58 protein-coding genes, 1 tRNA gene, 1 pseudogene and 2 riboswitches (2 of these 62 cut by a window edge) are annotated in these 56,859 nt (G+C 47.9%); of the genes and pseudogenes, 48 read left to right on the top strand and 12 right to left on the bottom strand.

The features are described from left to right. From ACQCVH_RS10445 to ACQCVH_RS10435, 3 genes are all read left to right on the top strand, one after another. Window positions 1-439, top strand: partial view of a GNAT family N-acetyltransferase gene (locus ACQCVH_RS10445; protein WP_426835611.1) — the 3' portion only. The gene continues 23 nt to the left of window position 1, outside the view; the window shows 439 of its 462 coding nt (coding positions 24-462); its start codon lies beyond the left edge, outside the window; its stop codon occupies window positions 437-439. An 86-nt stretch (window positions 440-525) separates the two neighbouring features. Beyond that, a complete protein-coding gene (locus ACQCVH_RS10440) occupies window positions 526-1,299 on the top strand; it encodes a class I SAM-dependent methyltransferase (RefSeq protein ID WP_426835610.1) in 774 nt (257 codons plus the stop codon). A gap of 55 nt (window positions 1,300-1,354) precedes the next feature. After that, the gene (locus ACQCVH_RS10435; protein ID WP_257992396.1) at window positions 1,355-1,495 is read left to right on the top strand and encodes a hypothetical protein; all 141 of its coding nucleotides are present in this window, start codon (window positions 1,355-1,357) and stop codon (window positions 1,493-1,495) included. A 59-nt stretch (window positions 1,496-1,554) separates the two neighbouring features. Here ACQCVH_RS10435 and ACQCVH_RS10430 read toward each other — a convergent pair whose 3' ends face one another. The 3 genes and pseudogenes from ACQCVH_RS10430 to ACQCVH_RS10420 all read right to left on the bottom strand — a co-directional run bounded on the left by ACQCVH_RS10430 (window position 1,555) and on the right by ACQCVH_RS10420 (window position 4,471). Next, window positions 1,555-2,073 (bottom strand): methyl-accepting chemotaxis protein, encoded by a 519-nt coding sequence (locus tag ACQCVH_RS10430; RefSeq protein WP_426835826.1) that lies wholly within the window; start codon window positions 2,071-2,073, stop codon window positions 1,555-1,557. A gap of 243 nt (window positions 2,074-2,316) precedes the next feature. Next, window positions 2,317-2,778 (bottom strand): annotated as a pseudogene (locus ACQCVH_RS10425) (protoglobin family protein); the annotation flags it as partial. Window positions 2,779-3,043: 265 nt separating this feature from the next. After that, complete coding sequence (locus ACQCVH_RS10420; protein WP_426835609.1) at window positions 3,044-4,471, bottom strand: PAS domain S-box protein; 1,428 nt, start codon at window positions 4,469-4,471, stop codon at window positions 3,044-3,046. Window positions 4,472-4,795: 324 nt separating this feature from the next. Continuing rightward, window positions 4,796-4,895, top strand: a riboswitch (SAM riboswitch). Window positions 4,896-5,022: 127 nt separating this feature from the next. Continuing rightward, a riboswitch (SAM riboswitch) is annotated at window positions 5,023-5,125 on the top strand. Between the two features lie 294 nt (window positions 5,126-5,419). Between ACQCVH_RS10420 and ACQCVH_RS10415 the strand changes: the two genes are divergently transcribed. Genes ACQCVH_RS10415 through ACQCVH_RS10400 form a run of 4 tightly spaced genes read left to right on the top strand, consistent with a single transcriptional unit; the run spans window position 5,420 to window position 9,186 of the window. Beyond that, window positions 5,420-6,451, top strand: coding sequence for a methionine ABC transporter ATP-binding protein (locus ACQCVH_RS10415; protein ID WP_426835608.1), 1,032 nt, complete (start codon window positions 5,420-5,422; stop codon window positions 6,449-6,451). Beyond that, window positions 6,441-7,091 carry a methionine ABC transporter permease gene (locus tag ACQCVH_RS10410; RefSeq protein ID WP_426835607.1) on the top strand — a complete coding sequence of 217 codons (651 nt, stop codon included), beginning with the start codon at window positions 6,441-6,443 and terminating at the stop codon, window positions 7,089-7,091. The genes ACQCVH_RS10415 and ACQCVH_RS10410 overlap by 11 nt, the downstream gene beginning before the upstream one ends. A 14-nt stretch (window positions 7,092-7,105) precedes the next feature. Next, window positions 7,106-7,936: a MetQ/NlpA family ABC transporter substrate-binding protein gene (locus ACQCVH_RS10405; protein ID WP_426835606.1), complete on the top strand. Its 831-nt coding sequence runs from the start codon at window positions 7,106-7,108 to the stop codon at window positions 7,934-7,936. Window positions 7,937-7,974: 38 nt separating this feature from the next. Continuing rightward, window positions 7,975-9,186, top strand: a complete 1,212-nt coding sequence (locus ACQCVH_RS10400) for a M20 family metallopeptidase (protein ID WP_426835605.1) — start codon at window positions 7,975-7,977, stop codon at window positions 9,184-9,186. A gap of 42 nt (window positions 9,187-9,228) precedes the next feature. Here ACQCVH_RS10400 and ACQCVH_RS10395 read toward each other — a convergent pair whose 3' ends face one another. After that, window positions 9,229-9,507: an alpha/beta-type small acid-soluble spore protein gene (locus ACQCVH_RS10395; RefSeq protein WP_426835604.1), complete on the bottom strand. Its 279-nt coding sequence runs from the start codon at window positions 9,505-9,507 to the stop codon at window positions 9,229-9,231. A gap of 243 nt (window positions 9,508-9,750) precedes the next feature. Between ACQCVH_RS10395 and ACQCVH_RS10390 the strand changes: the two genes are divergently transcribed. From ACQCVH_RS10390 to ACQCVH_RS10355, 8 genes are all read left to right on the top strand, one after another. Further along, complete coding sequence (locus ACQCVH_RS10390) at window positions 9,751-9,984, top strand: CsbA family protein (protein WP_009793031.1); 234 nt, start codon at window positions 9,751-9,753, stop codon at window positions 9,982-9,984. 501 nt (window positions 9,985-10,485) lie between these two features. Continuing rightward, entirely contained in the window at window positions 10,486-12,465 is a 1,980-nt protein-coding gene (uvrB, locus tag ACQCVH_RS10385; protein WP_426835603.1) for an excinuclease ABC subunit UvrB, read from the top strand. A 7-nt stretch (window positions 12,466-12,472) separates the two neighbouring features. Continuing rightward, window positions 12,473-15,352 carry an excinuclease ABC subunit UvrA gene (gene uvrA / locus ACQCVH_RS10380; protein ID WP_426835602.1) on the top strand — a complete coding sequence of 960 codons (2,880 nt, stop codon included), beginning with the start codon at window positions 12,473-12,475 and terminating at the stop codon, window positions 15,350-15,352. Between the two features lie 129 nt (window positions 15,353-15,481). Further along, window positions 15,482-16,198 carry an SGNH/GDSL hydrolase family protein gene (locus tag ACQCVH_RS10375; RefSeq protein ID WP_426835601.1) on the top strand — a complete coding sequence of 239 codons (717 nt, stop codon included), beginning with the start codon at window positions 15,482-15,484 and terminating at the stop codon, window positions 16,196-16,198. Window positions 16,199-16,280: 82 nt separating this feature from the next. Then, entirely contained in the window at window positions 16,281-16,607 is a 327-nt protein-coding gene (locus tag ACQCVH_RS10370) for a hypothetical protein (protein WP_426835600.1), read from the top strand. A gap of 336 nt (window positions 16,608-16,943) precedes the next feature. Next, a complete protein-coding gene (locus ACQCVH_RS10365; protein WP_426835825.1) occupies window positions 16,944-17,261 on the top strand; it encodes a magnetosome magnetite crystal formation protein family in 318 nt (105 codons plus the stop codon). 28 nt (window positions 17,262-17,289) lie between these two features. Next, complete coding sequence (locus tag ACQCVH_RS10360; RefSeq protein WP_426835599.1) at window positions 17,290-18,408, top strand: DUF4097 family beta strand repeat-containing protein; 1,119 nt, start codon at window positions 17,290-17,292, stop codon at window positions 18,406-18,408. 65 nt (window positions 18,409-18,473) lie between these two features. Then, window positions 18,474-18,830: a phage holin family protein gene (locus ACQCVH_RS10355; protein ID WP_426835598.1), complete on the top strand. Its 357-nt coding sequence runs from the start codon at window positions 18,474-18,476 to the stop codon at window positions 18,828-18,830. Between the two features lie 577 nt (window positions 18,831-19,407). Here ACQCVH_RS10355 and ACQCVH_RS10350 read toward each other — a convergent pair. The 4 genes from ACQCVH_RS10350 to nagA all read right to left on the bottom strand — a co-directional run bounded on the left by ACQCVH_RS10350 (window position 19,408) and on the right by nagA (window position 23,056). Next, complete coding sequence (locus ACQCVH_RS10350) at window positions 19,408-20,061, bottom strand: N-acetylmuramoyl-L-alanine amidase (protein WP_426835597.1); 654 nt, start codon at window positions 20,059-20,061, stop codon at window positions 19,408-19,410. A gap of 356 nt (window positions 20,062-20,417) precedes the next feature. Next, a complete protein-coding gene (locus ACQCVH_RS10345) occupies window positions 20,418-21,143 on the bottom strand; it encodes a GntR family transcriptional regulator (RefSeq protein ID WP_426835596.1) in 726 nt (241 codons plus the stop codon). Window positions 21,144-21,155: 12 nt separating this feature from the next. After that, on the bottom strand, window positions 21,156-21,881 hold the full coding sequence (nagB, locus tag ACQCVH_RS10340) for a glucosamine-6-phosphate deaminase (RefSeq protein WP_426835824.1): 726 nt from the start codon (window positions 21,879-21,881) through the stop codon (window positions 21,156-21,158). Further along, window positions 21,881-23,056: an N-acetylglucosamine-6-phosphate deacetylase gene (gene nagA / locus ACQCVH_RS10335; RefSeq protein ID WP_426835595.1), complete on the bottom strand. Its 1,176-nt coding sequence runs from the start codon at window positions 23,054-23,056 to the stop codon at window positions 21,881-21,883. Before nagA ends, nagB begins: the two co-directional genes overlap by 1 nt. A gap of 247 nt (window positions 23,057-23,303) precedes the next feature. On the opposite strand from nagA, the gene hprK reads away from it, so the two are divergent. From hprK to ACQCVH_RS10310, 5 genes are read left to right on the top strand one after another with little or no spacing between them, the layout of a single operon-like run. Next, window positions 23,304-24,233 (top strand): HPr(Ser) kinase/phosphatase, encoded by a 930-nt coding sequence (hprK, locus tag ACQCVH_RS10330; protein WP_426835594.1) that lies wholly within the window; start codon window positions 23,304-23,306, stop codon window positions 24,231-24,233. 60 nt (window positions 24,234-24,293) lie between these two features. Continuing rightward, window positions 24,294-25,121 (top strand): prolipoprotein diacylglyceryl transferase, encoded by an 828-nt coding sequence (gene lgt, locus ACQCVH_RS10325; protein ID WP_426835593.1) that lies wholly within the window; start codon window positions 24,294-24,296, stop codon window positions 25,119-25,121. Between the two features lie 26 nt (window positions 25,122-25,147). Next, window positions 25,148-26,095, top strand: coding sequence for a nucleoside recognition domain-containing protein (locus ACQCVH_RS10320; protein WP_426835592.1), 948 nt, complete (start codon window positions 25,148-25,150; stop codon window positions 26,093-26,095). Continuing rightward, on the top strand, window positions 26,092-26,745 hold the full coding sequence (gene ppaX, locus ACQCVH_RS10315; RefSeq protein ID WP_426835591.1) for a pyrophosphatase PpaX: 654 nt from the start codon (window positions 26,092-26,094) through the stop codon (window positions 26,743-26,745). The genes ACQCVH_RS10320 and ppaX overlap by 4 nt, the downstream gene beginning before the upstream one ends. Continuing rightward, a complete protein-coding gene (locus tag ACQCVH_RS10310; RefSeq protein ID WP_426835590.1) occupies window positions 26,742-27,275 on the top strand; it encodes an acyltransferase in 534 nt (177 codons plus the stop codon). The genes ppaX and ACQCVH_RS10310 overlap by 4 nt, the downstream gene beginning before the upstream one ends. 39 nt (window positions 27,276-27,314) lie before the next feature. On the opposite strand, the gene ACQCVH_RS10305 is transcribed toward ACQCVH_RS10310, so the two are convergent. Next, window positions 27,315-27,506, bottom strand: coding sequence for a hypothetical protein (locus ACQCVH_RS10305; RefSeq protein WP_426835589.1), 192 nt, complete (start codon window positions 27,504-27,506; stop codon window positions 27,315-27,317). A gap of 143 nt (window positions 27,507-27,649) precedes the next feature. Between ACQCVH_RS10305 and ACQCVH_RS10300 the strand changes: the two genes are divergently transcribed. The 8 genes from ACQCVH_RS10300 to hisIE are packed head-to-tail and all read left to right on the top strand — an operon-like array spanning window position 27,650 to window position 34,125. Continuing rightward, window positions 27,650-28,834: an ATP phosphoribosyltransferase regulatory subunit gene (locus ACQCVH_RS10300; RefSeq protein ID WP_426835588.1), complete on the top strand. Its 1,185-nt coding sequence runs from the start codon at window positions 27,650-27,652 to the stop codon at window positions 28,832-28,834. Further along, window positions 28,831-29,472 (top strand): ATP phosphoribosyltransferase, encoded by a 642-nt coding sequence (gene hisG, locus ACQCVH_RS10295; RefSeq protein ID WP_426835587.1) that lies wholly within the window; start codon window positions 28,831-28,833, stop codon window positions 29,470-29,472. Before ACQCVH_RS10300 ends, hisG begins: the two co-directional genes overlap by 4 nt. A gap of 26 nt (window positions 29,473-29,498) precedes the next feature. Continuing rightward, entirely contained in the window at window positions 29,499-30,779 is a 1,281-nt protein-coding gene (gene hisD / locus ACQCVH_RS10290) for a histidinol dehydrogenase (RefSeq protein WP_426835586.1), read from the top strand. Continuing rightward, the gene (gene hisB / locus ACQCVH_RS10285) at window positions 30,780-31,367 is read left to right on the top strand and encodes an imidazoleglycerol-phosphate dehydratase HisB (protein ID WP_426835585.1); all 588 of its coding nucleotides are present in this window, start codon (window positions 30,780-30,782) and stop codon (window positions 31,365-31,367) included. It abuts the gene before it with no gap. A 1-nt stretch (window position 31,368) separates the two neighbouring features. After that, window positions 31,369-32,007, top strand: a complete 639-nt coding sequence (gene hisH / locus ACQCVH_RS10280; protein WP_426835584.1) for an imidazole glycerol phosphate synthase subunit HisH — start codon at window positions 31,369-31,371, stop codon at window positions 32,005-32,007. Further along, on the top strand, window positions 32,004-32,735 hold the full coding sequence (gene hisA, locus ACQCVH_RS10275; protein ID WP_426835583.1) for a 1-(5-phosphoribosyl)-5-[(5-phosphoribosylamino)methylideneamino]imidazole-4-carboxamide isomerase: 732 nt from the start codon (window positions 32,004-32,006) through the stop codon (window positions 32,733-32,735). The genes hisH and hisA overlap by 4 nt, the downstream gene beginning before the upstream one ends. Continuing rightward, window positions 32,735-33,493 (top strand): imidazole glycerol phosphate synthase subunit HisF, encoded by a 759-nt coding sequence (gene hisF / locus ACQCVH_RS10270; RefSeq protein ID WP_426835582.1) that lies wholly within the window; start codon window positions 32,735-32,737, stop codon window positions 33,491-33,493. Before hisA ends, hisF begins: the two co-directional genes overlap by 1 nt. Beyond that, entirely contained in the window at window positions 33,490-34,125 is a 636-nt protein-coding gene (gene hisIE, locus ACQCVH_RS10265) for a bifunctional phosphoribosyl-AMP cyclohydrolase/phosphoribosyl-ATP diphosphatase HisIE (RefSeq protein WP_426835581.1), read from the top strand. Before hisF ends, hisIE begins: the two co-directional genes overlap by 4 nt. 244 nt (window positions 34,126-34,369) lie before the next feature. Here hisIE and ACQCVH_RS10260 read toward each other — a convergent pair whose 3' ends face one another. After that, a complete protein-coding gene (locus ACQCVH_RS10260; protein WP_426835580.1) occupies window positions 34,370-34,513 on the bottom strand; it encodes a hypothetical protein in 144 nt (47 codons plus the stop codon). A 101-nt stretch (window positions 34,514-34,614) separates the two neighbouring features. Between ACQCVH_RS10260 and ACQCVH_RS10255 the strand changes: the two genes are divergently transcribed. The 7 genes from ACQCVH_RS10255 to ACQCVH_RS10225 all read left to right on the top strand — a co-directional run bounded on the left by ACQCVH_RS10255 (window position 34,615) and on the right by ACQCVH_RS10225 (window position 41,385). Further along, entirely contained in the window at window positions 34,615-36,114 is a 1,500-nt protein-coding gene (locus ACQCVH_RS10255) for a tetratricopeptide repeat protein (protein WP_426835579.1), read from the top strand. Between the two features lie 216 nt (window positions 36,115-36,330). Next, complete coding sequence (trxB, locus tag ACQCVH_RS10250) at window positions 36,331-37,281, top strand: thioredoxin-disulfide reductase (RefSeq protein WP_426835578.1); 951 nt, start codon at window positions 36,331-36,333, stop codon at window positions 37,279-37,281. 462 nt (window positions 37,282-37,743) lie between these two features. Then, the gene (locus tag ACQCVH_RS10245) at window positions 37,744-38,202 is read left to right on the top strand and encodes an 8-oxo-dGTP diphosphatase (protein ID WP_094768572.1); all 459 of its coding nucleotides are present in this window, start codon (window positions 37,744-37,746) and stop codon (window positions 38,200-38,202) included. A 29-nt stretch (window positions 38,203-38,231) separates the two neighbouring features. Then, the gene (gene rapZ / locus ACQCVH_RS10240) at window positions 38,232-39,125 is read left to right on the top strand and encodes an RNase adapter RapZ (protein WP_426835577.1); all 894 of its coding nucleotides are present in this window, start codon (window positions 38,232-38,234) and stop codon (window positions 39,123-39,125) included. Then, on the top strand, window positions 39,122-40,105 hold the full coding sequence (locus ACQCVH_RS10235) for a gluconeogenesis factor YvcK family protein (RefSeq protein WP_426835576.1): 984 nt from the start codon (window positions 39,122-39,124) through the stop codon (window positions 40,103-40,105). The genes rapZ and ACQCVH_RS10235 overlap by 4 nt, the downstream gene beginning before the upstream one ends. 41 nt (window positions 40,106-40,146) lie before the next feature. Beyond that, on the top strand, window positions 40,147-41,097 hold the full coding sequence (whiA, locus tag ACQCVH_RS10230; protein ID WP_257992364.1) for a DNA-binding protein WhiA: 951 nt from the start codon (window positions 40,147-40,149) through the stop codon (window positions 41,095-41,097). Between the two features lie 30 nt (window positions 41,098-41,127). Continuing rightward, window positions 41,128-41,385, top strand: coding sequence for an HPr family phosphocarrier protein (locus ACQCVH_RS10225; protein WP_009793068.1), 258 nt, complete (start codon window positions 41,128-41,130; stop codon window positions 41,383-41,385). 113 nt (window positions 41,386-41,498) lie between these two features. Here the strand turns inward: ACQCVH_RS10225 and clpP are convergent, their stop codons facing one another. Beyond that, window positions 41,499-42,104 carry an ATP-dependent Clp endopeptidase proteolytic subunit ClpP gene (gene clpP, locus ACQCVH_RS10220; protein ID WP_101549461.1) on the bottom strand — a complete coding sequence of 202 codons (606 nt, stop codon included), beginning with the start codon at window positions 42,102-42,104 and terminating at the stop codon, window positions 41,499-41,501. Between the two features lie 336 nt (window positions 42,105-42,440). Here clpP and ACQCVH_RS10215 point away from each other — a divergent pair, with 336 nt between their 5' ends. The 10 genes from ACQCVH_RS10215 (at window position 42,441) to eno (ending at window position 52,165) form a co-directional block, all read left to right on the top strand. After that, window positions 42,441-42,947: a DUF6241 domain-containing protein gene (locus ACQCVH_RS10215; RefSeq protein WP_426835575.1), complete on the top strand. Its 507-nt coding sequence runs from the start codon at window positions 42,441-42,443 to the stop codon at window positions 42,945-42,947. A gap of 96 nt (window positions 42,948-43,043) precedes the next feature. Then, window positions 43,044-43,115, top strand: a tRNA-Arg gene (locus tag ACQCVH_RS10210). Window positions 43,116-43,303: 188 nt separating this feature from the next. After that, window positions 43,304-44,635: an RNA polymerase factor sigma-54 gene (gene rpoN, locus ACQCVH_RS10205; RefSeq protein WP_426835574.1), complete on the top strand. Its 1,332-nt coding sequence runs from the start codon at window positions 43,304-43,306 to the stop codon at window positions 44,633-44,635. Between the two features lie 17 nt (window positions 44,636-44,652). Further along, complete coding sequence (locus tag ACQCVH_RS10200) at window positions 44,653-44,907, top strand: glutaredoxin family protein (RefSeq protein WP_426835573.1); 255 nt, start codon at window positions 44,653-44,655, stop codon at window positions 44,905-44,907. A gap of 152 nt (window positions 44,908-45,059) precedes the next feature. Then, the gene (locus ACQCVH_RS10195; protein WP_426835572.1) at window positions 45,060-46,082 is read left to right on the top strand and encodes a sugar-binding transcriptional regulator; all 1,023 of its coding nucleotides are present in this window, start codon (window positions 45,060-45,062) and stop codon (window positions 46,080-46,082) included. Between the two features lie 57 nt (window positions 46,083-46,139). Next, window positions 46,140-47,147, top strand: coding sequence for a type I glyceraldehyde-3-phosphate dehydrogenase (gene gap, locus ACQCVH_RS10190; protein ID WP_094768528.1), 1,008 nt, complete (start codon window positions 46,140-46,142; stop codon window positions 47,145-47,147). A 195-nt stretch (window positions 47,148-47,342) separates the two neighbouring features. Continuing rightward, window positions 47,343-48,527 carry a phosphoglycerate kinase gene (locus ACQCVH_RS10185; protein ID WP_257992358.1) on the top strand — a complete coding sequence of 395 codons (1,185 nt, stop codon included), beginning with the start codon at window positions 47,343-47,345 and terminating at the stop codon, window positions 48,525-48,527. Window positions 48,528-48,554: 27 nt separating this feature from the next. Further along, window positions 48,555-49,316 (top strand): triose-phosphate isomerase, encoded by a 762-nt coding sequence (tpiA, locus tag ACQCVH_RS10180; RefSeq protein ID WP_426835571.1) that lies wholly within the window; start codon window positions 48,555-48,557, stop codon window positions 49,314-49,316. Continuing rightward, entirely contained in the window at window positions 49,309-50,841 is a 1,533-nt protein-coding gene (gpmI, locus tag ACQCVH_RS10175; protein WP_426835570.1) for a 2,3-bisphosphoglycerate-independent phosphoglycerate mutase, read from the top strand. The genes tpiA and gpmI overlap by 8 nt, the downstream gene beginning before the upstream one ends. Before the next feature lie 28 nt (window positions 50,842-50,869). Continuing rightward, on the top strand, window positions 50,870-52,165 hold the full coding sequence (gene eno / locus ACQCVH_RS10170; protein WP_009793079.1) for a phosphopyruvate hydratase: 1,296 nt from the start codon (window positions 50,870-50,872) through the stop codon (window positions 52,163-52,165). A gap of 212 nt (window positions 52,166-52,377) precedes the next feature. On the opposite strand, the gene ACQCVH_RS10165 is transcribed toward eno, so the two are convergent. Next, window positions 52,378-53,343 carry a nuclease-related domain-containing protein gene (locus tag ACQCVH_RS10165; RefSeq protein ID WP_426835569.1) on the bottom strand — a complete coding sequence of 322 codons (966 nt, stop codon included), beginning with the start codon at window positions 53,341-53,343 and terminating at the stop codon, window positions 52,378-52,380. Between the two features lie 230 nt (window positions 53,344-53,573). Between ACQCVH_RS10165 and secG the strand changes: the two genes are divergently transcribed. From secG to rnr, 3 genes are all read left to right on the top strand, one after another. Further along, window positions 53,574-53,807, top strand: coding sequence for a preprotein translocase subunit SecG (secG, locus tag ACQCVH_RS10160; RefSeq protein WP_224902449.1), 234 nt, complete (start codon window positions 53,574-53,576; stop codon window positions 53,805-53,807). 172 nt (window positions 53,808-53,979) lie between these two features. Next, a complete protein-coding gene (locus ACQCVH_RS10155; protein ID WP_426835568.1) occupies window positions 53,980-54,726 on the top strand; it encodes an alpha/beta hydrolase in 747 nt (248 codons plus the stop codon). A gap of 27 nt (window positions 54,727-54,753) precedes the next feature. Further along, on the top strand, window positions 54,754-56,859 hold the 5' portion of the coding sequence (gene rnr / locus ACQCVH_RS10150; RefSeq protein ID WP_426835567.1) for a ribonuclease R. 237 nt of this gene lie beyond the right edge of the window; 2,106 of the gene's 2,343 nt are visible here — the first part of the coding sequence; the start codon lies at window positions 54,754-54,756; its stop codon lies beyond the right edge, outside the window.

Genomic DNA, 56,859 nt, shown 5'->3' with positions numbered 1-56,859 from the left:
ACATCTGAATATAAAAGACCGAAAAACCGCTGAGGAGGTCTTGAGCATCCAGATCCCATCCTATCAGGCAGAAGCAAAGCTGATAGGCTTTGATGCTATCCCGCAGCTCCTGGATACAGCCGAAAGCTTGATGGCCTCCAGTGAAAGCTTTATCGGAATGAGCATGGAAGGAAGATTGGCTGGTATTCTTGCTTATGAAGAGGATGAAAATGGGGTGGTGGTCAGCCGCCTGACTGTTCATCCATCGTTTTTTCGGAGAGGCATCGCTAAGAGACTGCTTGCCTATTTAACCTGTGAATTTGCTGGAAGGAAGATGAAGGTGATGACAGGGAAAGGGAATATTCCGGCCCTTCAATTATATAAAAGGTTTGGTTTTAAAGAAAAAGGCGAGCTGGAGCCTGAACCCGGTGTACAGCTGACTATCTTGGAAAAAGAATAAGCCAAACCTATCACATATGATAAAAATTTCAATATTTTTCCTTTAATATCTCAGCCTTATAATTAACTAATAAGGAGGGGATCCCAGTGCCAATCAATTTTCATGAAAAAACGAATCAGCATACGTATTATTCCCGGAAAGCTGATCCAACATGGATAGAGACGGTTGGGAAGGAAATTGATATAAGGGGAAAAAGGGTTCTCGACATTGGGTGTGGAGGGGGAATCTACACCCGCGCTGTGGCTGATATGGGGGCAGCATATGTGACAGGGCTGGATTTCTCACGGGAACTGCTTGCGGCCGCAGGCAGGACCTCGGAGGGTTATCCGCAGATAGAATTTGTGCATGGAAATGCGTACGAAACCGGCATGGAGGCAGAGGCTTATGATATGGTGCTTGAAAGAGCTGTCATCCACCATCTCGACCAGCTTCCGGCCGCCTTTGCTGAATGCTTCCGGGTGCTGCGCCCAGGAGGATTTTGCCTGATTCAGGACCGGACGCCGGAGGACTGCCTGCTCCCTGGCAGCGGTACACATATCAGAGGGTTCTTTTTTGAAAAATTTCCGGAACTTGCAGAAAAAGAGATTCGGCGGAGATATAGCATTGCTGCTGTTCAATCAGCGCTGAAGGAAGCAGGTTTCTCCTCGGTCAAAGAGATTTCCTTATGGGAAGTAAGGAAAAGGTACAGCGATATCAGCGGATTGCGCCATGATTTGCTGGAAAGAACAGGACGCTCCATCCTTCATGAGCTGAATGACAGCGAGCTGGCAGAGCTCGCGGATCATATTGAAAGCAGGCTGACAGATGCCGGGGAAATCACGGAGCAGGATTGCTGGACCATCTGGCCTGCCGTGAAATGACAAAGCTGGTACTTTATTGTAAAATATATACAACTCAAGGCGGGAGGGCGGTATTTTGAAATTCAGAATGAAGCGGAAGAAAGAAAAGAAAAAGAATAGCAAGCTTGAAGTGATTGATGTTGCAATCGATCTGATTGAGCCGATTTACCTTCTGTCCCGGTTTCTCATCCGTTCCCTTTTTAAGTTTGTACAGTGAACCGAATCCTGAATATAAACAAAGAGAAGCACAGATGGCTATGCTTCTCTTTTGCATTTTTAAAAATTCGCTACTGTTACGCTTAGTTCCTCGGCGGAATCAGACAGCTTGGCTGCAGCGCTGCTGATTTCTGAAAGAAGGCCGGTGAGGAGCTCGATGTCCTTTTCGATCTGGCGGCTCTTATCCTTGCTTTCTGTGCTTGCCGACAGGATTTCTTTGAAGACATTCCCTGTGTTCTCAATCTCTTTATTTCCATTCACGACAATTCCATCAATCGTGCCGATCTGCGAAATGACCTCTGAAATTTGCCTGATCGTTGCATTCAGCAGGGATGTAATATTGGAGGAGGAGTCCTTTGTCTGTTCAGCCAGCTTTCTGACCTCATCAGCAACTACCGCAAATCCCTTCCCATGCTCGCCTGCCCGTGCGGCTTCAATAGCAGCATTAAGTGCGAGCAGATTGGTCTGATCTGCAATGCTTGTAATCACGCCGGCAATCTCGCCGATCTGGTTTGAGGTTTTTTCCAGGCTGCTGATGGTGCTTGTAATTTCATTCACATTGCTCTTCAGCTCATGCATATTTTCCACAACACGGTTCAGCTGATCACGGCCCTTGGAAGAACGCGATTCCATTTCTGTTGAAGAAATGGCCCCATCCTTTGCATTGCCTGAGATCTGCTGTGACTGATGCACAATCTGTTTAACTGATGCGCCTGTCTGCTCTGACATGGCTGCCAGATTTTCAACGATTTCCCCGACATAGCCTTTCAATTCTGTCTTCGCCTGGCTCTCTTTTTCGGCTGCAAGGTTTTCCATAGTCTTCTGCATAATGGAAATGCAGAGCTGGATCTCCAGATTGAAGATATTAGCCATTGCAAAACTCAGACGGCGCTGATCATTCGAAGTCAGCTCCAGCTCCTTCATGATTGCTCCCATCATGTTTTTCATAAGCAGCTGATAAATGGTCATATACCAGTGAATTTGCACCCCGATCTGTACATATGCTCTTGCGGCTACCCTGCGGCGCTCAATAAATTCTGCATTAACAATTCCGTCGAACAGACTGAGGATATACTGCTGGCTCATCTCTATTGTTACACCTATTTTAGAAATATCAGTTATTTTTCTTACATCCTCTTGTTCATAAGTGAGAAGTTTATTGTAAACGGCACTGATATGCTTTTCGGCAATCGGACGCACAGCCCGCAAAATAGCCAGATCTTCTTTTGTGAGCCCCATCACTTCAAGCTGCAGCTTCAGGTCCTGATCAAATTCCGCCTCCATCACCACATTTTGCTGTTCTCTTTGAATCAAGCTTTCAAGGTCAAACGATTTCGGTTTTGCTGTTTTCGTAAAAAGCACCTGAAACACTCCCATTTTCTATATCTATTTTCCTAGTTTATATCGGCAGTTTGGCAGGAGTTTTTACATATGTTTGAAGGGGGAGGGAAATGTTCTTAAGAAGGAGAGCTATACAGCTGTAAAGGAAGAGGTTTAATAGAGGCAGATATTGCAGAAAAAGCCTCCGGCAAAACGCCGGAAGCTCCACTTAGACGACAGGGATCAGCAATTTAACGATGGTCCCTTCATTTTCCTTGCTTGTAATATAAATGTTTCCGCCATGGCTTTTGATGATCCGGTTGCAGATCATGAGCCCAAGGCCCGTCCCCTTTTCCTTCGTGCTGTAGAACGGTTCACCGAGCTTAGGCAGCCGTTCTTCAGGGATGCCGACACCTTCATCCTTCACGCTGATCATCGCAAAGGTGTTATCCTGCCTGACTTCAATGCTGATTTTTCCGCCATGGGGCATGGCTTCAATCGAATTCTTGATAACATTGATGAGCACCTGCTTGATTTTATCGATCTCGCAGCGGACGCTGATTTCAGCCAGGGAGTATTTTACATCTATCATAATGTTATAAATAAGCGCCTGTGTGTTTAAAAGGGTGACGACGCTTTTGACTATATTCACCAGATTGGTTTCCTGTGCCTCTGTCACGACAGGCTTGGCAAGGACAAGGAGATCATTGACAATTTCCTCGATCCGTTCGAGCTCGGAAAGAATCACATCCCCATATTTTTCTGTTTTCCGCTCAGTAAGCAGCTGGGTAAAGCCTTTGATTGCGGTTAGGGGATTTCTGATTTCATGGGCGATTCCTGCGGCAAGCTGCCCGACGACAGAGAGCTTTTCTGCATTATGGAGCTTTTCTTCAGTCTTTTTCTGGCCGGTCACGTCTTTGATGATGATCTGGAAAAGCTTCCGGTTCTTAAAAACGGTGGGGATCAGCTGGATGGCTGCCTTCCGGGTGCTCCCGTCGCTCCTGATGAGGTTTAATTCAAAGCTGACGGTTTGGTTCGCCTGATAAAAATCCTTCAGATAGCCATGGTCAGAAGGTGATACATAGTCATATAAAGAAGCGCCTATGATTTCCTTGCTTGAAGTGAAGCCAAACACCTTCTTGCCTTCATCATTCATATAAGTCCATATGCCTTTTTCAGTTGTCATGCCTATGGTATCCCGGCTGTATTCAACCAGGAAGCGGTATTTTTCCTGGGTTTCCATGTTTTCTTCTTCCATAATGACGCGCTCGGTCATATCTCTGGAAATGCACATGGCTTCCTGGCTGTCCCCGAGTGTGCTGATGCTGGTCTCAAGCCAGATATAGTCGCCTTCCTTGCGGCGGAACCGGAATGAAATGCGTGAGCTGCTGCCCGGGGATAGCCCGCCGAATTCTTTTTTGAGGATTTCTTTATCTTGGGGGTGGCAGTAGGCGAGAATGCAATCCTTGTAAAGTTCCTCTTGTGTATAGCCCAAAAGGGTGCTGCAGGATGGTGAAACGTATAAAAAGATACCTTCTTTTGTATGCCTTGAAATCAGGTCTGCCGAATGCTTCAGAGCCAGTTCGAGATTCTTTGCTTCAACTTTGTCCACAAATAATTCAGATTGATAGTCTCTGTTTGCTGCAATCAAAACCATTCTCCCTCCCGGAATGCAGTACAATTTGCTCTTTTCCACTATTATACAATAGACGAGTGGGCAGAAATATAGGAGTAAACTCCCTCTTCTTGTGTGTATCCCTAGGAGAATGTTGATAACAGAAGCGGAAAATGTGGAAAACCCCCTTTATCCACAGAAGAGGGAGCTTTATTTTTCCAGAACTCTATAAAAAATAGGTAAGGGCTTACAGAGATTGTGGATAAAAAATTTTATCCACAAATTTTTAAAAAGAGTTTGACAGAACTTTAAAACGCGTGTAAAGTAAAAAACAATTAATCAAGCAAACAAACTTAATACGATAGCTTCTTATCCAGAGAGGTAGAGGGACTGGCCCTATGACACCTCGGCAGCGGACTGATGAACCGTGCCAATTCCAGCAGGCAGATTGCCTGAAAGATAAGAAGAGGACGAACGCCTATTATTCTGCCCTCTTCTTTTTGAAGAGGGCTTTCTTGTTTTCCGGAATAAAAGTGCGGGGTGCTGCATAGCTATTGTGTTAAAACCAATTAATTTTATAGGAAAACCATAATTTCTTATCCAGAGAGGCAGAGGGACTGGCCCTGTGAAGCCTCGGCAGCGGACTCTTATGAGTACTGTGCCAATTCCAGCAGGTGTGAGCCTGGGAGATAAGAAGAGCCAATGCTGATGATGCATGCCCTCTTCTGTTCTCAGGAGAGGGTTTTTTAATGTTAAGAAAGTATATTTTTTCAACTTTGATTAGTGTCTAGCTCCAGCGCCTACCCCCTCGAGGTCACAAGCCACTCCTCCCAAAAAGGCAAAGAACGCCTTTCCGGGAGGCACGTCTTGAGGCCCCCAGGATGGGGGTCATGCAGACGTTGCCACAGGACGTGGCGGTCTTAGTCTGTGTTCCTTAAGGGTGACCAAGGCGCTTGCGCATTTCTTATTTGATATGGAGGGTGAAACAAAATGATAGAATTCCAGGATCTCAAAAAGGTGTATGAAAGCGGGGGCCAGCAGGTTGCGGCATTGAATGGCATTGATCTTGCCATCAATAAAGGAGAAATCTTTGGTGTCATCGGCTTCAGCGGAGCGGGGAAAAGCTCGCTGATCCGCTGTGTGAATCTGCTCGAAAGGCCGACCTCAGGCAAGGTGATTGTCGATGGGCATGACCTTACCTCCCTTTCAGCAAAAGAGGTGAGAGAAGTTAAACGTAATATCGGGATGGTATTCCAGCATTTCAATCTGCTGAACTCAAAGACGGTGTTCGCCAATGTAGCCATGCCGCTCACCCTGGCAAAGCTGCCAAAAGAGCAGATCCGCAAACGGGTCGCTGAACTGCTTGAGTTTGTCGGCCTTGCCGATAAAGCGGATAAATATCCGGATCAGCTTTCAGGCGGCCAGAAGCAAAGGGTCGGGATTGCCAGGGCGCTTGCGACACAGCCATCGATTCTTCTGTGCGACGAAGCGACATCGGCCCTTGATCCACAGACGACAAGCAGCATCCTTCAGCTTTTGAAAAAAATTAATGCAGAATACAACATCACCATCCTGATCATCACCCATGAAATGACGGTCATCAGGGAAATCTGCGACAGGGTGGCGGTGATCGAGGCAGGGAAGATCATTGAGGAAGGATCAGTGTTCGATGTATTCTCGGCACCGAAAACACAGACTGCCCAGAACTTTGTCAGCTCTGTTATGAATGATTCGATCCCTGATTCTGTAAAGCAGCTTGTTGAGAAAAACAATGGCAGGGAAAGGATCTTCCGGATCAATTTCGTCGGCCAGTCAGCCGGACAGCCGCTGCTTTCCAGGCTTGCCAAGAAGTTCGATATAGATATAAATGTGCTGTTCGGGAATATCACCGAGCTGCAGGGCATCCCGTTTGGGAACCTCGTTGTTGAATTCCAGGGAACCGACCAGGAAGTGCAGCGCGCCCTTATGTACATTCATCAGGAAAAAGTCTCAATCAAGGAAGTGAAAGCACATGCTAGTTGATCACACGCAAATCATAGAAGCACTCATCGAAACTATTCAAATGGTGGCCTTCTCGCTTCTTTTTTCAACCATCCTTGGATTGCCGCTGGGCATCCTGCTGGTAATTACGAGAAAAGGCCATCTGCTGGAGAATCTGCCCGTGTTTAACGTGCTGAATGGGATCATCAACATATTCCGCTCTGTTCCATTCATCATCCTGATGGTCGCAATCATCCCGGTGACGCGCCTTTTAGTAGGCACCTCAATCGGAACGGCGGCTGCTGTTGTACCGCTCGTATTCTATGCCGGTCCATATATTGCAAGATTGATCGAGAACTCGCTCCTGGAGGTTGATCCGGGCGTCCTCGAGGCAGCAGAAGCGATGGGAGCAACACCGGCACAGATTATTTTTAAGTTTCTCGTACCGGAAGCGCTCAGCTCACTTGTCCTGGCACTGACCATTGCAACCGTCGGACTTGTCGGAGCATCAGCCATGGCAGGGGCTGTCGGAGGCGGAGGGCTTGGCGATTTGGCCATTACCTACGGCTATCAGCGCTTTGATACAACGGTCATGATCATAACAGTAGCCATCCTGGTCATTATGGTCCAGGGGCTGCAAAGCTTCGGCAATATTTTATCCAAAAAAATCAGAAGACGATAACAGGAGGAATCAACATGAAAAAACTAATATTAACAGTAATCATTCTCGCGCTGGCGGTTTTCAGTGCAGCCTGCTCATCATCAACAAGCGGCAAGGAAAAAGAAAAAGAAGTGAAAATCGGGGTCAGCGGGTCTGACAACCGCATTTGGGACTTCGTAGCCAAGAAGGCTGAAAAAGAAGGAATCAAAGTTGAAATCGTCCGCTTCTCTGATTATGTCCAGCCAAACATTGCCCTTGCAGAGGGAGAGCTTGATGCCAATGCCTTCCAGACTATTTCTTACTTCAACGCTTTTAAAAAGGAGCATGATCTGGATCTTTCTCCAATCGCGACAACCGTTATTGCACCAATGGGGATCTACTCTGAAAAATATAAAGATGTAAAAGATATCCCGGAAGGCGGAAAGATTGCCGTCCCGAACGAAGCAACCAATATGGGAAGATCATTCCTGCTACTGCAGGAAGCCGGCTTGATCACGCTGCCTGAAGACTTTGACGGAAATGGCAGCATCGACAAAATCGTAGACAACCCGAAAAACCTTGAAATCGTTCCTGTAGTAGCGGGCCAGACACCGCGCGTCCTGCCGGATGTAGCGGCCTCCATCATCAATAACGGAATCGCTGTTGATGCTGGCTTCAACCCTGTTGAAGACTCCATCTTCCACGAAAGTGCAACAGCAACACCATATATCAACATCATTGCCGCCAGAACAGAAGACAAGGACAATGAGACTCTGAAGCGCCTCGGAGAACTGTATCAGGAAGATGATGTAGCTGAATTCATCGAAAAAGAATACAAAGGCAGCACCATCCCGACATTCGTCCCGCTTAGTGAAATCGGAGAATAAAAACCGGTGCCTGGCACCGCAAATAGGAGGAGATCATTATGTCAGCACCTGCTAAATCTGTAACTGAATTGAAGGAAAGAATCAATCAAAGTGTGGAAGCTGGAAGGGACCTTTACCTTTCAACAAGCCATCAGATCCATGACAAGCCGGAAATCGGCAACGAGGAATTTTTTGCATCCGGATTGCTTTCGGGAATTCTTGAAAAAGAGGGCTTTGAGGTCGAACGCGCAGTTGCCGGCCATGAGACAGCCTTTGCCGCAAGGAAAAAGTCTTCCAAGACTGGACCGTCCATCGCTTTCCTTGCAGAATATGACGCGCTGCCGGGAATCGGCCATGCCTGCGGCCATAATATCATCGGCACAACAAGCACAGCGGCAGCGATTGCACTAAGCAAGGTGATTGAAGAAACAGGCGGGGAGGTCGTCGTATTCGGAACACCCGCCGAGGAAGGCGGTCCGAACGGCAGTGCAAAGGGCAGCTTCGTAAAGCACGGCTTGACTGAGGGAATTGATGCAGCGCTTATGATCCATCCTTCAAGCAAGACGGCACTGACAAGCTCCTCACTGGCAGTTGATCCATTGGATTTTGAGTATATCGGGAAGCCTGCCCATGCTGCGGCTTCACCGCACGAAGGCATCAATGCACTTGATGCGGTCATCCAGCTTTTCACTGGAATCAATGCCCTGCGCCAGCAGCTGAAGGATGATGTCCGGATCCACGGCATTATCACTCACGGAGGCGATGCACCAAATATTATCCCGGAATATGCAAAAGCGCGTTTCTTCATCCGGGCAGCGACAAGAACCTATTTAAATGAGGTTACAGAAAAAGTAAAGAAGGTGGCAGAAGGTGCCGCCCTGGCAACGGGTGCTGAATTGAATGTGATCGCATTCCAGAATGAAGTCGATAATCTTCTATTAAATAGAACGTATGATGAAGCATTTCGTGAAGTCATCGAGGAACTGGGCGAAGAGGTGGATATCTCAGGCAGGGAAGGAATCGGTTCGACAGATGCAGGCAACATCAGCCAGCAGATACCTACGATCCATCCTTATATCAAGATCGGCAGCGATGATCTCGTTGCCCATACTGTACCTTTCCGTGAAGCTGCACGCTCGGAAAAAGGAGATGAAGCCCTGCTGACGGGTGCAAAGGCGCTGGCACAGACGGCATTCCGGCTTATCACTGAGCCTGAACTGCTTGCTTCCATTAAAGAAGAGTTCGCAAGGAACAAAGAAGCGCAAAAATAAAGGATGGAGCTGCCGATATGGCGGCTCCATTTTTCCATTATACTATTGATTTTTATTAAGGTTTTCCTGGGCCATACGGATCAGCTCTTTCACCATGCTGCCGCCGATCGGGCCGCCGACTTTACCTGCCTCGCGGGATGTCAGCCTGCCGTTATATCCCGGCTGAAGCGGAACGTCCTTTTCCCTGGCCACCTCATATTTTACTTTCTCCGGCGCCTCCGCACTGACCTTATAGCCCTGGCCGGCCATGACACGTGCCTTCAATGTATCGAGAGCTTCGCGGGATTCTGGTACAAGGGGGCGCCTCCTTCTTCTGGACATTATGCAAACCTCCTCTCTGTTCATTATGGTTAGTATTTTGCAAACATACGGTTTCTAAGCGATGCTCCTGCCAAATAATCAGCATCAAACAGAATCCGGCGAACAGACGCCGATGCCAGAAGGATAAAAGTAAAACAGAGGCATTTTATTGAAATTGCTTGTATCATATACTTTGAACCGCTATTCTAATGTTATACTTGTCCGCAATTCATAGTGAATCTATCATAAAGAAGGTGTGAAAAAGTGGCGCTAAAGTATCTTTCAGCTCTGCTGCTGCCCGGACTGCTTGTCATGTTCTTTACGAGGGTGACGTATAATCATGTGATCGGGCTTATTCTGACTGTCGCCCTGATTGCCGCCTCCGTCTACAAGGGCTATACAGACAGCTGGGGGCTTATTGTTGTTGATGCCTTTTCTTTGACTGCCGGTTTCTGGTATGCACAGATTATGAAACAAAGAGCAAAAAAGCGAGCTTGATTCAATAATATCTTTTAAAAACCTGCCTGGTTTAAATCGGGCAGGTTATTTTGTGTAGCAAGCAAGGTTTTTAGCTGTCATCACCATCCATATTTCCCGCCGACATATTTCGCGGGAAATATCCCAGCTTTAAGGGGCTGGTTCACCATATAATCAAACGTTTGATTAACCTTTCTTCGGCAGGAATCGAGCCGTTTCGGGCAGGAGGTGTTTTTAATCATCATATGTTATTCATATAAAACGAATATCCGTTCGCATATTCCTGGTTTCTTTCATGTGCTTTGTGGTAGAATGAGGATATGAGTTTTTCAGCTTCGTACAAGGCTTCAGACCTTTTTCTTCTATAATATATCTTCAGCAGGAATCATCACGTGCATTTAGGACCGCTTAACCATTAAAAGAACAGGGGGCAACGGAAGCAAGGTGCTTGCTTACTGGTATGCCTGCCTGCAAATATAGATAAAATGTTAAAACCAACTTCTTGAACAGGAGGCTTTTTTTGTGAAGGACCAATTTGAATTAGTCTCAAAATATTCGCCGCAGGGCGATCAGCCGGAGGCCATCAGCAGGATTGTCGAGGGCATTCGATCCGGCAAGCGTCATCAGACCCTGTTGGGTGCGACTGGTACTGGTAAGACGTTTACCATTTCCAATGTGATTAAAGAGGTTAACAAGCCTACTTTGGTCATTGCCCATAATAAAACTCTGGCCGGCCAGCTTTACAGTGAGTTCAAGGACTTTTTCCCGAACAATGCTGTAGAGTATTTTGTCAGTTATTATGATTACTACCAGCCTGAGGCATACGTGCCGCAGACAGATACATTCATTGAAAAAGATGCGAGCATCAATGATGAAATTGATAAGCTGCGCCACTCAGCGACGTCTTCACTTTTTGAACGGAAAGACGTTATCATCATCGCCAGTGTTTCCTGCATATACGGCCTCGGTTCGCCGGAAGAGTACAAAGAGCTTGTGCTCTCCTTGAGGACAGGGATGGAAATTGAGCGCAACCAGCTTCTGCGCCGCCTTGTTGATATCCAGTATGAGCGGAACGATATTGATTTCCGGAGGGGGACGTTCAGAGTCCGAGGCGATGTGGTGGAAATCTTCCCGGCTTCAAGGGATGAGCATTGCATGCGGGTCGAATTTTTCGGTGATGAGATTGACCGGATCCGCGAGGTGGATGCACTGACCGGAGAAATCATGGGCGAGCGCGACCATGTTGCCATCTTCCCGGCCTCCCACTTCGTCACACGCGAGGAAAAGATGAAGATTGCGATCGGTAATATCGAAAAGGAATTGGAAGAGCGTCTGGAGGAAATGCGTGAAAACGGCAAGCTTCTTGAGGCGCAGCGCCTGGAACAGAGGACGCGCTATGACCTTGAAATGATGAGGGAAATGGGCTTCTGCTCAGGGATCGAGAACTATTCCCGCCACCTGACTCTCCGCCCGGCCGGATCGACGCCGTATACGCTGATTGATTATTTCCCTGATGATTTCCTGATGGTCGTGGACGAATCACACGTAACGATTCCGCAGGTAAGGGGAATGTTCAACGGAGACCAGGCCAGGAAGTCAGTCCTTGTGGATCATGGATTCAGGCTGCCTTCCGCGATGGACAACAGGCCGCTCACCTTCCCGGAATTCGAAAAGCATATTAATCAGATTGTATATGTTTCCGCAACCCCGGGTCCATATGAAATAGAGCATACGCCGGAAATGGTCCAGCAGATCATCCGGCCGACAGGGCTGCTTGATCCGACGATCGAGGTGCGCCCGATTGAAGGCCAGATTGATGACCTGATTGGCGAAATCAATGAACGGGTAAAGAAGAATGAGAGGGTCCTCATTACGACCTTGACGAAAAAAATGTCAGAGGACTTGACCGACTATCTGAAGGAAATCGGCATAAAGGTGCAGTATCTCCATTCAGAGGTCAAGACGCTGGAACGGATTGAGATCATCCGTGAGCTCCGCCTTGGAAAATATGATGTACTGATCGGGATCAATCTCCTGAGGGAGGGGCTCGACATTCCGGAGGTTTCCCTTGTCAGCATTCTTGATGCAGATAAAGAGGGCTTCCTCCGTTCAGAGAGGTCCCTCATCCAGACAATCGGGCGCGCGGCCAGGAATGCATCCGGCCATGTCATCATGTACGCAGACAAGATCACCAATTCAATGGAGCTGGCGATCAGCGAGACGAAAAGGCGCCGGGCCATCCAGGAAGCTTATAATGAGGAGCACGGCATCACACCGCAGACGATTCAGAAGGAAATCCGCGATGTGATCCGCGCCACCCACGCTGCCGAGGAGCAGGCCGATTATGCTGCACCAGCCAAGCCGGCAAAAATGACAAAGAAAGAACGCGACAAACTGATCGCAAATATGGAAAAGGAAATGAAGGAAGCAGCCAAGGCGCTCAACTTCGAGCGGGCGGCCGAGCTTCGTGATTTATTATTAGAGCTGAAAGCGGAAGGATGACGAACTGATGGCAATGGAAAAACTGATTGTAAAAGGCGCCAGGGCCCATAACCTGAAGGATATTGATGTCACCATCCCGAGGGATAAGCTTGTGGTGCTGACGGGGCTTTCCGGATCCGGGAAGTCATCCTTGGCCTTTGATACGATATATGCAGAGGGGCAGCGCCGCTATGTGGAATCTCTTTCCGCCTACGCGCGCCAGTTCCTCGGCCAGATGGATAAGCCTGATGTCGATGCCATTGAAGGGCTGTCGCCGGCAATCTCCATCGACCAGAAAACAACAAGCAGGAACCCAAGATCGACTGTCGGCACCGTGACGGAAATCTACGATTATCTGCGGCTGCTGTTCGCCAGGGTCGGCCGTCCGACATGCCCGATCCATAATGTGGAGATATCCTCCCAGACAATCGAGCAGATGGTCGACAGGATCATGGAATATCCGGAAAGAACGAAGATGCAGGTCCTTGCTCCGGTCGTTGAGGGCAGGAAGGGAACCCACGTCAAGGTTCTTGAGGATGTGAAAAAGCAGGGCTATGTCCGTGTCAGGGTCAACGGAGAAATGCATGACCTGGGCGAAGACATCACATTGGAAAAAAATAAGAAACACAGCATACAAGTAGTCATTGACCGTGTGGTCGTGAAAGAGGGCGTGGCAGCAAGGCTGGCTGACTCTCTTGAAACGGCGCTTAAGCTCGGTGAAGGCAAAGTCATCATTGATGTAATCGGAGAGGAAGAGCTCCTCTTCAGCGAAAACCATGCCTGCCCGCACTGCGGCTTCTCCATCGGTGAGCTTGAACCGAGAATGTTCTCCTTCAACAGCCCATTTGGTGCCTGCCCATCCTGTGACGGGCTCGGCAGCAAGCTTGAAGTGGATGTTGATCTTGTCATTCCAAACCGCGGACTATCTTTAAGGCAGCATGCCATCGCCCCTTGGGAGCCGACAAGCTCCCAATATTACCCTCAGCTGCTTGAGGCAGTCAGCAGTCATTTGGGAATTGACATGGACATGCCTGTACAGGATATACCGAAGCATTTGCTTGATAAGCTTCTTTACGGAGCAAAAGGGGAAAAGATCTATTTCCGCTATGAAAACGACTTTGGCCAGGTAAGGGAAAACTTTATTGAGTTTGAAGGCGTTATCCGCAATGTTGAAAGGCGCTTCAAGGAAACAAGCTCTGATTATATCCGCGAACAGATGGAAAAGTATATGGCCCAGCATCCCTGCCCAGCCTGTAAGGGCAACCGCCTGAAACAGGAAAGCCTTGCTGTCCTGATTGCAGGCGAGCATATTGGGAAAATTACATCATTGTCCATTGAAGAGGCAGAAGACTTTTTTGAAAATGTCATTCTCTCTGAGAAAGAACGGCAGATTGCCAATCTCATCTTAAGGGAAATAAAAGAAAGGCTTGGTTTTCTCATCAACGTAGGCTTGGATTATCTGACACTAAGCCGGGCAGCAGGCACGCTGTCAGGCGGCGAAGCACAGCGCATCCGTCTTGCCACTCAGATCGGTTCCCGCCTTACCGGTGTCCTTTATATCCTGGATGAGCCGTCAATCGGCCTTCATCAGCGCGATAATGACAGACTGATCGATACGCTGAAAAATATGCGTGATATCGGGAACACGCTCATTGTCGTCGAGCATGATGAGGATACAATGATCGCAGCCGATTACCTTATTGATGTCGGCCCTGGAGCGGGCGTGCACGGCGGCCAGATTGTTTCCCAGGGTACGCCTGCAGAGGTAATGGAAGATCCGAATTCCTTGACCGGCCAGTATTTGTCAGGCAAGAAGTTCATCCCGCTGCCGCTTGAACGGAGAAAAAGCGATGGACGTTTCATTGAAATCAAGGGTGCACAGGAAAACAATCTGAAAAACGTAAATGCCAAATTCCCGCTTGGCACGTTTACTGCTGTCACTGGTGTTTCCGGTTCCGGGAAAAGTACGCTGATCAATGAGATCCTCCATAAAACGCTGGCGCAAAAGCTTCACAAAGCCAAAACAAAGCCAGGGGAGCATAAGGATGTCAAAGGGATTGAGCATCTTGATAAGGTCATTGACATCGACCAGTCGCCGATCGGACGGACACCGCGCTCTAATCCGGCAACCTATACTGGCGTCTTTGATGATATCCGCGATGTATTCGCCTCTACCAATGAAGCAAAGGTCCGCGGATACAAAAAGGGGCGTTTCAGCTTCAACGTAAAAGGCGGAAGATGCGAGGCGTGCCGCGGAGACGGAATCATCAAGATTGAGATGCATTTCCTTCCTGATGTGTATGTCCCTTGCGAGGTATGCCATGGGAAACGCTATAACCGCGAAACTCTTGAAGTAAAGTATAAAGGGAAAAATATATCTGACATCCTGGATATGACAGTTGAGGACGCGCTTGAATTCTTTGAAAATATTCCAAAGATCAGCCGCAAGCTCCAGACAATCTATGATGTTGGCCTCGGCTATATCACACTTGGCCAGCCGGCAACGACATTGTCCGGAGGGGAGGCCCAGCGGGTAAAGCTGGCTTCTGAGCTTCACCGCAGGTCAACCGGCCGCTCTTTCTATATTCTGGATGAGCCTACCACAGGGCTCCATGTCGATGATATCTCCAGGCTGCTCACCGTATTGCAGAGGCTTGTTGAAAACGGGGATACAGTCCTGGTCATCGAGCATAATCTCGATGTCATCAAGGCTGCCGACTATATAGTCGACCTTGGACCAGAAGGCGGCGATAAAGGCGGGACCATCATTGCCCAGGGCACTCCGGAAAAAGTGGCTGAAGCAGAAGGCTCCTATACCGGCAAATATCTAAAGCCCATCCTGGACAGGGACCGCATCCGCATGCAGAAGCTGGTCAAAGAAAGAGAAACAAGCATATCAAAAGCATAAAACCAAAAGCGAGTTCCGCAGTTACTGTGGGCTCGCTTTTTTAGTAAGATGGAATTACTGCTGGATATTGCCAGATTGCCTGCTGCTGAATCGGGTAAATGAACCTTAATTAGAAAAGGAAGGTTCATGATGAAAAAGTATATTTGGATGATTATCGGATTTATTTTGCTTATTGGCTCTGCCGTCGCCATCCAGGTAAAAAATACTGTTTCGCATGATGGCGAGACAGAAATCGTGGCACTCGGGGATTCTCTCACCTATGGGTATGGCGATAAAAACGGAGAAGGGTATACCGGCAGGCTTGAGGGAAAATTGGACAAGATTTATGAGGAAAACGTTGAGGTTGAAAACTTTGGAATCTATGGACAGGATACACTGAACGTCAAAAGGCAGCTGATTACCCCGGCTGTTTTAAAAGAGGTGCAGGAGGCAGACATAATCATTATTTTTATCGGTACAAATGACCTGCTTCATGCAAATGGCGGGGACCTGGCACCACTCCACAAAGAAAGGCTTCAGAAGGCAGAAGAAATTTATAGGGGAAACCTGGAAGAGATAGTCCAGTGGACAGAGCGGAATAACCCTGAGAGTCCAATCCTTTTGCTTGGCCTCTATAATCCTTATCCAGGCAATGAAAAGATAGGCAGCATCATAGAGGGCTGGAACGAAAAAGTAAAAGCAGCAGCTGCCAGCCATCCTCATGTCAGCTGGGTTCCTACGGACGATCTGTTTAAGGGCAAGAAGAAAAATCTTTATTTCTATGATTCCCTGCATCCCAATGCCCGCGGATATGACCTGATTGCTGACCGGGTGGCACAGGAATATGCCAGGCTGCAGGAAGATTGACACTACACTGTAAACGAATAGAAAAAGGGCTGTAAACTGCAGCCCTTATAATAGAGAAAAAGAGTTTACAAGGGGGCAGCCCATGCATTCTTATATTGAAGATTCCCTTAATGAATGGAAAGAGGATATTTCCAAGGTATTGGACCAGATCAACCAGGATTATGAAGAAGTTAAAAGGGAATTGCAGGTGTATACATACAAATACGGGATCACGAAGCAGGTTATACAATCAACGGTCAATGATGAGATTATTGAGACAATCCGGGAGCAGTACCACAGGCCATTTGAGGAGAAATATAATGAGCTGAAGGGCTCGGTCCGGGATCTGGAAGAAAAGCGCAAGGTATTCCAGATGTTTGTCCATAAAATTGATGAAGTAAGCAGAAAGGGAGCCGCGAAAACTGTTTAGGCTGGCTCTCGAAGGGGCACTGGAAATCAGTGCTTTTTTATTTGGCAGCTGGGGCAGGGACTGTGTTGATTTTGGCTAGTTGCTAATAAAACGTGAAAGTTGCGAGTATACCCGGAAAGTTGCTAATAAACTTTAAAATTTGCTAATAAATATTACTCCAGGTATTACGATACTGTAAGCGGACATTATTTGTCCTCTTTTCGGGTTTTATGAAGGTAGTACGAATTCTTTCATTTTTGTGCTATTTTTAAAAAATCATGAGTCACTTCATTATTTTCAGCTTCAGTGAAACTTTTAAAGCGCCTGTGCGTAAGTATTATCAAGGAGTTGAAAATGATGGATTCTAAAAAGGTGCTTTCGGCATTAAGTTATTTTAGTGTGTTTTTTGCAGGATTTATTTTCCCGCTCGTGGTTTTCTTTGCATCTGAAAATCCTTTTGTAAAAATGCATGCTAAAAAGGCATTTTTGTCGCATCTGATCCCTTTGATAGCCCTGCCGGTCATTTTTCTGGCAATTCCTTTTGAGCTTTTCTCCAATCCAAATGAAGTTCCGGTTTTTTTCCTGATTGGAATTGGCCTTTCAGTCATTCTTAGCTTGATTGTTGTGATATGGAATATTGTCAAGGGCGTGCAGATATTGGCTGCAAAAGAGTAGTGAACAACTATATCGAGGAGGCATTTGCATGAAAGATGAGAGAAAAAGGATTTTAAAAATGGTCGAGGACGGAAGCCTGCGTGCTGAGGAGGCGCTTCTTCTGCTTGAGGAACTGGAAAAGGCGTCGAAAACGATGGAGAAAAAAGAGGAAAAGCTTCATAGTGAATGGGGAAGCCAAACCTATTTTGAAGAAGCGAAGAAACAGCAGCAGGACACTGCCCAATACAAGTTCCACTATGCTAAGGAAAAAATCATTGAGTTTGTGGATACTGCTTTCCAGAAGATTAAGGATGCCGATCTGGATTTTAATTTCGGCCCTGCACTTGAAGTATCTCATGTGTTCCAGCAGAATGATGTCAGATTATCCGAAATTGAAATGGAAGTGGCGAACGGAAAACTGACGCTGATTCCCTGGGAACAAAATGATGTCCGCATTGACTGCCGGGCTAAGGTGTACCGCGGTGAAACACATGATGAAGCCCGCCAGAATTTTTTAAGAGATGTCCTTTTTACGGCAGACAATGGGCGGCTGCTGTTTTCAGCGCAGCAGAAATGGATGAAAGTTGAGGCCGCTGTGCATATTCCAAAGGAGCAGTATGACAGCATCCGGATCAGAATGTTCAATGGACCGGTAGAAGGCAGCGACCTGGCTGTGAAAAAACTGAAGGTCAAGTCAGCGAACGGAAAAATCACACTGGAAAAGCTTAATGCGAGCCACCTTGAAGCTGAGGCAGGTAATGGCCAGATCTCAGTAACTGGCAGCACCATGGATCATATTGAAGCAGAAACCGTCAATGGGGCGATAAAAGTAGCAGGAGATTATAAAAGTGCTGATCTTCAATCCTTTAACGGCAATATCCATTTACATGTTAAAGGAGACAGATGTGAGCGTCTCGAAGCTGAAGCTGTCACCGGGACAGTTGATGTGTATCTTCCATCCGGGACGCCTGTCAATGGTGATTTAAGAACCAATCTCGGAGGCTTCCAGCTTGAGCTGGATGGAATCCAGGTGGTGGAGGAAAAATCAGAAATGGTGCAGAAAATGCTCAGATTCCAATCTGTTAAAGACCCTGCAGCTGCCATTGATTTGAGGGCTAAGACCAAGACAGGGTCAATTGCTGTTAAAACTGGTGATTTTGTTAAATAATATAAGAATAAGCTGCGGCCAGAAGCGATGCTTCTGGCTTTTATCCATAAAAGAGGTGATGGACCGTGAGATGGCTGATCGGCATCTTGATCAATGCAGTTTTATTTGCCGCTCTGGCAGGATTTTTCCGTGATTCGTTTTATTTAGAAAGCTTCGGTGCAGCTCTTGGGGCAAGCTTCATTCTGTCCCTGCTGAATGTTTTGGTGCGGCCGATTCTGATTATCTTGACTTTGCCTGTGACACTTTTGTCGCTTGGCCTGTTTTTATTTGTTATCAATGCTGTTACTTTGCTGCTGACTGATGGGATTATGGGGAGCTCTTTTGAAATTGATGGTTTTGGGATGGCTTTTTTGGTAGCTGTTATTATGTCGGTTGTTAATTTGGTTATTCAGAGGACGGTTATGGATCGGAAGGAAAACTGAAGGAGTGGCGGGACTTTTAACGAAAAGATCCGTCATTTTGAAAACAGTCAGGTTACTGCTGTTAATGAGGCTGTTGATCTGCGCTGCAGGCACTTCGCTTTCCGCGGGGCGGAGTTGAGCCTCCTCACCGCTACGCGTCTGCGGGGTCTCAACATTTCCGCTATCTCCCGCAGGAGTCTGCGTGCCTTCCACTCCGATCAATGGGTTTTTAGAATTTATCTGCATTAGCAAAAGGGAGAGACCAAAGCTCTCTTTAAATGGGGGCTGTTGATCTGCGTTCCGGGCACTTCGCTTTCCGTGGGGCGGCGCTGAGCCTCCTCACCGCTGTGCGTCTGCGGGGTCTCAGCTCTGCCGCTGCAATCCCACAGGAGTCTGCGTGCCCTCCACTCCGATCAACACGTTTCTAAAATTTTGGCAACTTTATTAACCAGACAGGCCAGCGATCTATTAGTTCGATATTTGGATATAAATAAATTCATATTAGCAAAAGGGGTACGGAAGCAATATGCCGCACCCCTTTTTGTTTATAAATAATAGGTCTGAGTATGAAGAAACTCCACCCTTTGCTCTTCTTTTCTTAGGAGTAAGTAATATATGCCGGTACGCCGTTCTCTCTCAGTTTTCCGGCGAGGGATTGAGCATTTTTTAGTTGGGAGAAGGCTCCTGCCTGGACTTTGTGGAGGCCGCCTGCTGGTTTGTAAAAAGATAGGAGTGCCTTGCCAATGGTTTCCCCGCAGAGCTGCTGGTATTCTTTGGATTGCAGCAGACCGCATTCTGTTTTATTGGTCATGAAGCCGCATTCGATGAGGATGGCTGTCATGCTGGTTTTTCTTAATACATGGAAGTCGGCGGTTTTGACTCCCCGGTCGGCCAGACCGGTTTCTTTAACGAGTTCTGCCTGGACGGAACGGGCAAGCCTTACTGCTTCTGCAGGCCGGGAGGTGTGGACATATGTTTCGATTCCGTTTGCGCTGTTCCAGCCTGTCCCGTAAGCGTTGGCATGGATGGAGATATAGCAGTCTGCTTTCCATCGGTTGGCCATGCCTGTTCTTTCGGATAATGGGATGTCCCATTCGTCGGAATGGCAGTCCATGACGGTGAATCCGGCCTGTTCGAGGAGTTTGCGGCAGTAGTGGGCGGCCTGGCGGTTGAATTCGTATTCTCTGAAGCCGTCGGGGCTTCTTTTTCCAGGGGTTTCGTAGCCGTGTCCTGCGTCGAGTATGATTTTCATTTGTTTCCCTCCTAAATGATTTGTTCACTTACTATATAGGGGGAAAAGGGGATTTAGGACATGGTGAGGGTGAAAAAATTTTTGGGTAACTATGTAGTATGGTTCTTTGGATGTAGTCTGTTGATCTGCGCTCCAGGCACTTCGCTTTCCGCGGGGCGGCGCTGAGCCTCCTCAGAGCAAGCTCTTGCGGGGTCTCAGCTTTGCCGCTGCAATCCCGCAGGAGTCTTCGTGCCTTCCACTCCGATCAACAGGGTTTTAGTAATTTTATAGGATCTCAAAATAATTTAAAGAAATTGATACGTCCTAACGAATAGCAATTTAGCGTTTTAATACTTATACATAACCGCTAAACCCTCTCATCCCCTCCGCATTGTATGAATAAATTTATACCGGTCAGCCCGGTAAGCGGATTGGACGAATTCGAAGGGAGTGCCGTCCGAGAGCCGGGTTGTGCGGAGGATGAGAAGGATGGGAGAGCCTTCATGTATGGAGAGAAGGCCGGCCTCCCGGCTCTTGGCGCCGGCTGCTTCAATTTCCTGTTCTGCTTCTGCGATGGACAGGGATAGGCGGTTTTCGGCGTATTCGTAAAGGGAATTGGCCAGGTCCTTTTCTGTCAGGCCGGGCATGAGCGTCTCAGGAATATAGTTGGTTTCTATTGCCATAGGGAGTCCGTCGGCCAGGCGGATCCTGCTGATTTCATAGACTCTGCTGCCCTCGGCAATCTGGAGGCGGGATGCAATGCCGCCGGGAGCGGGCAGTGTCTGAAAGGAAAGGGTCCGGCTGCTCGGCTTCATCCCGCGCATCAGCATATCCTCCGTGAAACTTGTTAATCCCTGTAGCTCCTGCTCGACTTTTTGTTTGTTGACAAATGTGCCGCGGCCCTTTTCCCGGTATAGGAGGCCTTCCCTGACAAGATTGCTGATGGCCTGCCTGACGGTCATCCTGCTGATCTGGAATTGCTCGGCATATTCCCGTTCGGATGGTATGGCTTCTTCTTCCTGCAGGGTACCTTCCCTGATCTGCTTTTTCAGCTGTTCTTCCAGCTGATGATAGATGGGGATAGGTGAATTTTTATCAATCATATGAATGTCTCCTTATACCTTTTGCAGTGCCTCTGCGTCAGCCACGATTGTCACATGCGGATGCAGCTGGAGGGCGGAGGCAGGGAATTTTTCATCCGGCTTTCCGTTCAATAGATGATAGACGGCTTCGGCCTTTGATTTGCCTGAAGCAAGCAGCAGGATTTCCCTGCTGTCCAGGATGGAGGCGATGCCCATCGTGATGGCCTGGTTTGGAACTTCTTCTATGCTGGAGAAAAAACGGCTGTTTGCTTCGATCGTGCTTTCATCAAGATCTACGACATGGGTCCTGCTTGAAAAGGGGGTTCCTGGTTCATTGAAGCCGATATGGCCGTTCTGCCCGATGCCGAGCACCTGAAGGTCGATTCCGCCAAGCATATTGATTTGCCTGTCATAGCGCCTGCATTCCTCTGCCAGGTCAGCAGCCAGGCCATTCGGAATATAAGTCTGGCTCACAGGTATGCCGATATGCTTGAACAGATTTTCATTCATGAAGGTGTGATAGCTGTTTTTATCTTCCTTAGGCAGGCCGATATATTCATCAAGATTGGCTGTATGGATATTTTTATAAGAAGTCCGGTTTTCCTTATAGTCCGCTGCTAAGCAATCGTACAGCCCTTTAGGCGTGCTGCCGGTTGCAAGGCCCAGTGTGAGGGAAGGAGCCGATTTGATTTTTTCCAGGATAATCTGGCAGGCAATCCTGCTCATATCCTGGTAGTCTTTTGCTTGGACAATTTTCATCATTCTACCTCCAAATGGTTATGTGCGACTTTTCCGCGGCAGATTGTCAGTACAATATCCATGTTTTCGTTCAGGACAGTAAGATCTGCATCTTTTCCTTCTGCAATGCTGCCTTTGCGGTCGAATACTTTCAGCTGCCTTGCTGGGTTTTCGCTGGCCAGCTTGACTGCTTCAGCTAATGTGATATCCGCAAACTTCGTCATATTTTTAACAGAGTCCTTCATTTTCAGAATGCTTCCCGCAAGTGTGCCGTCCTCAAGCAAGGCCATTCCATCCTTGACAGTGACATCCTGGCCGCCGAGATCATAGGTGCCGTTTTTTAGGCATTTTGCCCTCATAGAATCGGTGATCAGCACCATTCCATCCATCCCCTTGCTGTTTAATGCAAGCTTAATCATTTCAGGCCGCACATGGACTCCATCTGCGATCATTTCCACGATCAGCTCTTTAAAGAGGAGAGCTGCGCCTGCTGTGCCGGGTTCGCGGTGATGAAGTCCCTTCATGCCATTGAAAAGGTGGGTTACATGGGTCGCACCTGCTTCCACAGCCTCCCTGACTTCTTCATAGTCAGCATCAGAATGCCCGATGGAAGCAACAACGCCTGTTTCGGCAAGGTGGCGGACCAGTTCTTTGCCGCCTTCCAGTTCTGGGGCAAGGGTGACGAGCTTGATCAGCTGTCCGGCTTTTTCCTGCCAGGATTTGAATAAATCAACATCACTTTTCAGAATATGCTCAAGCGGCTGGGCACCTTTTCTTTTTTCACTAATAAAGGGACCTTCGAGATGGATGCCGAGCATTTCGGCCGCCGCTCCCTCGGGCTTGTATGCTGCCGCATTGGCCAGTGCCTGTTCAATCAAGGATTTTTCCTGTGTAATAGTGGTCGCCAGGAAACTTGTTGTCCCTTCAGCGGGAAGAGTCCGGGCTATCGTCTGTAATGCTTCAGGTGTGCTGTCCATCGTATCGGCCCCGCCTGCTCCGTGGATGTGAAGGTCGATAAAGCCCGGTGCCAGGGTTGCGCCGGCATCCAGCTCTATCGTTTTATCTGCAGGCTTGCCGCCAAATTCATCTGCTGGGCCGAAGCTCTTAATCGTACCGTCTTCAACCAATACATATCCATTATCTATTATTCCATCCTCTGTCAGCACTCTGCTGTTTTTTAAAAGTAGGGAATTCATGTATGACATCTCCGTTCTGAATCCTGATATTTTATATTTCCATGATAAAATAAACATATATAGTTGTCTATACCAATTATGTATCCTTTATGTAAAGGTTTTTGAAAAAATCAGATAGCACAATTTGGTTCTGCGGGGAAAAATGCTACAATAAGATGAAACTTTATTGTGTAGTTTCTCCAATTGAAAGAAACCATTCATTATAATAGACCTTATAAGGCTCATTCCGCAAAAGGAGGACAACAGCGTGGCAAAAGTGCGAACAAAAGACATCATTGAGAAATTTAATTTAGAGCTGATCAGCGGGGAGGAAGGGATCAACCGGCCGATTACGACAAGTGATATTTCCAGGCCCGGGCTTGAAATGGCGGGCTTTTTCGACTATTACCCTGCAGAGCGCATCCAGCTGATTGGCAAGACTGAGCTGAGCTTTGCAGAGAAGCTGAGTGACGCTGACAGGCATAACCGGATGGAATCGCTCTGTACTGATATTACGCCAGGCATCATCATTACAAGGGATATGGAAGTGCCGGAAGGGCTGATTGAGGCTTCGGAAAGGGAAGCAGTGCCTGTTATGCGTTCCAAGCAGAAAACCACCAGGTTCTCAGGCCTTTTGACAAATTTCCTTGAAAGCAAGCTGGCCCCGACGACCGCGGTGCATGGCGTGCTTGTCGATATATACGGAGTGGGCGTGCTCATTACGGGCAAGAGCGGCGTAGGTAAAAGTGAAACGGCCCTTGAGCTTGTGAAAAGAGGACATCGCCTTGTTGCTGATGACTGCGTGGAAATCCGCCAGGAAGATGAAGATTATCTTGTCGGGACCTCGCCGGAGCTGATTGAGCATTTGCTTGAAATCAGGGGGCTTGGCATCATAAATGTAATGACCTTGTTCGGTGCAGGTGCTGTCCGGAGCAATAAGCGCATTTCCCTCGTCATGAATCTTGAGCTGTGGGATCAGAAAAAACAATATGACCGCCTTGGCCTTGATGAAGAGAAAATGAAGATCATTGACACAGATATCACGAGGCTTACGATCCCAGTACGCCCGGGGCGGAACCTTGCTGTCATCATTGAAGTGGCCGCAATGAACTTCCGTTTGAAGCGAATGGGCGTCAATGCCGCAGAACAATTCACAAGCCGCCTGTCTGATGTGATCGAGGACGGAGACAACGATTAGGATTACCTATATAAATAGAGAGTTTCTGTAAGGGGATTCTGCAAAAAAAGGAGAATGATTATGGAAGAAAATATCCAGCCGCTTGATCCGATTGCTTTTTCGCTCGGTCCCATCCAGGTCCACTGGTACGGTCTGATTATCGGGGCGGGGATTGCACTTGCTTTATGGCTGGCCATGCGCGAAGGGGAAAAGCGCGGGCTGCAGAAGGAATTGTTTGCCGATCTGATGCTGTGGGCGATTCCTATCGCGATTTTGTCTGCAAGGCTGTATTATGTCATTTTTGAATGGGACTATTATGCACAAAACCCTGCCGAGATCATTAAGATCTGGCATGGGGGCATCGCCATTCACGGGGCACTGATCGGCTCTGTCATCACTGCCTATGTTTTTGCGAAGAAGAAGGGCATCTCTTTCTGGCAGCTGGCTGACATCACTGCGCCGAGTATTATTCTCGGCCAGGCTATCGGCCGCTGGGGCAACTTCATGAATCAGGAAGCACATGGCCGTGAAGTGACACGTGCATTTTTGGAAAATCTTCATCTTCCGCAGTTCATCATAGATCAGATGTACATAAACGGAACGTACTACCACCCGACCTTCCTGTATGAATCATTATGGAATATAGCCGGATTTGTTATCCTCCTGTCTTTAAGAAGAGTGAATCTGCGCAGGGGCGAGCTTTTCCTTACGTATGTCATCTGGTACAGCATCGGCCGCTTCTTCGTTGAAGGGATGAGGACGGACAGCCTGATGCTGACAGAGAGCCTCCGTATGGCGCAGATGATTTCCATCGTCCTTGTCATCGGAGCCATTGTGCTCATCGTCTTCAGAAGAACAAAAGGCTACGCAGACAAGAGATATTTAGATAAGAGCGCTAAAGCTCAATAGTATAAAAACAAAGGGAGGAGAGAAACATGCTGTTCGGCACGCTCAAACGAGGATTAGCTGCAGGGCTTAAAACGACATGGTCACTGGGAAAAATCATTTTCCCTGTCACGCTGATCGTAGCGCTGCTTCAATATACGCCAGTGCTTCCCTGGGTAATCAAGATGATAACGCCGCTGATGGGCCTGCTTGGACTGTCTGGCGATGCGGCCATTCCGCTTGTGCTGGGAAACTTCCTGAATCTGTACGCAGCCATCGGGGCCATCCTGACATTGGATCTTTCGGTGAAGGAAGTATTCATCATTGCGGTCATGCTGTCCTTCTCGCATAATATCCTGATTGAATCCAGTGTGGCGCTCAAGGTGGGCGTCAAGCTCTGGATTATCCTGCTGGTACGTTTCGGCCTGGCCATCCTGTCTGCCGTGGTAATCAACCTGGTATGGCACGGCGGCTCTGAGCTTGCCCAGTACGGCATGATCCCGGCAAAGGAAGAACAGGCAGCAGGTGTTACTGCCATTCTTTTAGAAGCGGTAACCAAGGCCGGTTTGGGGATTCTGCAGCTCGCCATCATCGTCATTCCGCTGATGATTGGTATACAGCTGCTGAAAGACTTGAAATGGCTGGATGTTTTTTCAAAATGGATGGCGCCTGCAACAAGAGCGCTGGGGATGAAAGAGAACACCTCGACCACTTTGGCCGCCGGCCTGATTTTTGGCCTGGCATACGGGGCGGGTGTCATGATACAGGCTGTCAAAGAGGATGGAGTCAGCAGGAAGGATGTTACCATCGCGTTCATCTTCCTGGTCGCATGCCACGCGGTAATCGAAGATACACTTATTTTCCTTCCGCTGGGCATTCCGGTGCTGCCGCTGCTCCTGATACGTCTCGGAACAGCCATCGTACTGACTTTGGCGGTCGCGTTTTTCTGGAACCGCCGCTCCCAAATGGCCAGCAATAGAAAGGAAGCTGCTTTGTGAACGAAAACATAAACACGATTTTATTTGATCTTGACGGAACATTGATCGACACGAATGAACTGATCATCGCCTCATTCCTTCACACGCTTGAAGGCTATTATCCAAACAAATATAAGCGGGAGGATGTACTCCCGTTCATGGGTCCGACCCTGCATGAGACTTTTGCCAGCATTGATGAAAGCAGGGTTGAAGAGATGATCGGCAAATACCGCGAGTTCAATCTTGCCAACCATGATGTGCTTGTCAAAGAGTTTGAGGGTGTGTTTGACACAGTCCGAACCTTGAAGGAATCAGGCTACAAGCTTGGCATCGTCACGACGAAGGTAATGCCTGTCGTGGAAAAAGGACTGAAGCTGACAAACCTGAATCAGTTCTTTGAGGTTATCGTGGCACTGGACCATGTGGAGAAACCAAAGCCCGATCCAGAGCCGATTTTTAAGGCGCTTGACCTCCTCGGCTCCCGTCCGGAGGAAGCTATCATGGTCGGCGATAACCACCATGATATCCTTGCCGGGCATCATGCAGGCACCAAATCAGCAGCTGTCGCCTGGTCGGCTAAGGGCAGGGAGCATCTGATGCAGTACAAGCCTGATTTTATGCTGGAGAATATGGCTGACCTCCTCGATATCCTGGAGGACTATAAAGGATGAGAAAGACAGTCAGGCATCCGGTTGAGGGCGCCAATTCCCTTTGGCATGTGTACAAAACGGTCCCGTTCGCGAAGGTTGTAAAAAATTTCATCGTCATACAGCTGGCCCGGTACACCCCTTTTCTCGGTTTGAAAAACTGGCTGTACCGCACATTCCTGAAAATGAAGGTCGGAGATCAGACTTCGTTTGCGCTAATGGTGATGCTGGATGTGATGTTCCCGGAGAAAATAAGCGTCGGACGGAACACAGTCATCGGCTATAATACAACCATCCTTGCGCACGAATATTTAATCCGTGAATACCGCCTCGGTGAAGTGAATATCGGCAGCGAGGTCATGATCGGCGCCAACTCAACCCTTCTGCCCGGCATCACGATTGGAGACGGGGCAATCGTCTCCGCCGGGACCCTTGTCCACAAGGATGTCCCGCCCGGCAGCTTTGTCGGAGGAAATCCGATGCGCGTCATTTATACAAAAGAAGAGCTTCAAAAGCGCTGGCAGGATGATCCAATCTACGGCCAGGCTGAGTGAGGAAAAGGCTTCATTAACTTCGGTTAATGGGGCTTTTTTTTAGAGAAGGCTGCAGGGAAGCTGCAAAATGCAGACTCGCAAATAAATCGGGAAACTCGCAAATAAAAATGAAAACTCGCAAATAAAATCTAATTCCCGCAAATAAAACAAAAAACCCGCAAATAAACCCGCCAGAACCTGCTGCTCCTTCAATCCAATCCCCTCAATTAACCGTACCATCAGCTTTTCCACGGATACATCCCCCTGATTTTCAGAAAATAAGCATTAATGGTTGACGCCTGCTGGAAACAGCGATAAACTACTAATAACTTCAATTCGATAACATATTAGCGAACTAAAGGATTTTGAACTTTTGGATTTAGAGGTGGAATTCAATGAGCCGTTTATTTATGTTTGAAAAGCCATTAGGCATGCGTGATACATTGCCTGAAATATACGAAACGAAAAGCAGGGTCCGCTCTTCCATTGAAGATGAGATGAAGAGCTGGGGCTATCAGTTTATGGAAACACCGGCGCTTGAATATTATGAAACCGTCGGTTCGGCTTCGGCAACAGTTGATCAGCAGCTGTTTAAGCTCTTGGACCAGCAGGGCCACACACTTGTGCTCAGGCCTGATATGACAGCCCCGATTGCCCGGGTGGCTGCATCAAGGCTCCTGAAGGAAGACCTTCCATTGAGGCTTGCTTATTCAGCCAATGTGTTCCGGGCCCAGCAGAGGGAAGGCGGACGCCCGGCTGAGTTTGAGCAGATCGGCGTCGAGCTGATCGGCGATGATTCAATCAGTGCGGATGGAGAAGGGCTGGCTCTCCTCATCAGCTCGCTGAAGAAAGCGGGATTGGAGGACTTCCAGCTATCTGTCGGCCATATCGGCTTTGTACAGGAGTTTTTCCGCCAGGTTCTTGGGACAGAAGATAGGGCCAATGAATTAACGAGATTTCTTTATGAAAAAAATTATGTCGGGTACCGGGAGCATGTGAAGAATCTCCCGCTGTCTTCTATAGATAAGCAGCGCCTTCTGGATTTCCTTCAGCTCAGGGGCGGCCGTGAAGCCATTGAGCAAGCGTTCAGCCTGATTGAAAATAATAAGGGCAGGGAAGCGATCGTCCAGCTTGAACGTCTTTGGGACACAATGGCCGATTTTGGCGAAGGTGAAAAAATCAAGCTTGATTTGACGCTCGTCAGCCATATGAGCTATTACACAGGCATCTTATTTGAAGTATACGCCGGGAATGTCGGCTTTCCGATCGGCAATGGAGGCCGCTATGATCTCCTGCTGAAAAAGTTCGGGAAAACCTCAGGAGCGACCGGCTTTGCCATCCGGCTTGACCGCCTGCTTGAGGCACTTGGCGGAGCAGGTGAAAAAGATCCGCAGCATTGCATCATCTTCAGCGCCGAGCGCAGGCGCGAGGCATATGAAAAAGCGAAGGATATGCGGAAATCAGGGATCAAGGCTGTGCTTCAGGACATCAGCGGCGTCAAAAATCTGGACGCGTGCACAAGCCAATATGATGATATTACCTTTTTAGTCGGAAAAGCCGGGAAGGAGGAGCAGCAATGAAGGACCTGCTGACAATTGCGATGCCGAAAGGGCGGATATTCGAGGAGGCTGCAGAGCTGCTGCGCCAGGCCGGCTTTGATCTGCCGGCCGAATTTGATGACTCACGCAAGCTGATCATCGATGTGGAAGAAGAAAAATTTCAATTTATCCTTGCAAAGCCGATGGACGTACCGACCTATGTAGAGCACGGAGTCGCCGATCTTGGGATTGCCGGAAAGGATGTCATGCTCGAGGAAGAGCGGGATGTATATGAGCTCCTCGACCTCCAAATCAGTGCCTGCTATCTTGCTGTAGCAGGAATTCCTGGTACAAAAATGAATGAAGTCGCGTCGAAAGTGGCGACTAAATATCCGAATGTTGCCGCTGCTTATTTTCGTGAGCAGGGGGAACAGGTTGAAATCATCAAGCTGAACGGCTCCATTGAGCTGGCTCCGCTGATCGGACTTTCCGACAGGATCGTCGATATCGTTTCAACAGGCAGGACGCTCAAAGAAAACGGATTGGTTGAGTACGAGCAGATCGTCGGCATCACATCCAGGCTGATAGTCAATCCGGTCAGCTACCGGATCAAGGACAAGCGGATCAGCGAGATCGTCGACAAGCTGAGCAGAGTCGTGAATGAACAGGCAGCTCTATAAGCTTTTGCTCCAAGGAGGAAAACAGGATGAAAATCATTAAAGTATCAGAAGATATTTCTATTAAAAGATCGGTCGACAGCGGTACGGAAGAGCAAAGAAAAGCTGTTAAAAGCATCATTGCCGAGGTCCGCAAAAACGGTGACGAAGCAGTCCGCAGCTTCACGGAAAAGTTTGATGGTATCCAGCTTTCCTCCTTTGCGGCCTCATCTGCTGAAGTTGAGGAAGCCTACAGCACAATCGACCCTTCTATCCTGGAGGTGATCAAGGAGGCTGCAGCCAATATCCGGAGCTTTCATGAGAAGCAGCTTAGGCCTTCCTGGATGACTACGGATGAAAATGGGACGATGCTCGGCCAGAAGGTGACACCGCTTGATTCAGCAGGCTTGTATGTTCCGGGAGGCACTGCTGCCTATCCTTCCTCTGTCCTCATGAATGTGATTCCGGCAAAAGTGGCAGGAGTAAGAAGGATTGTCATCACCTCCCCGCCAGGCCGCGACGGAAAGCTCCCTGCTGCAGTACTTGTGGCTGCAAAGGAAGCAGGTGCAGAAGAGGTCTACAAGATCGGCGGTGCCCAGGCAATAGCTGCATTGGCATATGGCACAGAGTCCATACAGCCGGTTGATAAAATTACAGGTCCGGGGAATATCTTCGTTGCACTCGCTAAAAGGGAAGTCTTCGGAGATGTGGATATTGATATGATCGCCGGTCCAAGTGAGATTGCAGTGCTTGCCGACGATACGGCCAGAGCAAACGAAGTGGCTGCCGACCTGCTGTCACAGGCAGAGCATGATCCGATGGCCTGCAGTGTTCTGGTTACCACCTCCGCAAATCTGGCTGAAAAGGTGGCAGAAGAAGTGGAACGGCAGCTTGCAGATCTGCCGCGCCGGGAAATTGCAGCCCAATCGATTAAAGACTTCGGTGTGATTTATGTTGCGGAAACAATGGAAGAAGCGGTTGAAACAGTAAACCGGCTGGCGCCGGAGCATCTCGAGGTCCTGACTGAAAACCCCATGGAGCTGCTCGGCCAGATCAGGCATGCCGGAGCCATTTTTCTGGGCCGGTTCAGCCCTGAGCCTGTCGGCGACTATTTTGCCGGTCCGAATCACGTACTGCCGACGAACGGGACAGCCCGTTTCTCAAGCCCGCTTAATGTGGAGGATTTTCAGAAAAAATCGAGCATCGTTTATTATAGTGAAAAATCGCTTCAGGGTAATGGAGCAAAAATTGCTTCCTTTGCCAGGCTTGAAGGCCTGGAAGCCCATGCGCGGGCAATCGAGGAGCGCCTGAACAACAAGGAGGAAAAATAAATGGCAAGAACGGCATCTGTTGAACGGAATACTAATGAAACACAAATAGCTCTATCCCTTGATATCGATGGAGAAGGACAATCCAAGCTGGAAACGCCTGTCCCATTTATGACGCATATGCTCGACCTTTTTGCCAAGCACGGGCAATTCAATCTGACAGTTGAAGCGAAGGGCGACACAGAGGTGGATGACCACCATACCACAGAGGATATCGGCATTTGCCTCGGCCAGGTGCTGAAGGAAGCACTTGGAGATAAAAAAGGGATCAAGCGGTACGGCAACGCGTTTGTACCAATGGATGAAGCCCTCGCGCAGGTAGTCGTTGACCTGAGCAACCGTCCGCACCTGGAAATCAGGGCAGACTTCCCGAGCCAGAAGGTCGGCACCTTTGATACAGAGCTTGTCCATGAATTCCTGTGGAAGCTGGCTCTTGAAGCACGGATGAACCTGCATGTGATCGTCCATTATGGCCAAAATACGCATCATATTATTGAAGCAATCTTTAAGGCGCTTGCAAGGGCGCTAGATGAAGCAACGACAATCGACCCAAGAATTAAAGGAGTTCCGTCAACGAAAGGGATGTTATAAAATGATCGGCATCATTGATTATGGAATGGGTAATCTGTTCAGCGTAAGCAAAGCACTGGAGCGGCTTGAAGTCCCTTACTTTTTATCAGAAGACCAGGAGGAGCTGAAAAAAGCCGATGGGCTGATCCTTCCAGGAGTAGGCAGCTTCAAGGATGCGATGGACCGGCTTAATGCTGCCGGGCTGACAGGGATGATCCAGGAATATACCGCGGCAGGAAAGCCGCTCGCCGGCATCTGCCTTGGCATGCAGCTTTTATTCGAAAGCAGTGAGGAAAATGGCTATACAGAAGGCCTTAAACTTTTGCCTGGTAAGGTTGTACGTTTTCCGGGAGAAGATGACCACGGCGAAAAATACAAGGTACCGCATATGGGCTGGAACAGGCTTGAGTTCATCAGCTCTTCACCGATTTTTAAGAACGTGGAAGAAGGCTATGTTTACTTTGTCCATTCCTATTATGCAGAGCCGGGCGATCATGATGTCGTTATTGCGAGAAGCTTCTATGATAAGGAAGTACCTGCTGTGGTCGGCAGGGACAATGTCTTTGGGATGCAGTTCCATCCGGAAAAAAGCAGTTCCCTTGGCATGGAGCTGCTGCGGAACTTTACGATGATAGCCAGCAAAGGAGGAGAGTCACTATGAGCTTTACAATCTATCCGGCCATTGATATGAGAGCAGGCAAATGTGTCCGCCTGCTGCAGGGGGATTATGAGAAGGAAACGGTGTACGGCGATTCTCCGTTCGATATGGCGAAATCATTCGCAGATGCCGGTGCACAATGGATACATATGGTAGACCTTGATGGTGCAAAAGATGGAAAGCGTGTAAATGACTCTTTTGTCATAAAAGCTGCGCAGGAACTTGATGCAAAGGTCCAGATAGGCGGGGGGATCAGGACAGAGGAGGATATCGCCCACTATCTCGATAATGGCGTATCCCGTGTGATCATCGGCAGCATTGCTGTCTCTGATCCTGAATTTGCTGAAGAGATGATCCGCAAGTACGGCGATAAAATTGCGGTCGGTCTTGATGCGAAGGATGGCTATGTTGCGACACACGGCTGGCTTAACACTTCCGGTGTAAAGGCGGCTGAGCTTGGGAAGCGGTTTGCTGATGCAGGAGCAGAGACTTTTATTTTTACCGATATCGCGACAGACGGGATGCTGTCCGGACCAAATGCGGAGGCTGTCAGGCAGCTCGCGGCAGCAACCGGAAAAAGCGTCATTGCTTCAGGGGGCGTTAGCAGCCTTGCTGATTTGGCAGCATTGAAGGCATATGAGGCTGAGGGCGTTTCCGGCGCGATTGTCGGGAAAGCCATCTATGAAGGCCGGTTCACGGTTGAGCAGGCGCTGAAAGAGGTGGCCCGCTGATGCTGACAAAACGGATCATTCCATGCCTTGATGTAAAGGAAGGGCGGGTTGTAAAAGGGATCCAGTTTGTACAGCTCCGCGATGCCGGCGATCCGGTCGAGCTGGCCCGCTTTTATGACCAGCAGGGGGCTGACGAGCTTGTCTTCCTGGATATCTCTGCCTCACATGAAGGCAGAAAGACAATGACCGAAGTCGTGAAGGCGGTCGCTTCAGAGCTGGCCATCCCTTTTACGGTCGGCGGCGGAATCAATGCGCTTGAAGATATGAAAAGAATCCTCAGGGCTGGAGCTGATAAGGTTTCATTGAATACGGCAGCTGTAAACAATCCGGAACTGATCAGGGAAGGAGCAAGCTTTTTTGGATCACAGTGCATCGTTGTCGCAATTGATGCAAAGTATGATCCTGAGCTTGGATCCTGGAAAGTATACACTCATGGTGGCCGCAAGGAGACAGGCCTTGAAGTAATTGAATGGGCAAGGCAGGCTGTTGAGCTTGGCGCAGGTGAGATCCTGCTGACCAGCATGGATGCCGACGGCGGGAAAAACGGGTTTGACCTTTTATTAACGAAAGCAGTGAGTGAGGCGGTCAGCGTACCGGTCATTGCATCCGGCGGGGCCGGCAACAGTGCCCATTTTGCTGATGCCTTTACAGAAGGAAAAGCAGATGCGGCTCTTGCTGCTTCGATTTTCCATTATAAAGAAACATCAGTCAGCGAAGTAAAACAATTTCTAAAAGAAAAAGGGGTGACGGTCCGATGAATCCAGATGAACTGAAATTCGATGAAAACGGGCTGATTCCGGCGGTTGTCCAGGACCGGATAACGAAGGAAGTACTGACTCTGGCCTATATGAACCGTGAATCTTTGTCTCTTTCCATTGAAAGCGGAGAAACATGGTTTTACAGCAGATCCCGCCAGGAGCTGTGGCATAAGGGAGCAACCAGCGGAAATACGCAGAAGATTGCAGAAATCAAATATGACTGCGATCAGGATGCCCTTGTCGTGCTTGTTGAGCCAGCCGGTCCTGCATGCCATACAGGCGCTGTCAGCTGCTTCAATGAAACTGTCTATCAGGCAGAAGGACTGACAGAGGGTGTACAGGACAGCTACAGCATCCTTGCCGAGCTCGAGCAGGTAATCGAACAGCGGGAAAAAGAGCGTCCGGAAGGGGCCTACACAACCTATCTGTTTGAAAAAGGCGTAGATAAAATCCTGAAAAAGGTTGGCGAGGAATCAGCAGAGGTCATCATCGCGGCTAAAAACCGCGATCAGGAAGAGCTCAAATGGGAAAGCGCCGATCTCCTTTACCACCTGCTCGTCCTCTTGCGCGAGCAGAAGCTGCCATTCAAGGAAGTGCTTGGTGTGCTGAAAGAACGGCATGAAAGAGGATAATGATAGTAAGGACCGGCCTGAGGGCCGGTCTTTTTTAAAATTGGTAAAAAATGTATTTTAAGTAGAATAAAGCCGATTTTATGTAGAATAACGGTAAATTTTAGTAGAATCATGCGAGATTTATGTAGAATAACGGTAAATTTGGGTAGAATCATGCGAAATTTAGGCAGAATCTTTGTGGTTATTGAATAGAACAATATAAAAATCAGCAGAATTCTCCAGAGCTGCTTCGAAAATCTGACCCTTAATCTAAATCGTCCCCCATATTTGGCAGAAACCAGCAAAAGGCAGGTCCAAACAGTAATGAGCGGCAGGAATAGAGCCTTGATTCCACCGCATCAGGCACAGCACCGATAGCATGCCGTTCACCGAAGAATACTAATCTCATTCTGCTCTTCTCCGGCGGCTTGCACATGTGATATACTACTGTAGTTAAGGCTGGCACAGGTGTGCGAGTGATTTGCCTGCTGCCTAGAGATGAGGGATTACATGAGCAAAGACTCAAAAGCAAGACAACCGATGGGGAAACTACTTTCATTCATCCCGAATGGCGAATATTATTTTTCAAAAGGGATCAAATCCTTTCACCGCCGGGATTTTCATAAAGCAAGCAAATATCTGCAGCGTGCGATGCAGCTGGAGCCGGGCGAGCCGATGATTGCCTGCCAGCTGGCGATCGTATATACAGAATTGAATGAATACCAGAAGTCTAATAAGCTGCTGCATCTTGTCCTGGAGGAGCTTGACGAGGAAATGGCTGAATGCCATTACTTCCTTGCCAATAATTATGCCCACCTTGGATTCTTCAAGGATGCTTATCAGCATGCCAATACGTATTTGGAGCTTGAGCCTGACGGAGAGTTCATCGAGGATACCGAGGATCTTCTGGAGCTTTTGACACTGGAGGCTGAGGATCTGGATGAAGAACTGTATGAGCAGGATGATCTGATCACCAAGCAGGAACAGGCAAGGGAGCTTCTTGAATCAGGGCATTTCCCGAAAGCAGTGGAAATTCTGAGCACGGTGATCGAGGATTATCCGGAATATTGGTCTGCATACAATAATCTGGCGCTTGCCCATTTTTACCTGGGAGAAGTAAACAAGGCGAACGATATCCTTGATGAGGTGCTTGTACGCAACCAGGGCAATCTTCATGCGCTCTGCAATAAGCTCGTGTTTGCCTATTACCAGCATGATCTTGAGGAGGTAAGGGCTTTAGTTGCTACACTGAAAAAAATCCAGCCGCTTCTGATCGATCACCAGTTTAAGCTGGGGGCAACCTTCGCGCTGGTCGGTGAATACGAGCCTGCCTACAAATGGCTGCGCAAGCTTCACAAGTCAGGCTATGAGGGAGATGGCGCCTTTTATTACTGGCTTTCTTATTCCTCTTACTTCACGGGGAAAGAAGACCAGGCCAGGAACTTCTGGAAAAGGGTGCTGGAATACAGCCCTGAAAAGGCGGGCCTTGAGCCATGGAACGAAGATAAGCCGGAAACGGCCGGCTTCGAGGACCATCTGGATTCCATCTATAAAAAGCTGAACAGTGAATATGCGGAGGAACGTTTATTTGCCCTATTCCTTGCTTCAAAATCAGGCAGCAAAGACGAGATTCTAGCAAGCAAGGATGTTAAGCAGAATCCAAAATTCACAAGCGTTGACCGGGAATATGCATCATTGATTGAAATGGTCGCACCAGAAAAAAACAGTGTGAAAATTGCCCATGAAACAGCAGAGCTCTTATACAGTCACCATAAGCCGATCGGTACAGTTGAAGCTGGATTGTACCTGGCATGGTTTACTGTCTTCAATGAAGCCGAAGGTCAGGGGCTTCTTGCCAAGAATGCAAAAGCATGGGCCGGGGCTGTGGAATATGTCTGGAGAAAGCAGCGCAGCGAAAAAGTGTCGCAGCAAAGTGTCGCAGCCCAGTACGGACTTTCTGCTTCCACATTGCAGAAGTATGTAAAATCAGTCAGCAGCATTCTTAAATGAGCAGATTCTTGGACTGTATCCCTATTGTTTTATAGGATATGGTTAGTAAGTAAATACTACTGAAACAACCGCTGTTTTTCTTGGGAATAAACGTACTGCTCCATCAGTTCCTTCTGCCTGCCGAGGCGGCAAAGGCAATTTTTCAGAGCGGTAATATGATAATATAAAAGCATTTCTCAGGGGGATCAGCAAGTCCTAGTGAAGGAGTGGAGCAAGATGACAGAAGAAAAAATTTATGATGTCATCATCGCTGGCGCAGGACCGGCCGGAATGACAGCTGCTGTGTATACATCCCGTGCCAACCTGTCTACATTGATGATTGAACGCGGCGTACCGGGAGGGCAAATGGCCAACACAGAAGAAGTCGAAAACTATCCTGGTTTCGATCATATCCTTGGCCCTGACCTGTCCACTAAAATGTTCGACCACGCCAAGAAATTCGGCGCTGAATATGCATATGGCGATATCAAAGAAATCATCGACGGCGAAGAATTCAAAACCGTTGTGGCAGGTGCAAAACAATATAAAGCCCGCGCTGTAATCATTACAACGGGTGCTGAATATAAAAAAATCGGTGTGCCGGGTGAAAAAGAGCTCGGCGGCCGCGGTGTATCTTATTGTGCCGTCTGTGATGGCGCCTTCTTCAAAGGCAAAGAGCTTGTTGTTGTCGGCGGAGGTGATTCTGCTGTCGAGGAGGGCGTCTACCTGACCCGTTTCGCGGAAAAAGTGACCATCGTCCACCGCCGCGACGAGCTGCGTGCACAGGCAATCCTTCAGCAGCGCGCATTTGACAATGAGAAGGTTGACTTTATCTGGAACTCTACAGTAAAAGAAATCAACGAAAGCGAAGGCAAGGTAGGAAGCGTGACCCTTGTTTCCACTGAAAATGGGGAAGAGCGGGAATTCAAGGCAGATGGGGTATTCATCTATATTGGCATGGTTCCTCTGTCTAAGCCTTTCCAAAGCCTTGGCATCACCAATGAGAACGGCTATATCGAAACAAACGAACGCATGGAAACAAAGGTTCCCGGCATTTTCGCTGCCGGCGACATCCGCGAGAAAATGCTTCGCCAGATCGTGACAGCAACAGGCGACGGCAGCATCGCCGCCCAAAGTGCCCAGCACTATGTGGAAGAACTGATGGAATCTTTAAAGGCGAAAGCTTAAATATTGTTTGAAAAAACGCTCATTCTTGAAATGGGCGTTTTTATTCATAATCTGGCTCAGCAGCTGCGGTTTCCGCAAGAGAAATTTAAAAAAGATGCCGCTTCCATCCACCGGCAGCAATAGGCCGAAAGCCGTATTGTACAAGGCTTGCGGTCAGCTTTTTACTAAAGAAATAAAAAGTCATTTTGTTTTAATCCTACTGTAACAGTAGTGCAATAAACATCGGGTAATATAGGAATAGAAATTGACCCCCTTTTAAGATATAATCCTTTGTGCAGCACAGGCATACATAGCCTGTGCTCTTTTTTTTGGGCGAAGGCAAGACGCATCCGCCTCTAAATTTACACAACATCCATTTTCATTTCATTGTGGCTGGATGACAAAAATAGTATAATGAAAAGAATATATTCGACAGGACTGCCTGTGCGGCGGTCATGAGAAGGAAATGCTGAGGTGAGGCTGTTGCAGCGGGTCACGAATTGTGTGCTGTTGAAGGAAAATCAAGTGTTGCTTTTACAAAAACCGAGACGTGGCTGGTGGGTAGCACCCGGCGGAAAGATGGAGCCGGGTGAATCAGTCCGGGATTCCTGCATCAGGGAATTCCGCGAGGAGACAGGCATATATTTAAGAAACCCGGGCTTGAAGGGGATCTTTACCTTCATTATGAAAGACGGGGATAAGGTGCTTTCTGAATGGATGATGTTTACTTTCCTTGCACGGGAGTCTGATGGCATCAATCTGGATGAGTCGGAGGAAGGGAAGCTGGCCTGGCATGATTTTGATGATATCAAGAATCTGCCGATGGCTGCAGGCGATTATCACATTCTTGAATATATGATTCATGGAAATGGGATTATTTACGGGACGTTTACGTATACGCCGAATTTCGAGCTTCTAAGCTACCGGCTGGATCCGAGTTAAATAATATAGATTACAGGGGGAGAACAGGAATGAGCAGCGGTGCGGCGACTGATACACAAATGGTCATAATAACTGGGATGTCGGGAGCAGGGAAAACAGTGGCGATCCAGAGTTTTGAGGATCTTGGCTTTTTCTGTGTGGATAACCTGCCTCCGACTCTGCTTCCGAAATTTCTTGAACTGATGAAGGAATCAGGGAATAAGATGAATAAGGTTGCGCTGGTCATGGACCTTCGAGGCAGGGAGTTCTTTGATCATTTATTCAAGGCGCTGGACGATTTGGCCGAAACTTCATGGGTGGCTCCGCAGATTTTGTATCTGGATGCGGATGACTCTACATTGGTCAGGCGCTACAAGGAAACGCGGCGCTCCCATCCTCTTGCTCCGTCAGGTTTGCCTCTTGAGGGCATCAAGCTTGAAAGGGAGCTTCTGGAGGAGCTGAAGGGAAGGGCCCAGCTGATATACAAAACATCAAACATGAAGCCGCGGGAGCTCAGGGAGAAAATCCTTGATGAGTTTTCAGTTAACAGGAAGACGACATTTACCGTCAATGTGATGTCATTCGGCTTCAAGCATGGCCTGCCGATAGACGCGGATCTTGTGTTTGATGTACGTTTTCTGCCAAATCCCCATTACATCGAGAGCATGAGGCCGAAAACCGGCTTGGACGAAGATGTGTCAACATATGTATTGAAATGGAATGAAACCAATAAATTTCTCGAAAAAGTTACAGATCTGCTGAGCTTCATGCTCCCTCACTATAAGCGCGAGGGCAAGGCACAGCTGGTGATTGCGATTGGCTGCACAGGCGGCCAGCACCGTTCTGTAGCCCTCGCTGAGCATATTGCCCGCTTTTATGAGAAGGATTACCATACACACATCACTCATCGCGATATCGAGAGGAGAAAGGATAAAACAACATGACAGGTACAGAACAGCCTAGAATCGTCATCATAGGGGGAGGCACAGGGCTCCCGGTCCTCCTGCGCGGTCTGAAGAAGCATCCGGCAGATATCACAGCCATCGTGACGGTTGCTGATGATGGCGGGAGCTCGGGCCGCCTCCGGAATGAACTGCAGATTCCTCCCCCTGGGGATATTCGAAATGTTTTAGCTGCACTGTCTGACGTAGAGCCGCTCGTCGAGGAAATGTTCCAGCACAGGTTCAGCACCTCGAATGAGCTGTCCGGCCATTCACTTGGCAACCTGATCCTTGCTGCCATGACCTCGATCACAGGCAATTTCACTCATGCCATCCAGGAAATGAGCAAGGTCCTGAATGTAAGGGGAAAGGTGCTCCCGGCCGCAGACCAGAGTGTAGTCCTCCATGCTGAGATGGAGGATGGGACGATTGTTTCAGGAGAATCCAAGATCCCATACTCCGGGAAAAAAATCAAAAAAGTTTTCCTGAGTCCGGAGGATGTCAATGCCCTGCCGGAGACCATCCAGGCCATCAGGCAGGCAGATCTGATCATCATCGGGCCTGGCAGCCTTTATACAAGCATACTGCCCAACCTCCTTGTTCCGAACCTCGGGAGAGAGGTCTGCAATGCGAAGGCCAAAAAGGTCTATATCTGTAATCTGATGACGCAGGCAGGGGAGACGCTTGATTTTACGGCGAGTGATCATGTAAAGGCCATATATGACCATATGAACTGTTCTTTTATCAATACGATTCTTGTCAATAAGGAAGATATTCCGGAAGAAATACAGGAGCGGTACAGCGAGGAGCTGGCCAAGCCTGTCCATTATGATGTTGCCAACCTGCAGGGGCTGGGCCTTGAAGTTGTCCATGGCGATATCGTCAGCCTGAACGGAGGCGTCATCCGCCATGATACACAGGAAGTAGCAGATATTTTATTTTCTTTACTAATAAATGAAACCAGCAAGCGATATAAAGCGTAAATATAAATGTGCAAGCGTTTGTCTGGGCGGGGGGTGAAGGTATGTCTTTCGCTTCGGAAACGAAAAAGGAATTAACCAACCTTGAAGTTAAAGACTGCTGCGGCAAGGCTGAATTATCAGCGCTTATTCGGATGAACGGATCACTCTCTTTTTCCAGCCGGAAATTAATTGTGGATATCCAGACAGAGAATGCCGCGATAGCGAGAAGAATTTATACACTGACGAAGAAGAATTACACCGTTCAAGTGGAGCTGCTTGTACGAAAAAAGATGCGCCTGAAAAAGAATAACGTCTATATTGTAAGACTGGCGCAGCAGGCGCAGGAAATACTCGCCGACCTGAAGATCCTGAAAGAGGGATTTGATTTCACTCATGATATTTCTGAGGAGCTTGTGAAGAAAAAATGCTGCAAGCGCTCCTATCTGCGCGGCGCCTTCCTAGCCGGCGGATCGGTGAACAACCCTGAAACATCATCTTATCACTTGGAAATTTTTTCACTATACAAAGAGCATAATGATTCTTTGTGTGAATTGATGAATACATTTGGATTGAACAGCAAGACGCTTGAAAGAAAGAAAGGCTTTATTACGTATTTGAAGGAAGCCGAAAAGATCACCGAATTCCTGAACATTATCGGTGCCCACGGAGCGCTGCTGCGCTTTGAGGATATCCGGATTGTCAGGGATATGAGGAACTCCGTGAACAGGCTTGTAAACTGCGAGACCGCCAATCTGAATAAAACAATCGGCGCGGCCCTCAGGCAGGTCGAGAATATCCGTTATATCAAGGATACGGTCGGCCTTGATATACTCCCGGAAAAGCTTAGGGAAATTGCGGAGCTTCGGGTGGCCTATCAGGATGTGACTCTGAAGGAGCTTGGGGAAATGGTGTCAGGCAGCCATATCAGCAAATCAGGCATTAATCACCGGCTGAGAAAAATAGATGAAATAGCAGAAAAACTGCGTTTAGGTGAATCCATAACAGGCAATTAGAAATAAGATAATATGGGAGGTTAGAGAGAAATGGTTGAAAAACAAGTGGAAGTAAAGCTGCGGACCGGTCTTCAGGCCCGTCCTGCCGCCCTGTTTGTCCAGGAAGCAAACCGCTTTTCTTCAGATATCTTTTTGGAGAAGGACGGGAAGAAGGTCAATGCGAAAAGCATCATGGGCCTTATGAGCCTCGCAGTCAGCACAGGCTCTGTTGTGAACCTGGTGGCTGATGGAAGTGATGAAGAGGAAGCACTCGAAGAGCTTTCGCAATATATCCAGCAGGAGAGCTGAAAAAACTGAAAAGGCACCCTGAGCATTTGTGCAGGGCGCTTTTTCTTTGTTTAACAACATAATCTCTTTAACCATAAAAAAGAGGGCTGAACCTGTCAGCCCTCTTGCTCCCTTTACTTGTCTTTCTTTTCTTCCAGGACATTGCGGGTGATGATCTGGTCGATCAGCCCGTATTCCAATGCTCTCTCAGCTGTCATGAAATTGTCGCGGTCTGTATCCTTTGCGATTACTTCAAGCGGCTGGCCTGTGCGTTCTGAAAGGATCTGGTTCAGCTTTTCGCGAAGGAAAAGGATGCGCTTTGCGGCAATTTCGATTTCTGTTGCCTGACCCTGCGCTCCGCCCAGCGGCTGATGGATCATAACTTCACTGTTTGGAAGGGCATAACGCTTGCCTTTCTCGCCTGCTGCCAGAAGGAATGCGCCCATGGAAGCGGCCATGCCGATGCAGACTGTGGAAACCTTCGGACGGATGTACTGCATTGTATCATAAATGGCCATACCGGCAGTGATGCTGCCGCCAGGGCTGTTGATGTACAAAGTGATATCCTTTTCAGGGTTTTCTGCTTCCAGGAATAGCAGCTGAGCTACAATGGAGTTTGACACATTATCATCGATCGCACTTCCAAGCATGATGATGCGGTCTTTCAGAAGGCGTGAATAAATATCGTATGCCCGCTCGCCCCTGTTTGTCTGTTCAATAACTGTAGGGATTAAATTCATTTGTCAGTTCCTCCTTCAAGATAAAGATCCAACATACAACGGATTAAAGCATGTTCTTCCATAAGAAGAAATATTTTGGGTTCTGTATGTAATCATTATGATACACTGATGGTCAATAAAGGTCAAACAAATCGCTTATGGAAATCCAGTATATGCTGCAATCATTTTATTCTCTCTTTAGCAGGATATACCTGCTTAATGCGGTATAATAATTGCATTGATAAAAATTTCCTTATCCATAACCATCATACCCACCTCTTCTTTTTTTAAACAAAGCAAACTGAAAATTGAAGCTGGAATACGGGCATGTAAATCAGTAAGCTGGAGGCTGCGATTTTGTCTAAAAAGAAGAAATCATTTTTTCATAATAAGCTGCGGCTTGCAGGGCTGGGCCTGATTATTCTGGCGCTGGCCGGATATGCTGCCTATAATTATACTTCACTCGGAAAGGGTGAAAGGGCTGCGGAGGAAAGGGCTGCTGTTTCAAAAGGGGAAAAGGATCTGAATAAGCTGTTTCCGACTAATATGAAAGAAGAAGCTGTCCAGCAGGCCATCCACGATATGAGCCATCAGAAGGTCAAGGCAGAAAACAAATGGGGCGCGCTGCAGATTACGCCTGACAGGATCAGCAGGCTGATGAGTGTGGTCGAGGCCAATGAAATGAGCTATAAGCATTCAAGTGTGTACCTGGATATCCTGGAAAGCTGGAAGGAAGGTGACTTTTCTTCAGCAGCCAGTGACCATAACAGGATATGGAAGCTCCAGGGCGGGACTGTCGGAGAAGCCAAAGGCCTCCTGAGTAAGGAAGAGGAACAGAAGTATATCGAGAAAAACTTCAAATAAAATCGGCCGCTCCAGTCAATCAGTGTTTAACCATTGACAAAAAGCGGCCAGCTTTAGTATTATATACTAGTGTCTTATAGAAGACCTGTATGATTTGCCCTCGTGGTGCAACGGATAGCACGTAAGATTCCGGTTCTTGAGATGTGGGTTCGATTCCTGCCGAGGGCGTACCAAAAGCCTCCTGCCTGTAATAGGGCTAGAGGCTTTTTTCGTTTGAAGACTTTACAGCTTCGCGGGACGAACACCATGGAGTCATTCCCATAGTCCGAAATGCGAAAAGCTTATCCTTTCTTTATATATATTCCCATTCACCATTCCCCTCCCATCATGTAAAATAGAAGAAGGGGGAATGTGCGATGAACATGAATGCAGGTTTATTTCAGCAGCAGTCGCTTAAATTGGCGATGACACAGGAGTTATCCCAGGCAATTGCGCTCCTTCAATATTCTGCGCTTGAGCTTACGGCCTTTCTTGAGAGCAGGGCGCTTGAAAATCCCCTTATGCAGGTGGAGACAGAAACGGTAAGGGCGATGGATCCGCGCCGCGACAGAGTCAGAGGCGCAAACAGCAAGCTGAAAAAGGATGACAGATCGTGGATTGAGCAGATCAGGGCAAAAGACAATCTGCTTGAGGACTATTTGATCTCACAGCTTGAAATTAAATATATATCACCTCTGATGGATAAGATCATCAGAAGGATTATTGCAAGTATAGATGAAAACGGTTACTTTTGTGATAGTATCACAGAAATTGCGGATGAGCTCTGTGTCAGTGAGGAAGATGCCGCGGAAGCGCTCGCGGAGCTTCAGCTTTTGGAGCCGGCAGGCATTGGGGCGCGGACGCTGCAGGAATGCCTCCTTTTGCAGGTGCAGCGGCTTTTGCGTCCGGATGAACTCGCCGAAGTGATCATTGAAGAGCATTTTGAATGGTTTGCAGATAAGAAGTGGAAGCCGCTGGCCTCGCTCCTTGGTGTGGAGCTGAGGGATATCCAGCGTGTTTCTGATTTAGTCAGGTCCCTCAACCCTAGGCCTGCGGCGGCTTTTTCAAAGGAAAGTGCCGGCTATATTGTCCCTGATGTGGCCGTCAGCTGGGACGGCAGCTCTTTCCTGATAACAGTCCAGGATGAGCAGCTCCCGAAAGTCAGCTTTAACAGCCAGTATTATGAAAGTTTTAAAAGCACTGGCGATAAAGAGGTCAGGAAATATCTTCAGGACCGGTCGCAGGACTATAATTGGATTGTGCGCAGTTTGGAACAAAGGAAAGAAACGATCAGAAAGGTTACAATGAAACTGGTAGAGAAGCAGCAGGATTTTTTCATTGATGGACCTTCGAAGCTGAAGCCGATGACAATGAAAGAAATCGCGGATGAACTGGAGATCCATGAGTCGACAGTGAGCCGGACGGTCCGCGAAAAATATATCCAGACTCCTTTTGGCACATTTGAGCTGAAGACCTTTTTTACAAGCACAGTGAAAACAACCGGGACGGATGGTGCATCCTCTGCAGGAGTCAAGCAGAAAATATCTGCGCTTGTCGATGGTGAGGATAAATTGAAGCCTCTATCTGACTCTGAGATTATGGCCATTTTGGAGAAAGAAGATGCTATCGTCATTTCAAGGCGGACGGTCGCCAAATACAGGGACCAGCTGGGTATCCCTTCCTCAGCGAAACGCAAAAGATATGAATGAAGAAAGAAGGAAGTATATTGAAGGACCGACAGATGCGATTATATACAAGAGAAGGCTGCCATTTATGCGATCATGCAAAAAAAATAATCCTGAATCTTCAGGCAGCACATGAATTTGAACTAGAAGAAGTGGATATCAGCACCAATGATGATCTGACTGAACGGTATGGGCTTATGATTCCTGTCGTGGAACTGGACGGAGAAGAGGTCCAATATGGGCGGATTGATCAATTTACGCTATATGAAGCGCTTACAGAAAAAAACCAATCCTAATCAGTTGAATTCGCAAATCACTCCTGCTAGAATGTAATTATAACAGGGGTGATTTTTTTTGGTTCAAGCGGGACATAATATGTCTATGCGGGACAGAAATTGACCACGCTAGAGCGTTCCTATATGGAATACTTCTAAAAAAGGGGCATGCGATGGACTCATTGATCGATATACAAAAAAGATTATTGCCTGATTTACTTACTGTTATGCAAAAACGCTACCAAATTCTTCAGTACATAGGTTTTATGCAGCCGGTGGGCCGAAGAAGTCTGGCAGTGAGCCTTGGATCGACGGAAAGAGTGCTTAGAAGCGAGGTTGATTTCCTAAAGAATCAAAATCTTATCTCTGTAGCAAGTTCAGGTATGAATCTGACAGCCGAAGGCAAGGATTTACTGGAAAGACTTGAAAGCATAATGAGAGACATAACGGGTATAGACATACTGGAAGCAAGGCTGAAAGAAGTGCTTGGCGTCCGGCAGGTGATTGTGGTTGCCGGCAACAGCGATGAATCACCATGGGTGAAAAGCGAGCTTGGCAGGGCCTGCGCGGCCAGTATGAAACAGCGGCTTAAGGGCAAGAATACCGTTGCAGTAACGGGCGGATCTACCATGGCGGCCGTGGCGGAGATGCTGACGCCAAATCTTTTTGACGATGAATTGCTGTTCGTCCCTGCACGGGGCGGCATCGGCGAAGAAGTCAAAAACCAGGCGAATACAATTTGTGCCATGATGGCGGAGCACACAGCTTCCCGCCACAAATTCCTTCATGTCCCGGATCAGGTAAGCAAGACGATGTACGAGACAATCATGAAGGAACCCGTTATCAATGAAGTATTGAATCTGATAAAATCCGCTGGAATGGTTTTACACGGAATTGGAGACGCTATAACAATGGCGGAGCGCCGGAAAACGACACCGGAGGATTTATTGAAGATTCAGGAGCGAAAAGCAGTAGGAGAAGCTTTCGGCTATTATTTTGATGAAGCGGGCGAAGTGGTCCATAAAGTGCAGACCATAGGGCTTCAGCTCAAAGACCTGGCGCATATCGATCATGTTATTGCAGTTGCCGGAGGGTCTTCGAAGGCTAAGGCAATCAGAGCCTATATGAAGCAGGCGCCGTCCTCAACAATCCTGATTACGGATGAAGGCGCAGCTGAACAGTTGTTAAAAGGGTAACCCCCTTTAATATAAAACTAACAAATATCCCTACTATGTAAAGGAGGAAATATTAACATGGCAGTTAAAGTTGGTATTAATGGATTTGGAAGAATCGGGCGCAACGTATTCCGCGCAGCACTTAAGAACTCAGAAGTAGAAGTTGTAGCGGTAAACGACCTTACAGATGCAAACATGCTTGCGCACCTTTTAAAATATGACACAGTTCACGGCACACTTAACGAAGAAGTTTCTGTAGACGGAGATTTCCTAGTAGTAGGCGGCCAGCGAGTGAAGGTTCTTGCAGAGCGCGACCCTGCCCAGCTTGGATGGGGCGACCTTGGCGTTGAAGTAGTAGTAGAATCTACTGGACGCTTCACAAAGCGCGACGATGCAGCTAAACACTTAGAAGCAGGCGCGAAGAAAGTTATCATTTCAGCTCCAGCTTCTGACGAAGATATCACAATCGTTATGGGTGTTAACCATGACAAATATGATGCAGGAAGCCACCATGTTATCTCAAATGCATCTTGTACAACAAACTGCTTAGCGCCATTCGCTAAAGTACTGAACGACAAGTTCGGAATCAAGCGCGGTATGATGACTACTGTCCACTCATACACAAATGACCAGCAGATCCTTGACCTTCCGCACAAAGACTACCGTCGTGCGCGTGCTGCTGCAGAAAACATCATTCCAACAACAACTGGTGCTGCTAAAGCAGTATCCCTTGTATTGCCTGAACTGAAAGGCAAATTGAACGGCGGAGCTATGCGTGTTCCAACTCCAAACGTTTCTCTTGTTGACCTTGTTGCTGAGCTTGACAAAGACGTAACAGCTGAAGAAATCAACGCAGCGTTCAAAGCAGCTTCAGAAGGCGACCTTAAAGGAATCCTTGCTTACAGCGAAGAGCCGCTTGTATCAAGCGACTACAACGGAAGCCCTGCTTCTTCTACTATTGATGCATTGTCAACAATGGTTATGGAAGGCAGCATGGTAAAAGTGATCTCTTGGTATGACAACGAGTCAGGCTACTCTAACCGCGTTGTAGACCTTGTAGACTACATTGCAAAGCAAGGCCTTTAATAGGTAAAGTTTAAATCAATAAAACTGCTATTGTTTGGTCCTGTATGAACTCCGGGAACCGAAGCATTCCTCTAAAACCTTGTTTTATTGGATAAAAAAATAGCGAACATCTATAATGATGGGGAAAAGGGGAGCGGGAAACAATTCCCTCTCCCTTTTCTTTTGAAAACTATCAAAACTGGGAGGTCCTTTGCCGTGAACAAAAAAAGCGTAAAAGACATTGATTTAAAAGGTAAACGCGTTTTTTGCCGTGTGGACTTTAACGTGCCGATGAAAGACGGCTCTATTACGGACGAAACTCGCATCACAGCAGCTCTTCCTACCATTCAGTATCTGACTGAACAGGGAGCTAAAGTCATCCTTGCAAGCCACCTTGGCCGTCCAAAAGGCCAGGCAGTAGAAGAACTGCGCCTTACACCGGTTGCCAAGCGCTTATCAGAGCTGTTGGGCAAGGATGTAAAGAAAGCAGACGAAGCCTATGGTGAAGCTGTACAAGGGATGGTTTCCGAAATGGCTGAGGGCGATGTTCTCCTTCTTGAAAACGTCCGCTTCTACCCTGGTGAAGAAAAGAATGATCCTGAGCTGGCAAAATCGTTTGCAGAGCTTGCGGATGTGTATGTAAATGATGCATTCGGGGCTGCCCACCGTGCACATGCATCCACAGAAGGCATTGCACACCACCTTCCGGCTGTTTCCGGCCTGCTGATGGAAAAGGAACTGGACGTTCTTGGAAAAGCAATGTCCAATCCGGAGCGCCCATTTACGGCAATTGTCGGCGGAGCGAAGGTAAAGGACAAGATCGGTGTCATCGAAAACCTGCTTGATAAGGTAGATAATCTGATCATTGGCGGAGGACTTGCTTATACGTTCGTAAAAGCACAAGGCCATGAAATCGGGAAATCCCTTCTTGAAGAAGACAAAATCGATCTTGCCAATTCATTTATAAAAAAGGCAGAAGAAAAAGGCGTTAAATTCTATATGCCTGTTGATGTGCTTGTTGCGGATGACTTTTCGGAAGATGCCAATATTAAAGAAGTTTCCATTGAAGAAATTCCTTCAGACTGGGAAGCGCTTGATATCGGTCCGAAAACGCGTGCCATCTATCAGGATGTTATTAAATCAAGCAAGCTTGTCATTTGGAACGGCCCTATGGGTGTATTTGAACTGAATGCATTTGCAGGCGGAACGAAAGCAGTAGCCGAAGCCCTTGCTGAATCCCAGGATACATATTCGGTAATCGGCGGCGGAGACTCTGCGGCTGCAGTCGAAAAGTTTGATCTTGCTGATAAAATGAGCCATATCTCAACAGGCGGCGGCGCTTCCCTCGAATTCATCGAAGGAAAAGAGCTTCCTGGTGTAACGGCTTTGAATGATAAATAAGCAAAAGATTTGAAAGGATGTGCCGGAATGCGTAAATCAATTATTGCAGGCAACTGGAAAATGCATAAAACCCTTCCTGAAGCGAAAAGCTTCTTAGAGGAAATAAACGGCCTTGTTCCTTCAAAGGAAAGTGTTGATACAGTCGTTTGTGCTCCAGCTTTATTTTTAGAGCGACTTGTTGAAAGTGCAGAAGGCCATGATGTGGCAATCGGCGCCCAAAACATGCACTTTGAAGAAAGCGGTGCTTTCACAGGCGAAATCAGCCCGAAAGCCCTTCAGGACATCGGTGTATCTTATGTAGTGCTTGGCCACTCAGAACGCCGTGAAATGTTCAACGAAACAGACGAAGCTGTTAACAAAAAGACTTTGGCTGCATTCAACTACAACCTGACTCCGATTGTTTGTGTCGGCGAATCGCTCGAACAGCGCGAAAACGGCGAAACAACGGAAATCGTCGGCAGCCAGGTGAAAAAAGCCCTTGCCGGCCTGACAGAAGACCAGGTGAAGCAGACTGTTATCGCTTATGAGCCTATCTGGGCAATCGGTACAGGCAAATCTTCCACTTCTGCGGATGCAAATGAAGTTTGCGCCCATATCCGCCAGGTGGTAGGCGAGGAATTCTCAAGCGCGGCAGCTGAGGCAATCCGCATCCAGTACGGCGGAAGCGTTAAGCCGGAAAACATCAAAGAATATATGGCCCAGCCCGATATCGATGGTGCACTGGTCGGAGGGGCGAGCCTTGAGCCAAACTCATTCCTTCAATTACTGGAGGCAGGCAAGAATGAGTAAATCCCCAGTAGCACTGATCATCCTGGACGGATTCGCCCTGCGCGGCGAACGGATGGGAAACGCAGTTGCTCAAGCGAACAAACCGAACTTTGAACGTTATTGGAACAAATATCCCCACTCTACTCTGCAGGCAAGCGGTGAAGCAGTCGGCCTTCCTGAAGGGCAGATGGGGAACTCTGAAGTAGGACACCTGAATATCGGTGCCGGAAGGATCGTCTACCAAAGCCTGACAAGGGTTAACGTGGCCATCCGTGAAGGCGAGTTTGAAAAGAATCAAACCTTTTTAGACGCGATTAACCATGCAAAGGAGAACAATAAAGCTCTCCATCTGTTTGGCCTTCTGTCTGACGGCGGTGTCCACAGCCATATCCACCACCTGTACGCCCTGCTCAAGCTTGCTGCTGATGAGGGGCTGAAAAAGGTATATATCCACGGTTTCCTTGACGGCCGAGACGTCGGTCCGAAGACAGCCGAGAAATATATCAAAGAAGCACAGGAAAAAATCAAGGAATATGGAGTAGGCGAATTTGCAACCATCTCAGGGCGCTACTATTCCATGGACCGCGACAAGCGCTGGGACCGTGTGGAAAAATCCTACCGTGCGATGGTGTACGGAGATGGACCATCTTATTCCGATCCGCTTGAATTGGTTGAAGACAACTATAAAAACGGAATTTTTGACGAGTTCGTCATTCCATCCGTGATTACGAGGGAAAACGGTGAGCCGGTGGCAACCATTGAAGATAATGACTCAGTCATTTTCTACAATTTCCGCCCGGACCGTGCGATCCAGATTTCCAATACATTTACAAACAAAGATTTCAGATCCTTTGACAGGGGCCCTGGGCACCCGCAGAATCTGCACTTTGTCTGCTTCACTCACTTCAGCGAAACCGTTGACGGCTATGTAGCGTTCAAGCCTAATAACCTGGACAACACGATCGGCGAGGTTTTGGCCCAGAACGATCTTAAACAGCTGCGCATCGCTGAGACTGAGAAATACCCGCACGTAACATTCTTTATGAGCGGCGGGCGTGAAGAGAAATTCCCGGGCGAAGAACGGATCCTCATCAATTCGCCAAAAGTGGCAACCTATGATCTTCAGCCTGAAATGAGTGCATATGAAGTGACAGATGCCCTCGTGAAGGAAATAGAAGCCGATAACTTTGATGCTATCATCCTGAACTTTGCCAATCCTGATATGGTCGGGCACTCCGGAATGCTCGAGCCGACAGTGAAAGCAATTGAAACAGTGGATGAATGCCTTGGCCGCATTGTTGACCTGATCATTCAAAAAGGCGGTCATGCCATCATCACAGCTGACCACGGAAATGCTGACGAAGTTGTCACTCTTGAAGGCAATCCGATGACAGCCCACACCACTAATCCGGTGCCTGTCATCGTAACAAAAGAAGGGGATGAGCTGCGCGAGGACGGAATCCTTGCTGATCTTGCCCCAACCATGCTTGACCTGCTCGGAGTTGAAAAGCCGGTAGAAATGACCGGTACAACCATTCTAAAATAATAATCCAATTTTAAGGAGAGATTTTACTATGCCATTTATCCAGCACGTATATGCCCGCGAAGTATTAGATTCCCGCGGTAACCCAACAGTTGAAGTAGAAGTATTAACAGAATCAGGATTCTTCGGAAGAGCAATCGTTCCTTCCGGCGCATCTACAGGCGAGCACGAAGCAGTTGAGCTTCGCGACGGCGACAAGTCCCGCTACCTTGGAAAAGGTGTTCAAAATGCAGTGGACAACGTAAACAACCTGATCTCTGAAGCGATCATCGGCATGGATGTAACAGACCAGGTCGGAATCGACCGCACAATGATCGAGCTTGACGGTACTGAAAACAAAGGCAAATTGGGCGCTAACGCAATCCTTGGCGTATCCATGGCTTGTGCGCACGCTGCAGCTGAATCTGTAGGCCTGCCATTATACCGCTACCTTGGCGGATTCAACGCGAAGCAGCTTCCAACTCCAATGATGAACATCATCAACGGCGGATCACACGCTGACAACAACGTTGACTTCCAGGAATTCATGATCCTTCCTGTAGGAGCTCCTACTTTCAAGGAAGCGATCCGCATGGGTGCTGAAGTATTCCACGCGCTTAAGAAGGTTCTTTCCGGCAAAGGCCTTAACACAGCAGTCGGCGACGAAGGCGGATTCGCTCCAAACCTTGGTTCTAACCGCGAAGCACTTGAAGTAATCATCGAAGCAATCAAGAGCGCCGGCTATGAGCCAGGCAAAGACATCCTTCTTGGCATGGACGTTGCTTCTTCTGAGTTCTACAACAAAGAAACAGGCAAATACGATCTTGCAGGCGAAGGCCGCACAGGCTTATCTTCAGAAGATATGGTTAACTTCTACGAAGAGCTGGTAAACGAATTCCCAATCCTTTCAATCGAAGACGGACTGGATGAAAACGACTGGGAAGGCCACAAGCTTCTGACTGACCGCATCGGCGGAAAAGTTCAGCTTGTCGGAGATGACCTTTTCGTAACAAACACTAAGAAGCTTGCACAAGGTATCGAGCAGGGCGTAGGCAACTCCATCCTGATCAAAGTGAACCAGATCGGTACACTGACTGAAACATTCGAAGCTATCGAAATGGCTAAGCGCGCAGGCTACACTGCAGTTGTATCTCACCGTTCAGGTGAAACAGAAGATGCCACAATCGCTGACATCGCTGTTGCAACAAACGCAGGCCAAATCAAAACCGGTTCTATGAGCCGTACTGACCGCATCGCGAAATATAACCAGCTTCTGCGCATCGAAGACGAGCTTGGCGATCTGGCTGTATATGATGGATTGAAATCTTTTTATAACCTGAAGAAGTAATTCTTTTTGGGAGAGACACCAGCCTTTGGGGGCTGGTGTTTTTTTGGTTTGTTGGGTGGGGTTTTGCTTGAGATTGGGCCAGCGCGGAGGGCAGTCGCAAATAAATCTGGAAAGTCGCAAATATATTTGAAAACTCGCAAATAAATCACGAGACTCGCAAATATATCGAATAAGTCGCAAATATCCCCAAAAAGTCGCAAATAAACATTTCCCTACTTCATAAATTCCTCCGTAGCAAAGTATGATTTTCCTTTTTTCTCTCCATTAGATGGTAAACCAGCTCCTTTTAATAGCCTGGAAGCAGCAAAAACAGATTCCACCCCCGCAAACTCCCTAAATCCCCCATTCGTGATCTCCTTCCCAAACAAAAGGAAGTAATCCTTCAAGGCCGCGATATGCGCAGACTTGTCCTTTGCCCCGCATTTCGGGCACAGCCACGTCCCATATACTCTTACAGCAGGAATATGGCCGCAGCTGCCGCAATGGATACCCATCCTCACATTATCCGGGCTGATTCTCATCCTCGACAAGATATCAATACTTTCAGGTGTATGGTGTTTGCTCAGCAGTTTGGAGGTTTTTCTCAGCTCTTTCGCATCCATAAGGGCTTGCTGATAGTGCCCGCTCAGTTCTTCCACCTTCCCAAGAAGGCGGTGGCTGTGGATGACCGTTCGGCTGATGGCTGGAGAGTTCGCTTTGAGGACAGTGGAGGGTTTGCTGATGACAACAAGGGCTTCGACGGGGAGAGGGATGCTGCGTTCCGCAAACCAGCGGGCCAGCTGTTTTTTATGATGTTCTGCCTGTGCAATCGGATTGGGGAAGCCTTCTTCTTTTTCATCCTGGGTGCGGATCATCTGGCTGAATTGCTTATCAAATGAAAGGGTGCCCAGAATATTTTTAACCTCCAGGATAAGTGCGAAATGAGCATGCAAGACGAGGATGTCAATTTGAAAAAAACTGCCGGATAGGCCGATCCGCAAATCATGCAGTACTAGAAGCTCTTTTTCGGGCAGCATCGATAAATAATAATCAAGGGACAATTCACCATAGTAGCCCGCCCAGCGTTTCGCGAGATCTTCCTTAACACGGAGCCATTCGGGACTTCCTTCCTCCAGGCGCCGCAGTAAAGCTTCCAGGGCAAGAATTCGCTCTGGGACAGTCAACTCTTTTACAATCATACCCTTCCTCCTTAACGGTAAGATACAGGACATTACTTGTTAATTCGTTTCCTGTCTCTCGTTTTCCTCCCTTAAAGAAACGCTTCCAGGTTTAGAGAGTGAAAAACAACCAAGCCTCTGTATGTTTCCGCAACTCCTCAATCTCTTCCACCTAACATTGCTATTGTCCAATCCGCCAAAATATGATAAATTAAGAATAATGTGATTGTACGTTTCAGGAGGTGGACTTCATGTACACATTTTTAATTACACTGTTGATTATTGTTTCAGTTGCTCTTATAGTTGTTGTACTTCTTCAATCAGGGAAAAGTGCGGGTCTTTCCGGCGCAATTTCAGGTGGTGCCGAGCAGCTTTTCGGCAAGCAAAAGGCGCGCGGGCTTGATCTTATACTCCACCGTGTAACGATTGTGTTATCTGTACTGTTTTTTGTTTTAACAATTGCTGTCGCTTATTTTGTAAAATAATGAAGCTGCTGCCTGGCCCTGAAGGTCAGGTTTTTTATTTGCCGCCAAACGGAATATTTTTCCTATCTTCACCACTAAGCCGTTTTAGTGGATTGTTGGGCGAGGCTTTGCTAAAAATAAGGAAGCTGAACTTATCTTAGAAATCATTTACATAGCAAAAGGAGTTTTCAAAATGAAGATTGTTGCACCGAAACCATTTACCTTTGAAGGCGGGAAAAGGGCTGTCCTGCTTTTGCACGGCTTTACAGGCAATACTGCGGATGTAAGAATGCTTGGACGCTTTTTGCAGACCAAGGGATATACTTGCCATGCACCACAGTATAAGGGCCACGGGGTGCCGCCGGAGGAGCTGGTCCATACCGGGCCTGAGGACTGGTGGAAGGATGTTATGGAAGGCTATGAGCTGCTGAAGGGCCAGGGCTATGATGAGATTGCTGTTGCCGGGCTTTCGCTGGGCGGGGTATTTTCCTTGAAATTAGGTTACACTGTTCCTATAAAGGGTATCGTTCCAATGTGTGCACCAATGTATATTAAGAGCGAGGAAGTCATGTATCAGGGCATCCTTCACTATGCCAGCGAATATAAGAGGCTTGAAGGCAAATCCCCTGAGCAGATTGAACAGGAAATGGCTGAATTCAGGAAAACTCCGATGGAGACACTTAAAGCGCTGCAGGAGCTGATCGCCGATGTGAGGAATCATGTGGATATGATTTATTCCCCAACTTTTGTGGCGCAGGCACGCCATGATGCCATGATCAATACCGACAGTGCCAACATCATCTTCAGCGAAGTGGAGAATGATAATAAAAAACTGAAATGGTATGAAGAGTCCGGTCATGTCATCACATTGGACAAGGAAAAGGATCAGCTGCATGAGGATGTATATCAGTTCCTGGAATCGCTGGATTGGACTGTTTAAATCCTTTATATAGGAGGGATAGCATAGATGGAAAATAATATTAAGCAAATCGTGGATAAGCTTCTCCACTTTATGAAAGATGAAGCATATAAGCCTTTGACCGTCCAGGAGATGGAGGAGGCATTCGGAATTGAGGATTCTTCCGATTTTAAAGACTTTGTGAAGGCCCTTGTGGTCATGGAGCAGAAAGGCCTTGTTGTCCGGACGCGGAGCAACCGCTACGGCCTGCCGGATAAAATGAATCTGATTAAAGGTAAACTGTCCGGCCATGCGAAAGGCTTTGCTTTTGTCATTCCTGAAGAGCCCGGCCTTGATGATATCTTCATACCGCCGAATGAGACGAATAATGCCATGCACGGCGATATTGTCCTTGCGAGAGTTTCTTCTGAGTCTTCGGGACAGAGGCGTGAAGGGACCGTCGTCAGGATTCTTGAGCGCGGCGTTCAGCAGATAGTCGGGACATATGTTGAAAGCAAGAATTTCGGCTTTGTGCTTCCTGATGACAAAAAGTTCGCCAGCGATATTTTTATCCCGAAATCTGCCTCCAAAGGTGCCATAGAAGGGCACAAGGTTGTTGTCAAGCTGACGACGTATCCGGAAGGGCGCAAGAGCGCCGAAGGGGAAGTCATTGAGATTCTCGGCCATAAAAATGATCCGGGCGTCGATATTCTATCTGTTATCCACAAACACGGGCTGCCGATGGAATTCCCGAAAGAAGTGCTGGAGCAGGCGAATGATACACCTGACAGCATTGATGAAAGTGAAATCAAAAACCGGCGCGACCTGCGCGATCAAACTATTGTGACTATTGATGGCGCTGATGCGAAGGATTTGGATGACGCGGTTACTGTCACGAAGCTTGAAAACGGAAACTATAAGCTCGGAGTACATATTGCCGATGTGACATATTATGTGCGCGAGAATACTCCGATTGATCAGGAAGCAGAGGAACGGGCGACAAGTGTATACTTGGTGGACCGGGTCATCCCGATGATCCCGCACAGATTATCCAATGGCATCTGCTCCCTAAATCCGCAGGTTGACCGCCTTACCCTTTCCTGTGAGATGGAAATGGACAGCTCCGGTGAAGTGGTCAATCATGAAATCTTCCAGAGTGTCATTAAAACGACAGAGCGTATGACTTATCATGACGTTAACAAGATCTTGACCGATAAAGACGAAGAGCTGATGAAGCGCTATGAGCCGCTTGTCCCGATGTTCCAGCTTATGGAGGAGCTGGCGGCGGTGCTCCGCAAGAAACGGATGGGCCGCGGCGCCATCGACTTTGATTTTAAAGAGTCAAAGGTTCTTGTTGATGAAGAAGGAAAGCCAAGTGATGTCGTACTCCGCGAACGTTCTGTGGCAGAGCGCCTCATCGAGGAATTTATGCTTGCAGCCAATGAAACGGTCGCCGAGCATTTCCACTGGATGGATGTTCCATTCATCTACCGTATCCACGAGGATCCGAAGGAAGATAAGCTGAGAAGATTCTTCGAGTTTATTACAAACTTCGGTTACATTGTAAAAGGCACGGCCAACTCCGTGCATCCTCGCGCCCTCCAGGAAATCATTGAAGAGGTGCAGGGAACACCTGAGGAAATGGTAATTTCAACCGTCATGCTGCGCTCGATGCAGCAGGCGAAATATGATCCTGAGAGCCTCGGCCACTTTGGGCTGTCGACTGAGTTCTATACTCATTTCACATCCCCGATCCGCCGTTATCCGGACCTGGTTGTCCACAGGCTCATCCGCACCTATCTGATTGAAGGCGATTTAAGCCAGGCAACAAGAGAGCGGATGAATTCAAGGCTTCCTGATATTGCCGAGCATTCCTCCAATATGGAGCGCCGCGCGGTCGAAGCTGAAAGGGAAACAGATGAGCTGAAGAAAGCAGAATATATGGCTGATAAAATTGGCGAAGAATATGATGGCATCATCAGCTCAGTTACAAACTTCGGCATGTTCGTCGAATTGCCGAACACTATTGAAGGGCTGATTCATGTCAGCTATATGACAGATGATTATTACCGCTATGATGAGCGCCATTTCGCAATGATCGGCGAGAAGACCGGGAATGTGTTCCGCATTGGGGACGAAATTACGGTCCGCGTCATCAACGTTAACAAAGATGAG

The organism is Bacillus infantis, assembly GCF_050107595.1.
GTDB classification, from domain to species: domain Bacteria; phylum Bacillota; class Bacilli; order Bacillales; family Cytobacillaceae; genus Bacillus_AB; species Bacillus_AB infantis_C.
Note: the sequence above shows the minus strand (reverse complement) of the source record. Positions and strands in the feature narration are given on the sequence as shown.

Coding starts and splice junctions, on each gene's coding strand:
- ACQCVH_RS10430 (WP_426835826.1), bottom strand. CDS start 2,073: ATGCATGAGCTGAAGAGCAATGTGAATGAAATTACAAGCACCATCAGC.
- ACQCVH_RS10420 (WP_426835609.1), bottom strand. CDS start 4,471: ATGGTTTTGATTGCAGCAAACAGAGACTATCAATCTGAATTATTTGTG.
- ACQCVH_RS10415 (WP_426835608.1), top strand. CDS start 5,420: ATGATAGAATTCCAGGATCTCAAAAAGGTGTATGAAAGCGGGGGCCAG.
- ACQCVH_RS10410 (WP_426835607.1), top strand. CDS start 6,441: ATGCTAGTTGATCACACGCAAATCATAGAAGCACTCATCGAAACTATT.
- ACQCVH_RS10405 (WP_426835606.1), top strand. CDS start 7,106: ATGAAAAAACTAATATTAACAGTAATCATTCTCGCGCTGGCGGTTTTC.
- ACQCVH_RS10400 (WP_426835605.1), top strand. CDS start 7,975: ATGTCAGCACCTGCTAAATCTGTAACTGAATTGAAGGAAAGAATCAAT.
- ACQCVH_RS10395 (WP_426835604.1), bottom strand. CDS start 9,507: ATGTCCAGAAGAAGGAGGCGCCCCCTTGTACCAGAATCCCGCGAAGCT.
- uvrA (WP_426835602.1), top strand. CDS start 12,473: ATGGCAATGGAAAAACTGATTGTAAAAGGCGCCAGGGCCCATAACCTG.
- ACQCVH_RS10375 (WP_426835601.1), top strand. CDS start 15,482: ATGAAAAAGTATATTTGGATGATTATCGGATTTATTTTGCTTATTGGC.
- ACQCVH_RS10370 (WP_426835600.1), top strand. CDS start 16,281: ATGCATTCTTATATTGAAGATTCCCTTAATGAATGGAAAGAGGATATT.
- ACQCVH_RS10365 (WP_426835825.1), top strand. CDS start 16,944: ATGGATTCTAAAAAGGTGCTTTCGGCATTAAGTTATTTTAGTGTGTTT.
- ACQCVH_RS10360 (WP_426835599.1), top strand. CDS start 17,290: ATGAAAGATGAGAGAAAAAGGATTTTAAAAATGGTCGAGGACGGAAGC.
- ACQCVH_RS10350 (WP_426835597.1), bottom strand. CDS start 20,061: ATGAAAATCATACTCGACGCAGGACACGGCTACGAAACCCCTGGAAAA.
- ACQCVH_RS10345 (WP_426835596.1), bottom strand. CDS start 21,143: ATGATTGATAAAAATTCACCTATCCCCATCTATCATCAGCTGGAAGAA.
- nagB (WP_426835824.1), bottom strand. CDS start 21,881: ATGAAAATTGTCCAAGCAAAAGACTACCAGGATATGAGCAGGATTGCC.
- nagA (WP_426835595.1), bottom strand. CDS start 23,056: ATGAATTCCCTACTTTTAAAAAACAGCAGAGTGCTGACAGAGGATGGA.
- lgt (WP_426835593.1), top strand. CDS start 24,294: ATGGAAGAAAATATCCAGCCGCTTGATCCGATTGCTTTTTCGCTCGGT.
- ACQCVH_RS10320 (WP_426835592.1), top strand. CDS start 25,148: ATGCTGTTCGGCACGCTCAAACGAGGATTAGCTGCAGGGCTTAAAACG.
- ACQCVH_RS10310 (WP_426835590.1), top strand. CDS start 26,742: ATGAGAAAGACAGTCAGGCATCCGGTTGAGGGCGCCAATTCCCTTTGG.
- ACQCVH_RS10300 (WP_426835588.1), top strand. CDS start 27,650: ATGAGCCGTTTATTTATGTTTGAAAAGCCATTAGGCATGCGTGATACA.
- hisG (WP_426835587.1), top strand. CDS start 28,831: ATGAAGGACCTGCTGACAATTGCGATGCCGAAAGGGCGGATATTCGAG.
- hisD (WP_426835586.1), top strand. CDS start 29,499: ATGAAAATCATTAAAGTATCAGAAGATATTTCTATTAAAAGATCGGTC.
- hisB (WP_426835585.1), top strand. CDS start 30,780: ATGGCAAGAACGGCATCTGTTGAACGGAATACTAATGAAACACAAATA.
- hisH (WP_426835584.1), top strand. CDS start 31,369: ATGATCGGCATCATTGATTATGGAATGGGTAATCTGTTCAGCGTAAGC.
- hisA (WP_426835583.1), top strand. CDS start 32,004: ATGAGCTTTACAATCTATCCGGCCATTGATATGAGAGCAGGCAAATGT.
- hisF (WP_426835582.1), top strand. CDS start 32,735: ATGCTGACAAAACGGATCATTCCATGCCTTGATGTAAAGGAAGGGCGG.
- hisIE (WP_426835581.1), top strand. CDS start 33,490: ATGAATCCAGATGAACTGAAATTCGATGAAAACGGGCTGATTCCGGCG.
- ACQCVH_RS10260 (WP_426835580.1), bottom strand. CDS start 34,513: ATGAGATTAGTATTCTTCGGTGAACGGCATGCTATCGGTGCTGTGCCT.
- ACQCVH_RS10255 (WP_426835579.1), top strand. CDS start 34,615: ATGAGCAAAGACTCAAAAGCAAGACAACCGATGGGGAAACTACTTTCA.
- trxB (WP_426835578.1), top strand. CDS start 36,331: ATGACAGAAGAAAAAATTTATGATGTCATCATCGCTGGCGCAGGACCG.
- rapZ (WP_426835577.1), top strand. CDS start 38,232: ATGAGCAGCGGTGCGGCGACTGATACACAAATGGTCATAATAACTGGG.
- ACQCVH_RS10235 (WP_426835576.1), top strand. CDS start 39,122: ATGACAGGTACAGAACAGCCTAGAATCGTCATCATAGGGGGAGGCACA.
- whiA (WP_257992364.1), top strand. CDS start 40,147: ATGTCTTTCGCTTCGGAAACGAAAAAGGAATTAACCAACCTTGAAGTT.
- ACQCVH_RS10225 (WP_009793068.1), top strand. CDS start 41,128: ATGGTTGAAAAACAAGTGGAAGTAAAGCTGCGGACCGGTCTTCAGGCC.
- clpP (WP_101549461.1), bottom strand. CDS start 42,104: ATGAATTTAATCCCTACAGTTATTGAACAGACAAACAGGGGCGAGCGG.
- rpoN (WP_426835574.1), top strand. CDS start 43,304: ATGAACATGAATGCAGGTTTATTTCAGCAGCAGTCGCTTAAATTGGCG.
- ACQCVH_RS10195 (WP_426835572.1), top strand. CDS start 45,060: ATGGACTCATTGATCGATATACAAAAAAGATTATTGCCTGATTTACTT.
- gap (WP_094768528.1), top strand. CDS start 46,140: ATGGCAGTTAAAGTTGGTATTAATGGATTTGGAAGAATCGGGCGCAAC.
- tpiA (WP_426835571.1), top strand. CDS start 48,555: ATGCGTAAATCAATTATTGCAGGCAACTGGAAAATGCATAAAACCCTT.
- gpmI (WP_426835570.1), top strand. CDS start 49,309: ATGAGTAAATCCCCAGTAGCACTGATCATCCTGGACGGATTCGCCCTG.
- eno (WP_009793079.1), top strand. CDS start 50,870: ATGCCATTTATCCAGCACGTATATGCCCGCGAAGTATTAGATTCCCGC.
- ACQCVH_RS10165 (WP_426835569.1), bottom strand. CDS start 53,343: ATGATTGTAAAAGAGTTGACTGTCCCAGAGCGAATTCTTGCCCTGGAA.
- secG (WP_224902449.1), top strand. CDS start 53,574: ATGTACACATTTTTAATTACACTGTTGATTATTGTTTCAGTTGCTCTT.
- ACQCVH_RS10155 (WP_426835568.1), top strand. CDS start 53,980: ATGAAGATTGTTGCACCGAAACCATTTACCTTTGAAGGCGGGAAAAGG.